The following is a 57,671-nucleotide window of genomic DNA, read 5'->3' on the forward strand; positions in this document are numbered from 1 at the left end:
GGGAATCTTGAAATTGCTTTCATCGACTTTGTAAAGCATTCCTGGAAATCAAGCAAGAAGAGTTATGGATTGATTAGAATCCTCAAAGATGTTAAGGAATCTTCCTTCGAATGCGGAGCAAGGAAAGTCAAAAAAGCCATGAATTTATTGGGAATTCAGGGAAAACAGGACAAGAAATTTAGAATCAGTACAACTGACTCTAAACATTCAAAGCGGATTGCTCCAGATTTAGTTCAGCGAAAGTTTAAGGTTGAATCAAAGAATCAAGTTTGGGTATCCGATGTAACTTTTATTAAATGTTTCTCTGGTTGGTTGTATCTGTGTGTGATTCTTGATTTATATTCCAGGAAAGTTGTTAGTTGGAAAATCAGTATAAAGAATGATTCTGAACTAATAGTTGGAGCAATTCATTCAGCCATAGAAACAAGAAATCCAAGTAAAGGATTGATCTTTCATTCTGATAGAGGATCTAATTATTGTTCTGGAGATGTTCGCAAAGTATTAGCAAACAATCGAATCAGGAGAAGTAACAGCCGTAAGGGAAATTGTTGGGATAATGCTGTGGCAGAATCCTTCTTTTCTACTTTAAAGAGAGAAATCGAATTCAATGTATTTCAAAATCTAAAAGATGCCAAAAGCAATCTCTTTGAATACATTGAACTATTTTATAATCGACAGAGATCACATTCTTTTCTAGGTTATGTGAGTCCTGAAAAATTTGAGTTAAATTGAATTAGAAAAGTGTCCGAAAAAACGTAATCAGGCTATAAAATATGTGATTAGATGCAGTTATTGTTGAAAATACGTAATGTTTATGGAATTACCTAAATGTAGATATGTATTAATTAGAGATCTTCTATAAAATATATTGGGTATCATCATTCGCGAATGGGCAAATAACAAAATTAAATAAAAAATATTGGTCTTGTAAAGAGATATAAGACAATTGTGATTAAGTTAGAAAATAGAATATCGAGATTATAAAATCTATGAAAAAAATTTCAGTAGTAGCAGCTGTAATTCAGCATAATGATTTGTATTTATGTGTAAGACGCGGTCCAGCAAAGTATGATTATATTGCAAATAAGTGGGAGTTTCCTGGCGGCAAAGTGGAGCCGGAGGAAACAAAGGAAGATGCAATCAAACGTGAGATTCAAGAAGAATTAAAAATGGAGATAATGATCAGCACCTTTTTGATGACTGTTTCTCATGTTTATCCGGATTTTCATTTAACAATGGATACTTTTTTATGCAATACATTCTCAAAAGATTTAACCTTAACTGAACACCAGGATTTTCTCTGGCTACCTAAGGACAAACTCTCCCATTTGGATTGGGCGGCAGCAGATAAACCAATTGTCTCAAAATTAGAAAGTTTATGAATTCAAGTTTAGAAGAACTGCAGAAAAGCCTTAAGACTGGTTTCATCAATGAATATGAAACATCTCTTGCACAATATAGGCCGCAACTTTTGGTCAATGATAGAACTACAAAGAAAAAAGTGCTTTCTAAATTGACTCAAGAACTAAGGAACTGCAAGGAATTTTGGATTTCTACAGCATTTGCTACAACAAGCGGAGTTGCTTGTATTATGAATTCTTTACTTGAATTGAAAGAGAGGAAAATTAAGGGTAAAATATTAGTTTCTCAATACCTTAATTTTACGCATCCTGAGGCATTGAAGCGTCTTTTGATTTTTGATAACATTGAACTAAGAATTGCCACTGAAGGAAATCTACATTCAAAAGGCTATTTTTTCAACCATGGTAATATATTGGATGTTATCATTGGTAGTAGTAATCTAACAGCAAATGCTTTATCTACAAATAAAGAGTGGAATTTAAAGGTTAGTGCAGGAACTGAAAGTGAATTGGCAAAACTTTCCTTAAAAGAATTCCATTCAGAGTTTGATCATGCAATTCCTGTGGATTCTTCCTGGATTAACGAGTATAACAAAATTTATACCAAACAAAGATACTATTCTCTTGATAGGCTCAAAGAAATTGAAACAATTCAAATCAAAGAATTCAAGCCAAATCTAATCCAAGCTGAAGCATTGCAAAAATTAAGAGCACTTAGAGCAGAAGGAAAAACGAAGGCATTGATTGTGTCTGCAACTGGCACTGGTAAGACATTTCTATCAGCTTTTGATGTTCAAGAGTATGAACCCAAAAAATTCATGTTCATAGTCCATCGAACGAATATTGCAAAAAAGGCAATGGAAACATTCAAGAGTTTGATGCCCAAAATAAATTCAGACTTATATTCAGGTGGTAACAAAAATAAAGATGCAGATTTTATTTTTGCAACAATCCAAACGATTTCGAAAGACGAGCACCTAAAACAATTTTCAACAGATCATTTTGATTATATAGTCATTGATGAGACCCATCATGCCGAGGCTGTTTCTTACCAAAAGGTAATGGATTACTTTAAACCAAAATTCCTTTTGGGTATGACAGCTACTCCGGAAAGAACCGACGGTATCAATATCTTTTCTCTCTTTGATCACAACATTGCTTATGAAATTCGTTTGCAACAAGCATTAGAACAAGAAATGCTTGCACCGTTTCATTACTATGGTGTCAGCGATTTAGAAATAAATGGGGAAAGAGTTGAAGATAAGACAAATTTTAATCTTTTGATTGCTGAAGAACGTGTGAATCGATTAATCGAAACTTCGAAACTATATGGAACTGACAATGGAGTCGTCAGGGGATTAATATTTTGTTCCAGAATAGACGAAGCTAAAGAATTGTCTAAAAAATTTAATGATAGAGGTTTTAAAACCGTAGCTTTAACAGGCGAAGACTCAGAAAGCTTCCGTCATCAGTGTATAAAAAATCTTGAAGAAGAGGTAAATTCACAAAACAAACTAGATTATATTTTTTCTGTCGATATTTTTAATGAAGGGATCGATATACCGAAAGTAAATCAAATCATAATGCTTAGACCCACTCAATCTGCAATCGTATTCGTGCAGCAATTGGGACGTGGTTTACGTAAGACAGAAAGCAAGGAATATTTAACCGTAATCGATTTTATAGGCAATTATGCAAATAATTATATGATTCCAATTGCGTTATTTGGTGATGTATCTTACAATAAAGACAATTTGCGAAAACTGTTACTTTCTGGGAGTGAAATAATTCCTGGATCATCGACTATAAATTTTGATAAAATTTCAAAAGATAGGATCTATGACGCAATATCGGAAAAAAATTTCTCATTACACAAAGATCTACTTAACGATTATCAAATATTGAAATTTAAAATTGGTAAAATTCCAAACCTATGTGACTTTTGGGAACAAGGAAGTAGGGATCCATATTCATATATCACTCGATATGGATGTTTTTATAATTTCTTATCAACTTATGATAATGATTTTAAAGATACAACATTGAGTGAGAGGCAAATTAAGCTACTTGAACTTTTTTCAAAAGAGATCAATAATTCGAAAAGAATTGAAGAAACGATTCTTTTGGAGTTACTTCTAGAACATGGTTCCTTGAGTTATGGTCAATTTCGAGAGAAGATGAAAGCAGCTTACGGATATGAAATTAATGAGCATATAATTAAATCATGCATCAGCAATTTGAATTTTAATTTTGTCGGTGATAAAGAATATAAAAACGCAATACTTTCATCAATTGGCAATAATATTCAACTAATTCAAATATTTATCGATGATTTAGAAAATTCGATTTTTAAATTACATCTGTTAGATACAATATCTCTAGCTAAAAAAGTTTATGGATTCTATTATAAATCTGAAAGCTTTATTGATGGTTTTACTTTATATCGAAAGTATTCTCGGAAGGATGTACATCGAATTCTAAACTGGGAGAGTAATCCAAATCCACAGAATGTAGGTGGTTACGTAATTTCAAAGGATAAATCAAATTGCCCAGTTTTTGTAACTTATCACAAAGGTGAGGATATTCCGGATGCCACAAAATATGAAGATATTTTTTTAGATAATCAAAGACTACAATGGATGTCTAAGAACAAAAGAACTCGAAATAGTCCTGATGTTACGGTAATTGAAAATTTCAAAACACATAAATTAAGAATTCCATTATTTATCAAAAAGAAAGATGATATTGATGGACGCGAATTTTACTTTATGGGCGATTGCGAACCTATCGAAGAAAGTTTTGAGGAGTTGACGATCGCAGATGATGACGGTAAACAAGTTCCAATTGTTAGGTTAGTATTTCATCTAAGTCATCCCGTTGAAGATAAATTATATGAGTATCTCATGGCAAAGTAAGAAAGAGAAGTGGTTAGTTTTGAATAATTTCTATTTTTGAAACATCATGTAGGACTTTTACTTTAAGAAAAGAGTGTAACCCATGTGAGTGATCTAAAGCGTTACCGATGTGCCTTTCTGCATAACAGGTACGTATTAGTTTCATCCCTTACAAATTGATCTCACAACATACTTTACGAACAAGAATCTAATTCTTCGATTCAGAACACGATGTACACATCAGGAGTGTGTCATGACTTGGAAGGAGACAAACGTGTTTGAAGAAAGAATGAAATTTGTTGTCGCTTGGAAACGTGGCGGGTGGTCACTCACTGACCTTTGTCATGAATTCAATATCAGTCGAGTGACAGGGTATAAATACTTAGAACAATATGAGCGTTATGGGATCGATGGGTTAAAAGACAAAAGTCGAAGACCGAAACACCATCCACACCAAACTCGAAAGAAAATCATTGAACTCATCTTACAAGAGAGAAAAGACCATCCCAGGTGGGGAGCAAGGAAACTCCTAGCATCACTTTCGGCTCGATTTCATATGATTAAAAAATGGCCACATCCAAGTACTGTTGGTCGTATTCTCAAACAAAACAACCTCATCAAACCTCCCAAAAGAAGGATCCGTAAACAATCCATTGAACAACCATTTTCACATGCACTCAGGCCCAATGATATTTGGTGTGCTGATTTTAAAGGCCACTTCACTGTTGGGGATGGTGAAAGATGTACACCTTTAACTGTTACAGATGCCTATAGTCGATTTTTACTTTGTTGTGAGATTGTTCCGAAGGCAGATACGACCAATGTAATCAATGAATTTACGAAGTTATTTAAGGAGTATGGAATGCCACTTGCCATTCGAACTGATAACGGTCCGCCATTCGCTTCGAATGCACTTGCTGGCCTTAGTAAACTTTCTGTTTGGTGGATCAAACTGGGAATCAAGTTGGAGCGGATTGAACCAGACAAACCACAACAAAATGGTCGGCATGAAAGAATGCATAAAACCTTAAAAGAAGAAACAGCTTTGCCTCCAAGATCTAGTTTAGAGACACAACAAAAAGCATTTCGAGACTTCCAAAAAGAATTCAACTATCTAAGACCACACGAAGGAATTCAAAATTCATTTCCTGCTGACCATTATCTAAAGTCGCCAAGGAAGTTTCCAAAACGGATTCTAAAAGCGTCTTATCCAACAAACATCATGATTGAAGAAGTCAATGAGATATGGAATCTTCATTTGGAAGGCCATCGGATCTTTCTATCTTCCGCATTAGCGGATGAGGAAGTTGGATTAGAGGAAATTTCAGACAGACATGTAAAGATTCATTTTTATGGGGTAAGCCTTGGTGTGATCGACTTGTATACGGGAAAGTTGTTGCAATTTAAAAACCCAATGCCATCCTCATTAACGTCTGAATCAGGATTTCAATGCATCTTTATGTAAAGCATGTATTGAGACAAAGATGTAAAGGATGTACGAGTGCACTCAGTCATCTAGCAACTGTTATGCGACATAATATACATTCTCGGAAGTTGCTCACTGCATCACGTAATAATCTACTCGAAACACTAGTCGTTGCATCATCTTAAAATCTACTCCAAATTAGATAAGGAAACGATTCACTCATGTGCAGGTGATGTCCATGAAGCAATCGAAGATGGTGCGTTCTATGTTGGTTCAAGTGTTCAAAGAGAAATACCTTTGGGCTTCGAAAAAAGAAAAAAGCCTAATTCTCGATCAGTTCGTTGAAGCTACTGGATTCAATCGATCCTATGCCAGAACCGTCCTTAGAAAGAAAAAAGACAATGTCGTTAAACTGAGACCAAGAAAGAAGCGTCTATCAAGCTATGATGATGACGTCAGATTCTATTTAGAGAAGATCTGGGAGATCCTGGATAGAATTTGTGGGAAAAGACTCGTGATGGCAATGCCTGACGTTTTAGCCAAACTCGAACAGTTCAAAGTATTTAAAATTGATAAAATAACCAAGGACAAACTTCTCTCCATCAGTTCTGCTTCTGTGGATCGCTTATTGAAACCTGCCAGGAAAAAACTTGGTCGCAAAGGCACCTCTACGACGAAACAACCTAAATACCTTATCGATCGGATCCCAATCAAAACGTTCGGAGAATGGAAAAGTTCTCTACCTGGCTTTGTACAAATCGATCTAGTTGCCCATAATGGTGGAAATGTATTTGGAGGATTTTATTCAACTCTTGCCGCAACAGATGTTTGTACGGGATGGACTGTTTGTATACTTGTGAAAGATAAAACTCAATTCCAGATGCTAAAAGCATTAATAAAACTGAAAAAAATATTACCCTTCCCACTTTTGGGAATCCATTCCGATAACGGAGCTGAATTTATTAATCAAACAATCCTTACGTACGCAGAAAGGAACGATATCCAATTCACTCGTGGAAGACCATATAAAAAGAATGATAACCCACATATTGAACAAAAGAATTACAGTGTTGTAAGAAGGAATACTGGATATTTGCGCATTGAAAATCAAATCCAAGCAGATATTGTCAGATCGCTCTACCAAGATTTGAATACTTACAATAATTACTTTTTACCAGTGATGATCTTGAAGGAGAAACATAGGATTGGCTCTAAAGCAATACGAAAGTATGACGAAGCAAAATCACCTTACCGAAGGATACTGGCTAGAAAAGATATTTCGAAAACGATAAAAGCTTCTATGAAAAAGATTTATGAGAAGTTGAATATTTTTGAATTAAAGAATCAGATCAATCATTGGCAAAACGAATTTGTGAAGATTGCCGCCCCTATTCGTAATCCAATAGATAAAGTGAATGTTAGAAGGAAAAGAGGAATATTACATACAACTCCGAAATGGAGACGAGAAGTAAATGCAGATACAAAAAATCCATTCCTCGAAAGACAACGTGTTGAAGAGATGAGACGAGCTGCAGAACAATGGAATCTTTTTACTCTCTGTTATATTTGGAGTAGATTTTTATTTGATTCTCCACTTAACATTTCGAGTAGATAAAACAAGATTCAATACGAGTTGCATATTGCCTCATATTAGATAGTATTTGAAATTAAATAACATTGCTTAAGAGTATAATTAATTGAAGTCTAAGTAAATTCATCTGCCCACCTATATTTCTGGAAAATTTTGAAATGATATATCTCTATTTGAAATAGGGATATATATAAAAATTAAAAATGAATCACCCTTGTAGAATAAGAAAAAGCGAAATCTTCTTTAGATGTTTTATATAAAGGAAAATCGAGTGGAAACATGTCTGATGTAGAAATTAGGAAGTTATTACTGGCTGGGAATCGGGAAGGCTACCTAATAGGACCCAATCAGATCGATTCGGATACCGTTTCTCAACCTGCTCTATCATTTTTATGATAGGTTCAATTCCAGTTGCCTTCAAACCTAGATTGTTGAAATGCTCTATGAATTTACCTGAACCACACCCAATATCTAAAACATTGGTTCCCGACTGAGGGAAATCTTTGAGTAAAAATTCTAGTTCCGAAAAATAACAATGAGTGAAACTTTCTTGCCTATCGAGATACTTATCAGTCAGTCGATCATATGCTTCTAGTGTTTGATGGTCCATGTGCTCGAGCTTACTTTAGAATCATGATTCGTAAGAAAAGTTTTTTAACCTGCCGATTATTTCTGTAAAACGTAACTTTCGTTTAGAAAAATTTTTTAAAGAATTTTCTATAGATTCCATCAGCACCTTAACTCAAAAAATCTAAAAATTTTTGAAAACAATACCCAATCGATTCCGATTTTGGTAAAAATAACGATATTTTCACTCGAATGGGTAGGAATTAAAAATCTGAAAATTTTTCGATTTTTTGAAATTTTTTTTATGAAATATCGATAAATCGCAAAATGGGGTTCTCCGATATCCGAAAACTTTGTAAAATCAAGGGAATTCAATTAAGGAGAATCGATTTGCAAAATCAATTAGCTACCAAACAAGAAAGTTACCTGACCACGGATCAAATTCAAAAATCTGTGATGAATCTCATGCAGGCATTGCACAATAGAAATGATATTTTCGGGAACCCCTACCCCGGTTTATCAGCCGAAAAACAAACCGCTTTGGTCTTAATCAAAAGTGGATATAGTTACCGTGAAACGGCAAAAGAACTGAAAAAGAATCATACGATCATAACACAATGGTCAAAGAATGATCCAAAATTCAAACAGGCTCTTGAACAAGTTAAAACGGATATTCAAGAATCCATTCGAATGAAAACGATTTTACCCCAGTTAAGTTATGAAGAGAAAACCTCCACTTCCCAAATGAATGAGGAATTAGAGGATCCAAGCCTTTAGATAGACTCTCTTTTGTTAGATTTCCTGATACTCTTTCAGGTTATCTTATATGGTTGCAGCAATTGCAGCACATAATTCGCGTTTGTGTAAGTGGGGGTTTCTCCGAGTAAATACTCGGAAGAACCCCGGAAATAAAAAAATCCATCCATACAATTCCATCACTTAATGCATCAAATGCAGCAGAGTGGGGTTAAATCACATCAGTATATTATAATAATTACAATTACCAAATTTTTAAGACCTCATTTTTTGAACTTCACAATTCGAATTTCGTGAATTTTTTTTCGTACAGCAAAAATGAAAAAAATTACAAAAATATGCGATATCGGTTCTCCGATATCCGATTATTCGCTAGGATAAAGTCAAGGTTCTCACTTGGCGTCCAAACGAACTCCTTTTGAAAACCCCAGAAAGTGCGATGACCCAAAGTCCTTGTGATCTGTTGTCGGGCTTTCGAATTTTTGAAGAAGGAGAAAAAAGTATATGGTCGAGGCATGCCCGGACAATAAAACCAAACAAAGGTTAAAGAATAGAAACCTAAAGAGAATCTGTGAAGCGAAATGGAAGAAACTTCAACTAGAATACGGAAAAGAATCGATGAACATAAAAGACGTGAAACGAGTCACGAATCGAACAACATGGAATTGCCTAATAAAATACAACAAGAAGAACCATGAGGTATATAGCAAACGTGGATACACTGGATATGTTTTCACATTAACGAGAGGTGATAAAGAAGCTGATATGAAGGAGTTAAAAGAGGCTCTTCGAAAAACACTAAAACAGATGAACTACTCTATATATAAGAATCATATCAAAGGATTAGAACTACCAATCACGACCTTTGAAGGCAATGCAATTGATGGACAATACAACCCTCACCTGCATGGTTATGTATTCATTCCGAAAGGACACATCAGACGTTTTAAAAGAAAATTAAAGGAAAATTTAGCTAATACATTGTTCAATCCACCAAAGCTAAGGGGTCCCAAAAGAAAGGCGAATAAACTATGGTTCTCTAAGTTAAAAGAGGATGGAGTAAAATACTTTGAATATTGCGGACGAGAAGAATCACCAGAGCATGGCAAAGAACTGGATAAACTGGATTGGGATTTATCCTCCTTTGGATTTGTATCAGAACCAAATCACGATTTGAGTAAACGTATCATCAAAAGGATTTATCGAAGATTCCCTGAAACAGAGACCAATTCTGAGTTATTCCACCGAGTCATATGTATGTTGCACTGGATCCACAAAAGAGGGTATTTGCAAGAATACTTAAGATCCTTTATTCCTCCCTTGGAAACAATGCCTTATCCAAGGAATCTCAACTCAAAAAACAAAAGATCCCATTATTACCAACCTAATGAACCAAACTTAAATAAGATTCCGATCTCAAACATGAATTCGCATGATAAAGTCGCTTAAAACCAATGCAGCACCCAGGGAAATTCAATCCCTATGAAGTGATCTACTGTGCTGTATTTGGAATCAAAATTCGACAATTTCGACAAATTCGACAGGAAACGAGGGTGTATTGTCGAATTTTGTACTTATAAAGGATTCGTATTTCATTGCTAGATGGTGTAAACGCTGTACTGTTAATTAAAGACAACTCAAGGTGAATTGGATAAGCAATCTAGCTTTTAAAATTTATGGCCGAAATCAAAATGGAACAGATTCTATTTTATACCTTATATGAAGAAAGAATGACAATATGCAATTTAATGTTGAGTTAAAAAATTATGATTAAAAAGCTGTTCCACTTAATGAAATGACTTTAGTTAAGAATGATTGGAAGTCTATTTTGGGGTAAGCATGGTTGTCTATCCCCAACTTTAATAGTTGAAAAATCAATATATTCTAAAAATTTACCTAACCCACCACTTCATACCAAACCAAGTTCTTTACAGAATTTTGTAAAAGGAATGACTCTTCCGTTTGCATTTGAACCAAAATCGTTCTTTCCTAAGTGGACTTGGTAAAACTCAGGTATCTTTGTTCTAGCTTTAAAATACTCAATGTGGCGACTCAAAGCCTTGTCGCCTGTTTTGCATTCAACAGCAAAGATGGGAACTTTATTTTTAAGAACGACAAAATCAATTTCTCTTCCATCCGTATCACGTAAATATCTCACTTCCATTGGAAAGCCTTGCGTGTCTGTAATGAAATGACAATACTTTAGCAAATGACTTGCGACAAGATTCTCAAATCGAAATCCTCTTTCTTCTACTTGCGACCAATCCCACATATATAGTTTTTTTAGTTTTTTGACGGCCCTGATCTTGGGAGTTCCATAGGGAAGAATCGTGAAACAATAGTATAAGGAAGAGAGAGCTTCCACCCATCTTTCTACCGTTGGTTGCGAAACAGACAAATCTTCTCCTACACTTTTCAAAGAAAGTGGCGATCCAACTCTTGATGGCAAAATTTCCGCAAGTAACAATAGAGAAGAGATATCCTTTATCGTTTCTAAATCGCGAATGTCTTCCGAAGCAACTTTCACCAATCGGTCATTCTGCCAGATTCGATGTTCGTTTTCATTCTGCGCAAATAATGGCTCAGGAAATCCGCCAAACTTTAAAAGAAGCTCCAAGTCTGATTGATTTGGATGTTTACTCATCTCCGAAACGGAAAAAGGATGCAATCGAAAATAGCGATACCTTCCAAGAAGAGAATCACCACCTTTCCGAAATGTATCCAATCGTGCCGAACCTGTAACAATAAACCGATTGTCCTCAAAATGTTTATCATATAAACCTTTGATGAGATTTCGCCATTTACTATATTTGTGGATTTCATCCAAAACGATCGTTTTACTTAGACTCAGCGGAAGTTGGTCTTTTAAAATCAGAGCTTTGTCACTGTTTCTGTCCCAATTCAAATAACCTGGATTTTTAACGGATGGTGGTTTCAGGTATTGCAAGGCAAGAGTCGTTTTACCAACTTGCCTGGGACCGCCAATAAACAACATTTTTCGGTTTAAAACGTCCTCTAAATACGGGTGCAGATACCTGAGTTTTTTCATGCTGACTTTAAACTACTCATGAGTGTTTTAAAGTCAATATTAAACTACTCATTTTTACTGTTTCCTACCCCTTTACACCTTCCATCGAATAGGGATTCAAAAACTGTCGTTTCCAAAAAAGATTCCTGTCAACCTGACTTAACTCAGCTTCGTCGCAAACAGACTTCCACTTTTTCTCAATGGTTTGGATTTGGTGTTTCACAATCTCCATGGCCTTGGGTTTCGAAAGTAGAAATTGACCGCGAGCATTGAGACAAACCTCAATGCGACTCCTTCTGTCATCACCTGAGATGAGCATAGCTTGGGATGCTTCGTTCCCAGATCGTGCTTGTGGGCAAATATCGTAGGCCGGTGTAAGCGTTAGAGAATTTCCATCCCAAAAGGCAGCATGATTTCTTGCGTGGTCGTCGGTGTTGCCACAGAGGATGTTGAAGACTAGTCTTTGGAAGAGCTCTTCCAAGGTTTCTTTTGGACTTTGAAAACGATGGCGAATGATTTCACAAAGAGTTTCATAACTTGTGTATCGTGCCATCATCTCATCGAGACCAAAGAGTGTTAAGGCAGACACAACACGTTTTCTTCCCCAACCTTGTTTCAATCGGACTCGATCAAATCGTTTGATAAGGAGCACATCTTTGTTTGCCGCTCGAACGAGTTTGACGGGAGCGACATCGATTCCCACAAGTTTTGCAAGACGCATGGCAATGTATTCGGCCTTCACGACATGGTAATAATCATCTGTCGAAGAAAACTTTGCTACATACTTGGACTCTTTTTCTTCCACAAGTGCCTTTGGTCTCGCACCACCAATAGAAGTTCCATGCAAAAGAGCCATATCCAATTCACGGCTAAGAGGAATGCCCTTCTCTACTTTTTCTGAAGACCTCAGTAAGTCTTCTAAGGATACATTTGCATTCTGTCTTGGTTTGTACTCAGTTGGTGATTCTTGAAAATCGAGAGCACCAATTCGATCGGAGCCTGATTCCAAGAGGTATAACAATTCACTGAGATCATTGGTATCTTTCTCTTTTGCACTCGATCCAGAAATTTTATTGAGTATGACACGCCTTCCCCAAGCATCTGGTGATGCATCTCGAATGGCATTTGGCATCTTGAGTTGGGGAAGGAGAGGCAATCGTCCTTCTATGAGTGGTAACTCTGGTTCATAGATGGAAAAGGTTTTGGAGTTCTCTTTCGACTTCTCTAGATAACTTCGTCCATAGTTAAAATAATAAAACCCATTCTCTTCTTCGATCCTTCCACAGACGATTGGATCCACTTGGCCTTCTAACCAAATCCAAACATAGGCTTCTTTAGAAGTCATCTTTCACCTTCTTTGTTTTGTTACGGATTCGTTTTGGTAACAAAGTCAACTTGTCTGTTGTGTTCCGAATGGAATTGGAAAGGGATGGATTCTCTTCTAGAAAAATAGGAATGCCAAGGATCACGGCTGCTTCGAAAACCAAACCAATGGCCACTGTCATATCCCCTGCTTCTATCTTTTGCAAAGTGGTTCGCGAAATTCCAATTCGATTTGCAAGTACTTGTTCCGACCATGCTTTTTCCTTTCTGGCAACTTGGATTTCTTTTCCAAGCAAGACAGATGCTTCCTTTGCCATCTTAGAATAGGTTCTCGTAATTTTCATAAACCCTATAATACCAATCTATTGACCATTTTATCAGTCATTAAATAGTATTACGACTATTTTACTGGTCATTTTTTGGATTTTCTGGAGGCTTTGGAAATTTGAAACCGTGGACAGTATGCAAAGAAAAGATCCCATCATTACCAACCTAATGAACCAAACTTAAATAAGATTCCGATTGCAAACAAGAATTCTCATGATAAAGTCGCTTAGAATCAATGCAGCACCCCAATCATTTCAATCTCTATGAAGTGATCCTCTATGCTGTATTTGGAATAAAATTTCGACAAATTCGACAGGAAACGAGGGTGTAGTGTCGAATTTTAGAGTCAGATTTCCCTTCCTAATCGATATTAGGTGCTGAAAATGCTGTACGCATCAATATCATTTTCGATTCATTTGCTTTAATTTTTTTTGATCGATTTGATTGTGTTTCGGATTCTGTTTTATCTTCTTGGAAAACTTTGTAACAGGCCCTAACTCTTTGTCGGATTCAAACTTCTTGATGAATTGAGTTTGTTTGTTCGTATCAATTTTGGAAAACTTTGAATAAGTTTGAATGGCAAGTTTTCGAAGATGAGTGTTTTCGTTAGTATCCTCAATCGTTGTTTCAAGAGCACTTTGGCTTGTTTGGTTCTGGTACAATTCCAATAATCGAATCGCTCTTGCTCTGATGAAAACATAATTATCTTTGGACTGGGCAATTTGAATCAAATATGGCAAGGGAACGTCTGTCACTTTACTGATTCTTTCTTGGTAGACTTCACTTTCTTCTTGGTGGTGTGAATTAGAAAGTATCTCTTTGATCCTTTGGTATTTTTGGATATCTAAATCATTTGCTTCGATTGGGTTAATCGAGAAAACACAAAGAGTTGCAATGATGAATTGTAATAAGTATTGTTTCATTTAATATACCAAAGGATTCAATCTAAGAATCCATCCTTGTTCCGCCGTGATATCGCCTTGAGTGAAACCAACTGTTCCAGACCAAAACATCATATTTTTCCCACCTGAATTTGTTCCACTTCCTCCCAAACATTCACTTAAATCGACAATACTATCTAAATTGATATCATTGGAAAAATGACAGGTGGGTGTGTCCCTGAGTGGATCTTTATCTGCGATAAATCCATAATCTCCATTCGCTTCTGTGACATGCCAAAGCCCTAAAAAGTGCCCTGCTTCATGAGATAAGGTTTCACCGAGTAATAATTGTTCATCATATGTTAAAACATCTCCAGAATTAGAGTATAACCTATGGGAATCAACGAAGACGGCAACCCCTGATTGTCTAGTTCCAAGAAGAGTAGCAGGTCCTGGAATTCCACCTGACACACCGAGTACGCCACCGTATTGGAGTTCCTCTTTTACGATGAATACATTTAATGCGTTCGGTTTGCCGATGAAACTTGTTGTTTTAAACAATCCACCTAAACTACCTGGGTATCCAGTGTCTGTTCCAAGATCGAAAATCATATCATAGTCATATAAATCTGCGGAAGTAACTGATACATTGATTTTGATTCTAACTGATGATTGTGAAAAATTTTCTCTCCATTTATTTAATGCTACCTCGATAGCTTGTTCCGATTGAATGGGATAAGATGAGCCATTACTTCCATTCACAAATATTAGATTTACATCGAGAGTCTTTTCTTTTGCCCAAGCTTGGTTTAGTCCACTCATAGAACTAAGGGCATCCGAGGTTTGGAAATTAACTTCATCATTGTCCATTTCACGACAGGAATTGATAAAAGTTGCTTTCACATCGAAAGGAAATTCAAAATTGAAATCAACACCCAATGGTTGAGAAAATTCTCGAGTATTTGAGATGGAAACAGCGGGATCAGTTGCATACGTAGTATCTTTTGCATAAGGAAGCATCGAAGTATGAGTGTTATAACCAATATAAGATGCTAAGTCCCGATTCAAAAAACCCGAGTAATAATTATTCCGATCAAGGTACCAGAAAGGAAACAATCCTCCAAATGCATAATCGGTATTCTCAAGTACCACTTGTACCATTGGGCGATTGCGATTTAAGGTAACTGGATGAATTTCGGTAAATTGGTATACATTCCCATTGGGAGACCAGGCACCAATGTAATTGGGTTGTATCGATTCTATTGCCGTACACGGCCCGGAATCAGAATTGAGTAATGAGCTTACGAGAAGGAGAGACAAAACACTATCTGGGACACCCGCGTCTGCTTTACTTTTGACACAATCCGTGAGAAGGAGTAGGATAGGAAAGAGAATTAGGATTTGGTACTTTCGCATACTTGATTCAACAATTCGAAATGATTTCATTTTCAAAACTGAGGATTTTTCTTTGATATACTATTCTTTTTATCTGGAAACAATTTTTTTGCCATATATCGGCTGTTTCACGAATTAGGTCAAAAATGAAAATAGTCATCAAAGTGAAAGCAAACCAAAAGACACAAGGGCTGGAATTTACATCCGAGAAGGAGTGCATAGCAAAGTTAAAATCATTGCCAATCAAAGGCAAAGCCAATCAGGAATTAGTTGGTCTTTTATCCAAACATTATGGAGTTCCCAAAAAGGATATCCAGATCATTTCCGGCAATGTTTCCAACATAAAAATCGTCGAAATCTCCCATTTGGATTGATAAGTATCAATCACCTTCTCCCATCACCATTCGTTTTTTCTGTTCACAGGATTGTTGCAAAATTGTAATCTGTACCAATTGATTCTCTAAGAACATCCGGAAACATAAGATGAAACACCCTTCCCCACTTCTCCAAACCAAGAACCTCGGAAAAACATACCAAGTTGGTGAAGTACCTCTCGTTGCCCTTCATTCCGTCAATGTCGATTTTTTTGAAGGGGAACTGGTGGTTATGTTAGGAGCTTCCGGGTCTGGCAAATCTACCCTTCTTAATATCTTAGGAGGTTTGGATACGGCAACCACTGGGGAAGTGCTTTTCCATGGAAACACGTTAGCACTCGAATCAGATGAAGGCCTTACTCTCTACCGAAGGAACCATGTTGGTTTTGTCTTTCAGTTCTATAATTTAATTCCCAGTTTGACAGCAGAAGAGAACGTAAGACTCGTCACTGATCTCTCAAAGAATTCCATGTCACCACTCGAAGCTCTCACACTCGTGAAATTAAGTGAGAGAAAAGATCACTTCCCAGCACAACTTTCCGGTGGAGAACAACAACGTGTTGCCATTGCACGTGCCATTGCCAAAAGACCAGAACTTTTGTTATGCGATGAACCAACCGGAGCATTGGATTTTAAAACTGGAAGGATTGTATTAGAAGCAATCACTGGGATCAACCAAGAATTAGGAACCACAACCGTTGTGATCACTCATAATGAATCGATCGCTCAAATTGCAGACCGCATCATCCTCGTCAAAGACGGAACGATTGTTTCTGACGCAAAGAACAAACACAAAAAATCAGTCTCAGAGGTGAGTTGGTGATCGGCTCCACCCTCAATTTAAAACTGTTTCGAGATCTAAAAACGATCTCCTTACAAGGTTTAACTGTTGGGCTTGTCATCGCTGCAGGGCTCAGTTATTTCTCAGCTTCGTGGTCCTCCTACTTTTCTTTATTACAAGCAAAGGAACAATTTTACAGCAAACAAAGTTTATGTGATGGATTTGTGTATTTGAATCGGGCACCTAATTTTTTGGAACGTAAAATTGCAGACCTCCCCGGGATCACCAATTTCGAAACAAGGATTTCAAAAGAGATCGTGTTAGATTTTCCAAGTGAAGTGTATCCTTCCGCAGCACAGCTTTTGTCATTAACCGATCATATCAATACCATCTATTTAACCAAAGGAACACTACCGAAACAAAACCAAGAAGTGGTGATCAGCGAAAGTTTTGCCAAAGCAAATGATTTAGAACCAGGAGCAGAACTATCTACGATCATTGGTGGAAAACGGGTCCTTCTCACGGTAACAGGGATTGGACTCTCTCCAGAATATGTTTATGTCTTTCGGCCTGGGAACCCACTCCCGGATGACAAACACTACGGAATTTTTTGGATGAAACGAGAGGCAATCGAAGCTAATTTTAATTTTGAATCTTCCTTCAATCAGGTGATCTTCCAACTCACAAAAGACCCATTAGAGCGAAAAAAAACATTACACGACTTAGATTTACTCCTCGATGAATACGGTGGCCTTGGCGCCAAAGAAAGAAGATTTATACCTTCCGAATCCTTTCTAAACGATGAATTTCGACAACTGAGGACAACGGCAGTATTCCTTCCTGGAATCTTTCTTGCCATCGCCGCCTTTTTATTACACATCATCTCGAATCGCCTCATCACAAAAGAGAGAGAACAAATTGCAACCTTACGCGCATTAGGATACACGGCATTCCAAATTGTTTTCCATTATCTAAAGTTAATTAGTTTTATCACAGCGATTAGCAGTTTACTTGGAATTTTCATTGGGTATCTTCTTGGGACTGCGATGACAAACCTATATGGAGAATTTTATAAGTTTCCACATCTCGTTCCAGTATTCCCACCCCTTCTGATGTTCTTTAGTTTTTTCTTTGGAATCTTCATTGGTGGGATTGGCACTCTTTTTTCTTTATACAGCATCATCAAATTAGATCCGGCACAAGCCATGCGCCCTGCACCACCAGGAAAGTATTCGATCGCATTTTGGGAATCATGGATCACAGATCTGCAAACCATCCAAAGGATGGTCCTTAGAAACTTATTCAAAAGACCCATGCGGACCCTCCTAACGATTCTTGGATTATCCACATCCATTATGATCATGATCATTGGAAACTTCATCCAAGATACAGTTGGTTCTCTTTTAGATTTGCAGTTTAATATCATCCAACGTGAGTCTCTGACATTGACATTTCGTAACCCCATCCATGAGTCTGTTTTATTTGAACTAAAAGAGATGGATGGAGTTTTTATTGCAGAAGGGCAAAGGTCCATTCCAATCAAGATGACTAAAGATAGGAAGAGTAAAGATATCGTCCTCACAGGACTTCCCGATCAGTCAGAACTAAGAAAAATCTTAGGCCAGGACTTAAAACCCATTCCAATTCCTATCTCTGGTATCATGGTAAACCAAGATTTAGCAAAGCGAATGAATATCCAAATTGGAGAAACCATTCAAATCGAAACTCTTGATGGAGAAAAAAAGAAATTTTCTGTACAGGTAACCTCACTAGCCAATGAAATCTTGGGACAAGGTGTCTTCACAAGTAAAGAGAATTTAAATCGAATCTTGGAGGAAGGAAATCTCATCAATATTGCTCTATTAAAAACTGACCCAAACAAAGACATAGAGCTAATCAAAGAATTTAAAGATGATCCTTTAGTGATTGGTCTTTTTTCCAAAACAGCCATTCTCAAAGGATTCCAAGAAGTGATGCAAAGATCGATGCAATCTACTTCGGTGATCATCCTCATTTTTACTGTCATCATTTCCATAGGAGTGATCTACAATACGGCAATGATCACTCTTTCTGAAAGGATTTATGAATTAGGGAGTTTGCGGATTTTAGGATTCACTTTAAAAGAGGTTTTTGCCATCATCGCTTGGGAATTATCATGGCAAATTTTATGTGCCATTCCCATTGGGTGTCTCTTTGGATACCAAGTGGCAAATTTAATTTTGAATAGTAATGAAACAGAAGGTTTCCGAATTCCTGCAACGATCTACCCTTCCACATATTATTATTCCATCCTCCTTGCCTTATTCACAGCGGGCATTAGCTATTTGATTGTATTTAGGAAATTAAAAACCATGGATTTATTGAGTGTTTTAAAGGTAAGGGAATAAAATGTTTAAGATGGATTTCATAGAAATATTAAAATCTAAGAATGCAAAGATTGGAATCGGGATTTTGTTGGTTATCGGATTCTCTTTCTTTCTCTTACGAAAGAACCCCAAACCCGTTGAAATCTCCCTTGTCACAAAAGGAACTTACCAACAAATCCTTTCCGTCCAAGGGAAATCAAAAGTAAAAGAATTGTATACCGTGTATTCGCCCGTGAATGGGGTGATGCGAAGGGTGGAACTCCATGCGGGTGACCAAGTGAAGAAAGGTATGACCCTACTCACTGTGGATTGGGACATTGTCAAAACAGTGAAAGCCAATACAAATGGCCAAATCCTAAAAGTTTACCGAGAGAGTGCAGGCCCCGTGGCTATGGGCGAAAGGATTATTGATTATGGTGATCTTTCCAAACTAGAAATCATCGCGTATGTCTTAACAGAAGACATGCCAGACCTTACACTGGAAGATCCTGTGAATCTCTCGGGCTTCGGAGAACAAATCCTAAAAGGGAAAATTGCAAACATAGAACCCGCTGCCATCACCAAAGTATCTTCCCTTGGAGTGGAAGAACAAAGAGTACCCATCTCGATTGCATTTGATCCTCCTAGTGGAATGGGTGACGGATACGAATTAGAATGTAAGATCATCCTCTTCGAAAAACCAAACTCGATTCTCATACCAAGTTCCGCACTCTTTCGTCAAGATGACAAATGGGCAGTGTATACTGTTGAGAAGAAAAAAGCAACATTACGATTTGTGACTGTAGAACACCAAAGTGAAGGGATGAGTCTCATCCAAGATGGATTGCAGGAAGGAGAATCCATCATTTTGTATCCAGGTGATGGGATATCGAATGGCACAAAAGTAGTTGCGGAGTAACGTTTATTTGCCTTTGGGAAGAGTGAAATAAAATTTAGATCCCTTCCCTACTTCACTCTCAACAAAAATTTTCCCGTGATTTTTTTCGATAAATTCCTTACAAAGGATTAAACCAAGTGTAGTGCCACGTTCTCCCAATGTTCCTGGCATACTTTTTTGTTTTGCTTCGATTTGAAAAAACGTACTTCGAATTTCATTCGAAATTCCTGTTCCAAAATCTTCTACTTGAATAGTAACATTGCCATCCGTTGGTACCGCTGAAATTATTACTTGTCCACCGACGTGAGAGTATTTGATCGCATTGGAAACTAAGTTTCTAAGAATCGTTTCCAACATATTCTCATCAGCAAAAACGAATACGTCATTCTCAACTAAATTCTGAATGCGAATCCCTTTATTTTCCGTCATAAACGTAAAGTAGGATATGACAGTATCCACTAGTGTTTTCACAGAAACATTTTCTGGTAAAAATGAAATCTCATTGGTTTGAGACCTGGCCCAAGTTAATAAATTCTCGAGTAAAGCATACACTTCACCTGAAGATTGGTATAAAATATTGAGATCATTTTGCATCCGCTTAGGAGACCTAGTCTCCATATCTTCCAGTAACATACCTATAAACGTATTCATCCCACCAATGGGACCTTTTAGATCATGTGATATGATGGAGAAGAATTTATCTTTTGTATGGTTTAATAATTCTAATTCCTTAAAATAACGCTTCATCTCCGCTTCTGATTTTTTTCTTCCATCAATATCACGAGAGACACCAAGTAATTCGATTTCTGAGTTTTGGTTCTTTTGAAAGACTGTATTGGTTTCAATCCAGATCGTAGATCCATCTTTTCGCACTTGTTCCAGTTCATAGGCATACGGGATTTTCATACTCGAATTGCGAAAATCCTCCATACGAGGGAGGAGTAATTCCTTCAATTGCAAATACGAGTCTTGTGTGTATGTATTCGATAAGTGGTGATCCGATGCTTCACTAACAGTATACCCAGTCACTTTTGTAATCGATGGACCGATATAGGTAAACTTTTCTAAATCGAAATTCCAAACCCAAATGATATCAGTCGAATTTTCGGCGAGTGACTTGTACTTCTCTTCATCTTGGATTTGTCCTTTGATAAATATATCAATGCATATCAGTAAAAAGCCAAAGGTCATGAGAACTGATATGATATAAAAAAATAGGTAAGTAACGTCTTGGATGGGTCCTTTCCCAAAAGCAATTTGGGTGACTGAGACTTCCGTAAAAGTATACACAAGACATCGACCTAAAAGAAACAAACCACTCAGGAGGAAAAAATAAAATAGAAAGTTTCCTGTTAGGCGTTGTTTCTTATTTTCTATATAGATCGTTTTGGCTGTGAGAAGAAAATAGACACTCGGAAATAAGGAAAGAATCGAGATTCGATATTGTTGTGGGAAAGTTGAAAACTGATAGAGTACAAGAATCCCAAACAGTACACTTGCAGAGATAACACCTATTTTCCAATTTGTTTTTTTCCCAAATAAATTCACAATGATCGCATGATAAAACACGATCGATAAGAAGATGAATGTATTACCGAAACTGATGGACATCCAATCAGGGATTTGACCCCTTAGTGCTCCCATGACAATCCATCCAAGGCCTTGCAACAAAGTCGCAAGGGACCATGCCTTCACCATCCTGAGTTTTTTAAAATAATAACCCGAGGCAAACCATAGGCCAGCTGACATCAAAAGACATCCGACAATATTGATGAATACAACTGTTTTTGGATCTAAATTCATGGAGTAGGAAAGGATAACGAGTATTTGTATTGAAAAATGACAAGATACCTAACGCAACTCATTTTAATCCCTTAGCAGATATTAAGTTTCCATTCAGAATGATTCTAATCTAGTAGTTCTACTAGAAAGCGATGGAATTAACTCAAGTCTAGGTCAAACGACTGTTATAAAACAAACGATTCAAAAGTATTTGTAATGATTCTCTAAATGAATCTGTTAGGTTTTGGTTCGCTCTAACCTTCGAACCTTTACGCGGCTTGTTGGAAACAGAGAGCGCATTCCCATGAATGAAATCAATCAAAATGTCCCTGGTGAGTTCAGGATTCTCGTAAGGACGAGAGTTTTGGATCAAATCCAAAATCAAATCATTTAACAGTTTCACTGCTGGAGATTCCTCGTTAGGACTTTGGATCAGATACAAAGACAAATCAATGTATTGGATAAAAAACGATCTATATTCGAAAAGAACTGATTCCAGTTTTTCCTTCTCTTTCGCTCTTCCTTCCTCCAATTGCAGTCTCTCGTAAAACTTGCGAAAGACTACATCCACAAGCTCCGCCAAAAGTTGGTCTTTATTTTTGAAGTAATAGTAAATCGTCATCGGATCGATCGATAACTTCTCTGCGAGTTTCCTCATACTGAAGGATTTTAACCCTTCTTTTTTTAACAAACGCAAGGCCTGATTTGTGATTTTTTCTTTCATTTTTAGAATAATTTCTACAGTGTAGAAATATGATATCATTGAAAGCGTATATTGCAAGTAGTCTAGACGGATTTATTGCAAAAAAAGATGGGTCGGTCGAATGGCTTCACTCGGAGAAATACCATCTGGAAAATGAAGATTTCGGATACGAGAAGTTTATGGAATCCATCGATTGTATCGTGATGGGTCGAATTACGTTTGAAACTGTTTTACAGTTCGAACCCTATCCGTTCGAAAACGTACCGGTCATTGTAGTATCAAACAATTCAAACTACCAAATCGAATCGAAACATCAGATTACAATTTTCACACGTCCGTTACGAGAACTCATTCCTTTTCTCGAATCGAAACGGTATCAAAATATCTATGTGGACGGCGGGAAACTCATTCAGTCGTTTCTTAAAGAATCCCTATTAGATGCAATTACAATCACTCAAATTCCAATCGTACTTGGGAGTGGGATCCCACTCTTTGGTGGCATTGAGAGAGAGATTGATCTCAAACATAGAAAAACGCAATCCTTTCCCAATGGATTTGTCCAAACTGAATATGAGATTGTGAAATAAAGAATGTCATGCGCAAGAACGAAAAAACTTAAGTCTGACAAAAAATAGGACTTGACTGTAATACACTTTCGTATTACATTTTTAAATTATGATCAGCCTACGTCTGCCTCCAGAACTAGAAAGAAAACTAGATTCATTTGCAAAATCTGAAGGGAAAAGTCGAACAGAAATAGTTAAGGAATCTATTCTGCAATATATCAAAAGTCGTGGGGATAGCAAAACTCCCTATGAATTAGGTTTAGATTTGTTTGGAAAATATGATTCTGCGAATTCTGATTTAGCTCAGAATCGAAAAGCTTACCTACAGAAAGCAATCGGAAAGAAGAATGAAAAACGTAGCTCTCATTGATTCTGGTCCTATCATTGCGTTATTCAATTCGAAAGATAAGTTCCACAAACAGACTCTAAAATTTCTTAAATCTTATCATGGTGAATTAGTTTCTTCGTGGCCAGTGATTACCGAAGTTATATATCTGCTTTCTTTCTCAGTTGAAGCACAATCAGACTTTCTTGAATGGATTGAAAGAGGAAGTATCAAAATATTTGATTTAAATATCGAGGATCTTAAATATATTAAAAATCGAATGAGAAAGTATTCAGATCTACCTATGGATTTAGCTGATGCTTCCTTAATGTGTATTTCGGAAAAAATGGGAATCGAACGAATCGTTAGTATTGATTCAGACTTTTCGATTTACAAAAACTTAAAAGGGAAATTTTTACAAAACCTTTTTAAAGTTTAAATCCGACCAAGCGCATAACTGCATTTCGGGAAGTTCATAAAAGATCAAAATAGACTCATGCAAAAAATCCTAACCCCACTTGACGAAAGACTGTCCGATTATTCGCTTCTGAAATCGAAGGAATCCCCTTCCGATACATTCGTTGCGGATCATGAAAAAACGGCGGTTAGATTGCTTTTATCAGATTTTGAAGTCCAATCGGTTTTTTGTACAGATAAATATTGGCAAAAACACAAAGACCTCATCACATCCAAATTACCAGATGAAAAGAAGTGTTTTGTGGCCGATAAATCTATCTTTGAAGAAACCATTGGTTTCCCTGTGCACCAAGGGTTTATGGCGGTGGGAAAACAAAAATGGGCAAAGGAAGAAGACCTAACGTTTCCCATCCTTATCCTCAATGCAATCGTTGATAGTGAAAATATAGGCTCAATTCTACGCAGTGCAGCCGCCTTTGGCATCCAATCGGTTCTATTCGATACCAAGTCAGCTTCACCCTACCTTAGAAGGTCTGTCCGAGTCTCCATGGGGGCAATCTTCCAATTGCATGTAGCCAAATCGTCCAACCTACCAGAGTCGATCAAACGATTGCAAGAGAGATCTGCGCATGTGATCTCACTCGCACTTCCTAAGGAAAATTCAGTTCACGTTTCCAAAACAAAAACCATCCAAGAGATTGGAAAACCAAGTAATCTCGTCCTTATCATTGGCAATGAAGCGAACGGGATTGAGGAAAGTGTTTTAGATGTGTCTCATGTGATTGGTTACATCCCCATGAAAAACAAAATCGATTCCCTGAATGTATCCCATGCATTGGCTGTGGCACTTTCACACCTTCTCTAAATCTTAATTATCCCAATCCCAAAAAAAATCTTTATTGGTCATTTCTGGTTCTGTGTTTTCTTTCGGTGCATTGGGAGAAGAGATGGCATCATCTAAATCACGATTGGCATTCTCTAAATCTAATGTTTCTTTTAACCAATATTCTTCCGTTCCGAAATGAGGAAAAAGTGATGGGAACGATGGGTCTTCCCAACGTTTTCCAATCCATGCTGCATAATGGATGAATCGAATGATTCGTAATGGTTCAATCAATTTGAGCCAATTTTCATCAAAGTCTGCAAACATACAGTAACCGGCAAAAAAATCAAAGAACTCATGTTTGCGATCTGCTTCCCCAAAAGGAAGTAACATCCAAAAATCTTGTACGATGGGTCCATGTAGAAAATCATCAAAATCTAATATGCTAAATCCATCGGGAGAGATTAACAAATTTCCTTTGTGACAATCCCCGTGAATCCTTTGAAAAGGGATTTGGTATTCTTTTGTGAGCGATTCAAAGATGGCAAACGCACTTCGTGCATTCTTTTCGTATCGGTCTGCCAAAGCTGAATTGGTGATGAATTTTTTGTCTAAGATATACTGTAATGAAGAAAGTCCATAACTGGGTATGTCAAGTGTTGGTCTACTTTTGATCTGACTTCGTTTCCCAACAGCATGGATCCTTCCGAGTAAAGCTCCCACTCGTTCCAAATCATTCGATTGGATTTCTTCGACAATCCTACCGTTCCGCAAAGGCCAAATGGCGAAGTAAATCCCTTCCCATTCAAAAAGTGTTTTCCCTTCGATTGCAATCGGTGCAAGAACAGGGATTTCTTCTGCTGCTAACTCATTTAAAAAAGCATGTTCTTCGAGGATTTGCTTTTGGTTCCATTTCCCTGGTCGATAGAATTTAACAACGATCCTTCCTGCTTTTGCCGTTTCGATATCGTAAACGCGATTCTCAACACTGTTTAAAATAAAATACCTTCCGGTGGTTTCATAACCAAGGGATTCGATCGCATTTAAGATGGAGTCTGGAGTTAATTGGTAAAAAGAATGATGGATGTTCAAGTGGATAATCTGATAGGATTAGCTAACGATTTTGTTGCGTCCAGAAGACTTTGCTTCGTATAGATTTTTATCAGCGATTTTCAATAATTCTTGGTTCGATTGAAACTCAGTTAATTCTCCACCAGCAACTCCACCACTAAAGGTAAAATGAAAAATTTGGTCCGTATCAGACTTCATCTCAATTTTGGAAACATTCTCTCTCACGCGATCTAAAATCCTTGTCGCATCGGTAATGCCTGTTTCAGGAAAGAGGATGACAAACTCTTCTCCACCAAAACGAGATATGATATCTGATTTTCTAAAACTTGTTTTGAGTTCATGGGCCAATTGTTTGATCACTTGGTCTCCAACCTCATGCCCATAGGTATCATTGATACTCTTAAATTTATCGAGATCGATCATTGCCAATGATAATTGGCTATTATGCCTTTTGCAGCGTTGGAATTCTTGTTCGATTCGTTCTTCCATATAACGTCTATTATATAGATTAGTCATCACATCCCGAATCGCAGTTTCTCTCAATTGGTCATGTAATGCTTTGATTCGTAGGGCACTAAAAATTCTTGCGAGTAGTTCGATTTCTTTGGCAGGTTTCGTGATATAATCTGTTGCCCCTGCTTCTATTGCTATTTTAAAATATTCGGGTTCCGTATGGCCTGTTACCATAATGATGGGAAGCCAACCAACGGGAGAAGTTGAGAGGATATCAGAAATTAATTCAATCCCGTTGCCATCAGGTAATTCCCAATCGAGTAAAACAACATCGATTGGCTCACTGAGAATTTTTTCCCGTGCCACAGAAATGGATTCCGCTTCAATCGCGTTATAACCATTTTTGGAAACCCACCGACTGAGGAGTTTCCGTTGCAATTCAGAATCCTCAATGATTAAGATATTTCTGAGTCCTCTTGGCATGCGCCTATCGTTTACTTTTTCTTTTTTTTACCTAGTATTTTTTCTACTTCACCAGGTTCCATAGGAACTTTTACAACTGTCCCACCTTCTTTACGGATTTGGTCTAAGTCAACGACAGCTCCCGACAATAACCTTGCTGCTTTTTTAGAATTATCCTTCACACCATAGACAACCCATTTGCCTCCTTCGAGGGATAACACTAAATACGTACAATCTGCGGCTGCCAAAATCGTATGTGCTGAGATTTGTGCCATGAACTCATAACTGAGTACGATGCCCGTTCCGATGGCGACTCCTGAGGGAACACCGACAGCTTTTGTTACTTGGTAAACTCCATAGGTCACTCCCGTGCCAAGGGATGCTGCCGATCCAACCACACCCACTGTGGCTGACGTAGCCTTGGTCGAAGCATAGGTTACCACCTCAGTGGTGCCAGAAGCCCCGGCAACTGCTCCTCCTGCGACTGTACCCGTCACAGCAAGTCCCCCCCCAAGGACGGCTTGCGATGTTGTGACACCTACATAACTCATAGGTGCAAGGATGTACTTTCCAGATGACTCTGTGACAAAGGCAGCAGACTTCACTGAATAAGCAGATGATTTTCTAGACATAGCAGAAGTGATTTTTGCGCCCTGATCTAACGACTGGACAGACTCATGTACCACAACTTCCGTACTATTGATGATGGATCCTAATACTAACTCCAAACTGGGTGCTGTCAAATACACCACACCTTTCCCAGTGAGAGCGATGGTTTCCACTAAACCATACATCGTAGTCCCTGCCGCATTGGCGCCTAACGCAACTGGATAAATGAGTCCATTCCAAGTTACATAACCTACTGATAATAAAGCTACTTTCCCAATTGGTTTGATAATGCTATCATACAAAATTGCCTTCGCAGTCCTTGAGAAAGATTTCAACAAAGCCGTTGGTATCCCTTCATCTTTGTCGGCGATTGCTTCTATTTCTCCTTTGGCTCTTCCTAACTCTTCTTTCGAATCCTTTCCATATTGAAAAATGGTTTCTTTCCAACTTCCAAAAATCGATTCGGAAACAGAAGATCGAATGTCATTGATTTCTGAATTGCGACTGAAGTATCCACCTTTGCGAAAGTCTTCGTAAGATTCATTCCAGGATGTTTTGAGTGCATCATCTAAATCAATATAACCGTAAACAGTGGATTCAAAATCTTTTTGGAAATTCTCTTGGTACTTTTGGAATCTTTTTTTAGCAGAGGGGGATGTATCCTTTGGCATCTCTTTGTTCAGTTGCATCTCCGCCCATTCATCCCATTCTTTTCGGATCTCAACTGATTTTGTTATGACTGCTTGGTGACTTTGTTTCCCTCGATCAAATGAAGATCCAATGAGACCATAGGACTCCGCAACAGAAGCATACATAATGAAGAGTCCAGGTTTCGTTGCGTTTTCACTTAAGTACTTCCGAACCTCTTCCCCCTTGTCATTGATATTGCCAGCGGCTTTCCAACTCATCTTCGTTCCGTCTTTTACGATCAAAACAGATTCGGAAGCACGTATCATTGATTTGGAAAATTGTTCGGCAGCAAAATCATACCGACTCCCAAGAACTGTAATCGATGCTTCTTCCATGGGAGGGATAAACTTGATGCTAGTTCCTTTCACAGGCAATGCCCCTTGGTAGTACAAAGAACTATGCCCTTCGATCACCAGTTTTTTAGTATTCTTTAATGGATCTTCTGCTTTCTTATCAGAGCTTGCACAATAAGAAATGGAAAAACATAAAATGAGTCCAATGATTGGTTTCTTAACTTGTTTGAATTTCATTTCGATTGCGCCTCTAATTTTTTGGAACGTTTCAATTGCTCTGACATCTCGGCATCTAAAACTTTTTTGATCACTTTAGGATCATCTGTTAATACTTTCACACGACCTTGTTTTTTTGCTTCTTCTAAGTTGATGACGGTTCCCGTAGGGATATCATCATAACCGGCAAAATTTCCTTTCACAACTGCGATGACAACCCTTGGTCCATCATAGGTAATGAAAATGGGTCCATCCACTGCTGTCAGTAAAATCTGTGGTGGTAAGGCAGTGAGTGCCGTGTAACCTAACACGATACCAGAACTCATTGTATACATTCCCGCTTCTGCAACACCCGTTGTGAGATCATAGGTAAGCCCCGTTGCATACGCTGCCGATTCAATTCCTACCCCACCTGTCGTTCCAATGGCACCACCAGCTGTAGTTGCTGCCACTGAGGTCACCTGATTGAAGAGAGCGACGGATGTTCCTGTTGTGTAAGTAGGAACTGTTGCTGATGCCGATAGAATCCCAATCGAACTAAAGAGTCCTGCTTCTAAAGTGGGAGAGAAGACACGGTATCCAGATTTAGTTCCATAGTATAATACCAAACCGGTTGAAACGAGTGCATTCGAAGAAAAATTCATTCCTTGCGAAAGAGGAACATAAACTCCATTCACAAGCAAAACTTCACCAGTATTCGCCGTTGTTTTGGCAACAGGTGAAATCACAACTTCCTTAAGCGCAACAGTATACCCTTGGAAGATATCCACAAGAGCAAGGAGTGCATTGTCTCTCTCCCCTGATTCTTCATAATTGCGAGTGAACTCATCAGAAGCTTTTTTAAAGGAATTACTCCAAGAATTCATAACATCCTTGGAATTAGTCTTCAGAGTTGATGTAAATAGTTGATTCAGTTGGCTTGATTTTTGATCACGTGCATCCGCATACCGACTTAGTTCTTTATCCAATACATCGATATCAGATTTGACTCTTGGAACCAAATAAACGTAACCTAAAACAAAACGATCTCCCGCTTCACTGAAACTGGATTTGGATAGTTTCCACTCTTCCTTCGAAAGTTCGACACCTGCATCATAAATATCTTCTGTTCGTTTCGTACCATCCGAATAACCTTCTTTAGTCCAATTTTTTACGGCATTCATCGTACTACCGAGTTTTCCTGGGAAATCTTCACTTCGTTTTTTTAACTTAACGAGTACCATCGCTTTGGCAACGTTCGCACTCATCAAGTTTTCTTTCGATAGGTCAATTGCCTTTTTGCCGGAAGGGATCACAGCCCATCCATGTTCATATAGATTTTTCCTAGAACCAAGTGAATTGGCAGTTAATGGTGCAATTTTTTTAAAGGATTGTGGTTTATCAGAGGAAACAACAGATTCACCAAAAACTTTCTCTGATTTTTGTTTACTTAAACAACTAACAAAATTTACGACAAAAACCAAGATCACAATACAATACAATTTCAATTGGAACTTCATAAGTTGGGTAAAGATAGAGAAGGAAATGAATCATGCAACTGAAAAAATATTTTCCCATTGCTTAATCCATGTTTAGTGAAACAAAATACTACATATAAGAATTTGAATGACCTTTTGAGATCATTTCAAAGACTTAAATATATGAAGAAATTAAACATATATTTTGCCTTCATTGCCATTTTATTATGTGTCTTCGTTATCTTTAAGAAACATGATCTAACGATTCACGGTCTCATCTCTCTCTTAGCGATCTCCCCCAATTCTGAAGTTTTTGATTTCAACGCTGCAGATGAAATTGCAAAACAAAAACTAAAATCAAAATTTGTTCCGACCCCTGTGTATAAAATTCCAGGACTTGATGGAATCAGTTTTGAAGATTACAGGCAAATTGAATACAAACCAGATGTTGCCATCTGGAAAAATTTAGCACTCCCCTACCAATTGCATTTTTTCCACCCAGGACATATTTATAGCAATGGGATTAAAATTTATGAAGTGATCGAAGGAAAACCAATTGAGATTCCTTATGATTCTTCTCGGTTTCAATTTGGAAACCTCCCCCTCACAGACGATTTTTTTGAGTTAAGTAAAAAACTCCAATACACGGGTTTTCGTGTTCATTATCCCATCAATCAAAAGGAAGCCTTGGAAGAGTTTTTAGTCTTCCAAGGTTCTTCTTATTTTCGTGCTTTATCTAAAGGGCAAGTATATGGTCTTTCTGGAAGAGGACTTGCGATTAACACAGGCCCCGACGGAAAGGAAGAATTCCCTATCTTTGAAAGTTTCTATATCAAACGACCCGAAAAAAAAGATACCTCCATTTTGATTTATGCCATCATGAACAGTGAATCTGTTGTGGGTGCGTATGAATTTTTTGTGACTCCTGGCGAGATCACAACCATTGATGTTCGAGCCAAAATTTACTTACGAAAAAAAATCAAACGTCTGGGAATTGCACCCATAACTTCTATGTTTCTCTATGGCGAAGCCAATAACCCAATCCTTGGGAATATCCACCCAGAAATCCATGACTCGGATGGACTTCTCACCTACCTTGGTGAAGACGACTGGGAATGGAGGCCTCTCATCAATCCCAAAAAAACCAAACTGACAAATATAGAACTCAACCATCCAAAAGGGTTTGGACTCATCCAACGAGACCGAAAATTCAAAAGTTACCAGGATGAAAAATTGTTATACCATCGAAGACCAAGTCTTTGGGTAGAGCCTAAGGGGGATTGGGGCAAAGGTGACTTATATCTTTTGGAATTTACAACCAATCTGGATTCAGATGACAACGTGACTATTTTTTGGGAACCAAACATACCTCCAAAATTGAATGAAGGTTACGAATACCAATATAGACTAAGTTATACGGAGAAATCACCAGAATCACACCGTTTGGGAAAAACCTCTTCTTATTACAAGGGAATTGATCCTTTATTTCCAAAAGAAAAGATGTTAACACTTTATTTTACTGGGGATGAGCTAAAAGCATTAGATCCAAAAACAGAGCTGGGAGCCATCATCAAAAATGACATGATCCCACCGGATCAAATTCGTTATCAAATCGAAAAGATTCGTGAACTTGACCAATGGAGATTACAAATTTGGCATTCGTCGCCAATTGAAGTTTCTAATTGGAAAGTTTATTTAGAAAAAGAGAATCAAAAAATCACAGAAACATGGATCTACAGAGATGGCATTTCCAAATAAAACTTTGTATCAAACTGAGTTCAGTGAACGCATGCGAACTTTCCTTTTGTTATCGGGAATCCAAAGCGAATATGAGATTTCAAATACTCTTTCCCATTTTTTCCAAAACACAAACCTATCTTACGGGTGGGAGATGGATTGGTCTCTTTGGATGGATTATGTAAAGGCAAAGAAAATCAGTAATGAATCCCCACTACCCTTTCCCGACAGAGCCTGGCAATTTGGTTCCATGGTTCCCAAAGATTCCGAATGGAAAACGGATCCTATTAAATCAAAAGAATCGATTATCAGTTCGTTTAAACCCATCTTCATTTTAGTTTCCATTTTCATTTGGAGTGCACTCTATTACCTCATCATCTTTAGGTTATTATGATCCAATTACATCGTATTCTTTTTTTCAGCGTATTCATTATACCCATCATCATTGGGCTCACTACCTTTGCCCAAATCATCTCCTTTGGTGGAGTTGAGTTAACCGAATACTACCAATTCATTACCTTACTCTTCCTTTTGCCCATGTTATCCTATGGAGCAACCACTTCCCTTTTTGGATTTTTGATCTCCCTTTTGAAACAGGGTGATCCCTTACTCAAAGCAAAAAAAATCCCAGAAAAGGAATTGGATTTTCCAAGTATCGATCGTGTGCCAGTTGCCCTAGTCATGCCTGTGTATGAAGAAGACGAAGTTTCGATTTTTTCTAGAATCAAAGTCATCTATGAATCACTTGAGAAATACCATTCCCTTCCCAAATTAGATTTTTTTATCTTAAGTGACACAAGAACTCCTGAAAAATGGATCAAAGAAGAAGCTGCCTATCTTGCGTTATGTGAATCCACCGGGAATTACAAAAAATTCCATTACAGAAGAAGGAAAAGTAACCTAAACGGAAAGAGTGGAAACATCGCTGATTTTTGTCGTCGTTGGGGCAACCGATATGAGCACATGATCATATTAGATGCCGATAGTTTGATGAGTGGAGAGATCATAGTACAACTCATCGCGATGATGTTACAAAACCCGAAGGCAGGGATCATCCAAACCAATTCCAAATTATTCCGTGCCACCACTCTCTTCCAAAAATTAACTGAATTTTCTTCTTATCTCTTTAGTTCTTATTTCCTAAAAGGTGCTAGTTTTTGGCAGATCAATGCCAACAGTTATTGGGGGCATAATGCCATCTTACGCATCAAACCTTTTATGGAATACTGTGCCCTCCCCCATCTTCCCGAATATGGCGGACTTGGTGGAAAAATCTTAAGTCATGATACAGTAGAAGCAAGCCTCATGCGAAAAGCTGGATATGAAGTCTTATGTGCTTATGAACTCGAAGGAAGTTACGAAGAGAATCCACCAAATATCATCGATGTTTTGAAACGAGACCAAAGATGGTGCCAAGGGAATTTACAACATTTTTGGTTTTTATTTGGAAAGAAGATTCCTTTTATCAATCGCATTCACATCTTAAATGGAATTTTGTCTTACCTCAATTCACCGATTTGGCTCTGTTATATCCTACTTAGTTTATGGAATTATATCGAAGAGAGTAAGTTTCTCAACTACTCCATGCTTCCAGAAGAGTTCGAATACTTCAAAGCGCAGATTTATGACCCCTTGTATTTAAAACTATTGTATCTTTCCTTAATCCTACTCTTTTTACCTAGGGTACTCAGTTACTTATGTTTACCTTTGAAACAAATCTTCCTAAAGTTTCCAGCCTTCTTGTTAGAGACTTTATTTTCCATCCTCATCGCACCTATCTATATGATCTACCATAGCATATTTGTGGTGTCCATTTTCCTAAACAAAAAGATATCTTGGGGACCTCAGAATCGGGATGCGGAATCCAGTTACACTTTCTCCTATGTGGCTTCCTCCTTTTTTGGAATCACCATCCTTGGACTTGTTTCTGCTTATATCAGTTACTCTTATTCCCTCATGCTTTTTTTCTTAACAATGCCCATTTGGATTGGTTGGACTCTCTCCATCCCTCTCGTGATGTTCACAAGTCGTGAACAAAAATCGTTACAATCGTTTTTTGATTTATCTTATTGGAAACCCAATCGTGAGCTCAGCAATCATTTGAGAGAAGAACTCACTCGGAATGACGAGAAACGAATGGAAGGAAAAGAGATTTTTTATGCACTTGTGCATCCCATTTTCCACAAGAAACACAAACAATTACAAGGGAACAAATCCTATCGGTCAAAAGTTTCTGACTCAATCGCAAGTGATTTCGACGTTTTACTCACAGAGGGACCAGAACGATTGGATCGAAAAAAGATACAAAACATCCTTTCCAATCGCGAATTGTTAGATTTATTTTTTCAAAAATTTTGGACCTCAGAAAAATCCAAATGGGGACAGTATTGGAAAAACATTTGGGAAGAGATTAACCCATCTTCTTTTCCATAAGTCTCCAATAATACGAAGATCGTTTCCAGTCTTCAATAAATCCGCAGTGTCCCCCTTTTGCTTCAATGATCACATCAATGTAAGCAGAAGTTGGAATCTCAGTGAACTCTTGCCAAGGGATCACTGGATCATCCATGGATGTCAAAATCGTTGTTGGAACTTTGATTGTTTTGAAGAAGAGCTCAGACAAAGTATAAGATAAAAAATATTCATCTACCGAACGAAACTGAGAAAATTCCTTCACCATTTTTTCTGTTAAATCCATCACCGATTGGTATTTGTCCAAATCATGAAAGGAATACAGATGAGGGAATAGTTGGCCTTTCTTCTCTAAGGATGTTTTCCACGATTTTAAAAAATATTTCCGTAAGAATGGATGATCATCCATTTTGATTGTAGCTCGTTTTGGATCAAGTGCTGGACTAAAGGCAAAACAATGTTTGAGCCCTGGGATTTTTTCATCCCCTTTCTTTGTGCTATGCCTACTTGCCATTCGTAATACAAAATTACCACCCAGTGAAAATCCCGCCAAATATATAGGAAGTTTGGACTTCCCAGATTTAGCGAGTTCGAGTACCGCATCATAAGTTTCTTCCAGTAAACTTCCATTAAAGATCCCTTCATTTAAATGGTGGGTGTCTCCGTGATCTCTCAAATTCAATCGGCAAACTGAATAATCTTTTGCCAAAAAATGTTTGGTGGTTCTGATGATGTAGCTGGAATGAATACTCCCTTCCCAACCATGCACCAATATGACGAGACCCTTGGGACTTGGCACGTCATGGACTCTTGCAAGGAGTGTGACTCCTTTTTTTGTTTTGACCGATCTCCACTCTCCTTTTAGATTTTTCCCATAGGATTTGTCTGCCTTTGACTTAAAAGAAGCCATAAAGGACTGCACCATGGGGCCAGAAAAAAGCGGGATTGGTTTGAATAAACTCATCTTGGTTAGTTCCTAATCTAAAACGAAACTGTTATTTTTCAATAAATTAACAAAACCATCTTATCAGGAACGACTCTTTCCATTGACAAAGCCTTCCTCACTCGCTACAATTCCTTCATGAGATACCTAACCATCCCACTTCTCGTTTTTCTCTTCACTTGCCAAACCTATACTCCTTGGAAATCCGAATGGAAACTAAAAGACGGTTCCGAAGTATTTTATGCAGCAGTCTCTGCAAAAGCGAGTGTCCAAGCGATCGAATCTGGTAGTTTAGCAATGCGAAGAACCACTTGCGTAAACGCAACGAACCTTCTTTCTACTTCTCCTAAACTAACAAGCATTTTGTTAGAAAACGAATCCGTTGAGCTCTCCGAGACAGAAATCAAAGACTTGGGGCGCCTGATTGCCGCTCACAAAATCAAACCCAAACAAGATTCTTGCCAATCGGAAGAAGGTGGTTTCATCCTCTCGAGCCCAGCATGGGAAAATTGCCAATGTATGTATCTCATTGAATACCCAGGTGGTAGAGCCCAACTTCGCCAAGACATCACACAAGTAAAATAAACACTAAGATTTCGGGGTGGCAAGCCAGCGTTCCCAATAACGTTGTTGTAACCCCGTAAGTTCCTCCGGCCCACTAAGTTTCACTAGCGACAACCTCGTGGACTCAGACATGGTCTCGGCCATCCATCTAAGAAACTCTTTCCACTTTTCTTCCCTCGAAGGTTCTCGTTTCGAATGTATTTGATTTTGTTTTTGTATTGTATGATAAGAAGTCGCATACCCAACCAATTCTGCCTTGGATGGACTTCCTACACTCTCTCCTATCCCTTTCGCACTCTGATTCGATGTTTCGAGTCTTGGAACATCATCCGACCCTTTCTTTTCTTGTATTACAGGTTTTAAAAATCGTTTTCTACCATCAAAGCGGGTCTGCACAAGAAGACCTTTCGCTTTCAACTGCGAGACCAAACGCGAAATTGTATCTTGTTTTAAACGTAAAATCTTTGCAAAATATTCATTGGATGCATAACAGCCATCCTTTGCATCCAAGGATACAATTTCTGCATACAAACGAATCTGATTCGGATTTAAATCCAAATCATACATCCATTGTGCTACCCAAACTCCTGTCCTTTCTTTCCCTTTCATCCTTCCTCTCTTTTCCAACAGAGACCTTCGGTGCCCAAAAAACAGTTTGTTCTTTGGATCTTTTCGTTACAAAGCAGAGATAGCTATCGCAACGGTTTTTTATTTGGAAGTTTTTTAAAAACGTCCATGTTTGGAATTCATAGGAATCCCAGGTGATGTATGTTGCGGTATATTGTGGAAGACCGCACAAGAGCGAGAAGACACCTCCCCTACTCTCTTCCTTCTATTCATCAGAACGGATTTTTTTGTCAAGCCTAATGTGACATAATATCTATATGCAAAATCTGGCAATTCACTCAGATTACCGATTGGTTTTTGTGTGCGAGATGGATTTGAAATAGGGGAGGGAAGAGAAGTCTTTCTGGACTGCTTCCACACAATCCAGAAAGTTTACATCACCCAGTGAAAGGGTTGAGATAATCCTAAAACTGATCCAAAATAGTACAAGAATTTTTCTATCCTTATCTTAGTTTTTTCTCTTTCTTTGGGCGCATCGAATCCACCCACCCCATCACTTACATTTCAAAATCGACCAGGCTCTTCGCTCCAATCTTTCGCATTCGCGAAAGGATTTCCGCTGCGATCCTTTGCGCGAGGATCCACCGTATACCCAAGATTCCAAATTGATGATACAATCTCAAGGTACGCCGGCGTACTTTTCAAAAATTATATGTGAAAATTTAATTTTCATTGCATCCGCAAGTAGGAACAAAAAAATAAATCTGCAATGAAAATCATTACGGTTGCCAATATCAAAGGTGGAACTTCCAAATCCACCACTGCAATTCACCTCGCACTCGCTCTTTCCAAAAAAGGTTCGACTCTTGCCATTGACATGGACCCACAAGCGGACCTTTCCGACTTCTTTTTCCCAGAAGAACCAGTTGAATTTTTTGATTCAGGGAACACATTATCCGTTTTAAATGCAGAAACCACTCTCGCCGAATCCATCAAAAAATCAAACAATGTAGATGTACTGCCTTCCATCATAGAACTCTCCGATTTGAGTTACCTTGCCTCCAAAGATTTCTCCATCATCCCAAGACTAAAAAACATTCTTTCAAAAACTAAATATGACTACGTTGTCATAGACACACCTGGATCTGGTTCCTCAGAAAATATCACCTCTTATTTACCAGCTTCCGTAATCCTAGTACCAGTAACTCCATCCAAGTGGGCTGTGCGCACTGTTGCCCAAGTCTTAAAAAAGGTGGGTGAAGCGGAAAGATTCGATGAACAAAGCAAAAAAAAGTCAGTGATGATCCTACCCTCTCAATGGGGGACATCTCAAAAACAAATGGACCTTTTGGATAAATTAAAAAATATCAAATCTCTAAAAATTCTAGAACCGATCCCAAAAAACGACAGTATTCGGGACCGAACAGAGACTGGCAAACCTCTTCAAGAAGGAAGTGCTCCTTGGAAGGCTTTCGAACATTTAGCGGAGATCCTGAAATAAGGTACGCCGGCGTACCTAAGACAATATTATGAAACACAAAACAAATTTTAACCCAGCAGATATTCTATCTAAAGCTTCCAACAGAACATCTTCACTAAACCCTTTTTTAAGTTCTGAAAACTCAATCCAACACCAAACCATTGAAATCCCAATGGATCAAATCATCACAGAAAACAATCCGAGAAAAACGTTTAATGATGTTAGTATTCGAGAACTTGCAGACTCCATTTCCCAATACGGGTTATTACAACCAATTGTGGTCAGAAAAAAAGCAGGTAAATATGAACTCATCAATGGGGAACGAAGATACCGCGCTCACAAACTACTAAAATCCAAAACCATTCCTGCGGTAGTCAAAAACGTAGAACAAATCGACATCACAAAATTACCAGAAATCAAACTGGTTGAAAATCTCCAAAGAGAAGATCTATCAGAATCAGACCTTGCCCTATCCCTCCAAGAGTTAAAAAATAGACACAAAGAAACCAACGAACAATTAGCAAAAAGAATTCATAAATCTGCTCAATGGGTAAAAACCAAAATTGCCCATGCAGAGATTTTAAAGGAAACAAGTCTTAACTCCAATGTAGATAAATCTCATCCGATTTACCAAATACCAACGAGCCTATTCACTGAAATTGCACCTCTCGATGTATCGAATCGCAAAAAAGCCATTGATTACCTCATCAAAGGTCTCGAGAAAAAAGGTGACTTCCCTTCCCGAAATGACCTACGTGAATACGTAAGACCTTTAAAACCAAACAAACAATCCAAAACAAAACCGAAACTCAAACAACTAGAGCTAAAAGATTTAAAATCAAAACTCGCAAAGATCAAAGAAAAGATTTCTGTTTTGCAAAATGAAAAGGCAATCTTAGAAGAAACGATTCGTAAGTATAAGAAGTAAAGATGGTTCAAAAAATGGATTCAGAAAGGTAACTTTTTTTAAGCTTTTCTTAGAAAAAAACTTGTACTGTTTTCCAACATAAGTTATCTTGTACTCAATCCTTAACTGGGTTGAACAAAAAACCCTGGGAAGTGTGGTAGCAACCCAGGGACTTTTCAAACAAAACAAATCTCCCTCTCAAACCTTTTTCAACTTCTCCCATCCAAACTCCTCTAAAACTCACTAGCTTACTCAGATCCATTTCACCCCCCCAAGGTTCTAATGAGACTCAGGTCGAATTATGTCTCATTTTTTCCATTGACAAAATGCAGAGATCTGTACATGTAGGGAACGTTCGGGGCACACAACCGAACACGGCTCTACCACTTATGCCGTTTTAGTTCAACCCGGAATTTTACCAAAAGTTCCGATGGACGTTCGTAAGAACTTCCAAAACGTTTCTTCTTTCTATGACCGAAGGTTTGTTTTCTTCAATGCAAAACTTCAAATCAAGAGAGTAGGGGACAATACATCTTATCGATGTATCGGCTAAAAATCACCAAACACTCGTAGCCGGAGTAGTGTGGGTTTGGAAAAGGAACCTAAAATGAAAACGAACCGAAAAGGAATATGGATCCCCGTTTGGATAGAAAACCTAAACTTATCCCATAGCCAAACAAAACTGTTTGCCGAAATCGTCTCCTTGCATGACAACGGTGGTTGTTTCGCATCGAATCGTTACTTCAGTGAAATCCTTGGGCTAAAAGCTGATACCATTTCGAGACTCATCACATCTCTGAAAAAACTAGGAATCCTAGAACAAACTGGTTTTGATGGAAGAAGGCGATTTTTAAAACCAATCCTTCAATTCCAACCGCAAGCCCCGGAAAAAAATCCAAGTCTTACACCAGATACAAAGGGCAATAAAATCCAAACCAACACCGCAAAAGATTCCAAACCAGCATTGGATTTTGCTTACGTCCCTAGTAGTACAGTACAATTAAAGAAGAAAGTACATACAAAAACTTCGTTTGAAGAATTTAAAATTTGGAGCGAAAAAACTTTATCTCATTCTACCTTTTCCAAAATTTCACACTTAACCTCTCCGGATTCTATGGAAGAAAGTTTAAGGCGGATTTGGAATCAGTGGATGGAAAAAACAAAACCTAAATCAAATCAGTTTCAGGTAGGAATGATATGAAACTCTATCGGCATAAAAAGACAGGGAACCTATACTTACAACTCGACGAAGTGAAAAATTGCACCAATGCCAATGATGGACAAAAAATGTTCTTCTATACGGAATATGGAAAGGAAAACCCAATGAAGTTTGTGAGAGAAATCTCTGAATTTTTAGAGAAATTTGAAGAAGTGAAACTCGCTTAAATTGGTTCTTTGTTCTATCAAAGTTCAAGTTGCATAACGAAGCATCGTTTCTGCTAACTCGATTTGACTTTGGTTCAAACGTTTGCCTTCGGAAAGTGGGAAATTAGTTTCTAAACTCAAATTACTAAATCCGTGTACGAGTGACCATGACATGAGTGCAAAACTTCGATGGTTTTCTTTTCTCTTTTTGGTCTTCAGGTAAAAGCGACAACCATGCACGAGAACTGCATACGATTTCAATTTGGATTGTTTCAATTGTTTGGATTCTTTTTCACGTTTTGTTTGGAACATCAGTTTATAGTAATTGGGATTTTTCAGAGCAAATTGGATGTATACGAGTCCTAGTTTCACAAAATATTCGTCGGGATTCTTTTTGTCTTTTGCGACTTTTTTCTGTAAGGAAGCCAATCGATCAAATCCAATCGCGGACAAAATCTCTAATACTTCATCCTTATGTTGGAAATGCCTGTAAACTGCTGCATGAGAAACTCCAGATAAATTGGCAACCTCCCTGAGGGAAAAATCGGCCATCCCTTTTTTTTGAAGGAGTTTATGGCAGGATTTAATAATGGAATTTTTCAAATCTCCATGATGGTAGGCATTTTTTCTCACAAAGATATTCTGGAAAATAAGTTACCATTGGCAACATTTTTTCTTGCTTTCCTGTCCAGGAATGTTACTGCTGGTAACATAAGAGGGGATTTATGCAAACACTAAGCACAGAGGAAACCCAGGCCATATTAAAAGAAATGACCGAAAATTTTAATCATGGTGGTAGAAAAATTACAGTTCCACCTCCCATTTTTGTAGCCATGAATGCCGAAATCATTTCCTACACAAAAGGGAAAAGTATTACTGTCTCGTTTCCAGTTACAGAAGACCAAACTAATCCAATGGGAATGATGCAAGGCGGAGTGATTGCGGCAGCATTTGATAATGCATTTGGGCCTCTCAGTTACTTGGTAGCAAAACGCCCAACAACGACAATCGATATGAATATTCAATACATCCGAGGTGTAGCTGTTGGCCAAAAGGTAATCGTAAAAGCTACGATCGAAGCAAAAGGATTTTCAACGATTCATATGGTAGGGGAGATGCGAACAGAAAAGGATAAATTGTTAGCAACTGCGACTACCAATTTGTTAATCTTAAAAATTCCAGGTGGGGTAGGGGAGTAGGCGTTCTCTTATTTAGAATCGTAACGTTCGAGAAGCATTTCAATGATTGTGGGAGTACATGTCGTAGTATCGTTGAAATGTTGGCTCATAATGAGGCCATGTAAAAATGTTTTGATGAAAATCATTTCTTTATCAGGATCTTTGATCCCATAGGTTTTGAAACGCTCTCGCATTGCTTCTTTGAAAGGAGCAAACCGCCTTTCCACATTTTCGATCATTTTTTTGGAAAGGGAAACAGCACTTGGCTGAAATAAACAAACGGATATCAAAACCATCGTTTTTCTTTCTTCCTTTGCAAATTGGATGGATCTGATGAAAAACTCCCTGACATACTCTTTCACTGCTAAGTTAGGTGGGATATTGTTATAAAATCTCTCCTGTTTTGCTAGGTGGGAATCGATGATTTGTTCGAAGATTTGATTTTTACTCTTAAAATAATTATAAGCTAACCCTTTCGAAATTTTCGCATGGTTTGCGATCATTTCCATTGTGGTTTGGGCAAATCCGTGTTTTGAGAAAAGAACAATCGCAGCGGCCAAAATTCTCTCCGTGGATGTCTCCCTAGCTAGTTGCTTTTTGTTATCGGATTTATTGGGAATCTTCTGTGGCACTGTCATCACCGTTCCTGTTAATCTGAATTTCGCAAACACTTTTTGGACTGAATTCCATGACAAAAGCAATAGAAATCACTTGGAAGCCTACCAAGCGCGCGAAATCTGGTCAGTATGAGTTCATTTACATCCGTAACAGTACTAAAATCTGCAAATATTTACTTCGATGGAAAGGTCACAAGCCGAACAGTTTTATTCCCTAATGGAGAGAAAAAAACTCTCGGGATCATGTTGCCTGGTGAGTATGAATTTGGTGCGGATCAGAAAGAGATTATGGAAATTCAATCTGGTAAACTAGCTGTGTTGTTACCAGGATCCGAGACATGGCTTCAAATTAACGGTCAAGCGACCTTTGAAGTCCCTGCTGGATCCAAGTTCAAATTGAAAATTGAAACAGTAACAGATTATTGCTGTTCTTACGTTTGATCGTCGATTGATGCATCTGCGGCATTCGTTTTAACAGACTTGATGCCGTTCTCACATGCTTGTTTCGATGAGTAACCTTCACTGGATGCAATGATTTCACCATTTCCTGCTTTGAGTCGGAATCGGAATTCTCCTGCTTTGTCTTTGTATATTTCAAACTTTGCTGACATGTACGTATCTCCTTGGAAAAGTAATGGTATCCGATCATTAAAAATTCTGGCAATGAAGTTTTATTACTTTTTTTTCCATCATTTAGAGTTCATTTTTTTCATCCAATGAAATAGGGAAGGATAAGGCCATCAAATGATCCGAAAGATTCTGAAATTCAATCTATGGCTACTATTTGCTTTTCTTTCTGTCACTAGTTGTACATCCAAATTACCTGAAAGACCAATCATTCAATATAGTTTTCAAAATTTAACCTTAGAGCAGGTGCTAAGTGAAGAAGTGGAGTGGTCAAAACCGGAGGAATTGAAATATAACTTTGGTTATTGGAAACGATTTGTTTGGGTAAAATTCGAACTAGTCAATCATTCTGAAGCTCCTTTTCAGTACATTCTGGATATCGAATCACCTTGGGTGGATGAAGTTTTATTAGCATGGAAGTCTCATGACCTGGTGGAAACGAAAATATATCGGGGAGCTGATTCTCATGCACTCAAAGAAATTCCGCATCGAAACCCTGTCTTTTCCTTGGATTTATCGCCTAAAGAAAAAAGGATCGTTTACTTAAAAATAGCAAATGTTGGGATCCTATCAGCACCTCTTAGGATATGGACACATTCTTCATTCTTTGATCGAGTGGAAAGGGATTACTTTGCGAATGGAATTTATTTCGGAATCATTTCTGCCTTATTGCTCTATAATCTTCTGATTTTTGTAAGCGTAAGAGAGAAGGCCTATCTCTTCTATTGTCTCTATCTAACAACTCTATTGATCAACTATACTTTGCTTGGTGGTTTTTTTAAACAATTGTTGATCCCGGAATCGTTTCTGAATGTTAAACCATACTTGTATACTTCCGTAAATGCTTCTCTTCTGTTTGTTGGTCTCTTTTCTTTATCCTTCCTCAATTTAAAAAGCTTAAATCCTAATTTGGATCGATTGATTTTGGGAAGTGCTGTGGCAATCGGAGTGTATTCTGTTTTTTCTTTTCTCATTCCTTATCATTGGATGGAAATTTCCTTTATCTATACATTCCCTTATTTCATTCTATTGTTAGTGTCTGCAGGGATTTACTCCTATTGGAAGGGAGTTAAGTCTTCCTTATTTTTTGTTTCGGCTTGGGTGACATTGTTTGTAGGAGTCATAGTGGATTCCTTAACAAAGGCTTCCATCCTTCCAACCACAACGTTCGGTAGATATGGTGTTCAAATTGGGACAGCATTTGAAGTGATTTTGTTTTCATTGGCTCTTGGAAGAAGACTACGATTTTTATTAGAGGAAAATTTAGCATCCCAAAACCAGTTATCTGCCATTCGAAAAGATTTGGAAGTTGCTCGCCGGATCCAAATGAGAATTTTGCCCGCGGAAGCACCAAAGTCGGAGCATGTATCAGCTATTGTTTCTTACCTACCTCTCTATGATATCGGAGGTGATTTCTATGATTACTTTGATTCCAATAAAAATGAATTGGGAATTGTGATCGCAGATGTGACTGGGCATGGAGTGAGCGCTGCCCTAGATTCTTCGACAGTAAAGATTGCCTTTCGGAACGCAAAAAGCTTTATGCATTTACCAAAAGAATTGATGGGAGAGATGAATCGGTTTTTGTGTACGAGTCTCAATGCGCGGTTTGTGAGCGCTGCATATTTTTATTTCGATTTTGAGGCGATGAAACTAATGTTTACTTCCGCTGGCAATCCCCCTTTGATTTTCATTCGAGATGGAGAAGTACAGTCAGCCGAATGCCCTGGACTTCTCTTAGGTGTAAGACCTGATTTTTCTTATGAACAAAAAGAAGTTTTACTCAAGAAAGGGGATCGGTTTTTGATTTTTACAGATGGTTTGTATGAAAATTTGAAACCTAACGAAGATTTGTATTCCATCTTATATCCTGAAATTAGGTCCATAGTCGGATTGGCACAAAATGATTTTCACCAAAAGTTGTTAGAACGCTTGTCATCTATTAGAACAATTCTAAAGGATGACATTACTTTTATATCACTTGATCTTGTGTGATTTACTAGCATTGCCGTTTTCTTTTTTTGAAGCCTATTTTTTAAATCTTGAATTTTAGCTAATGATATAAAAGCTTACTCAACTAAAACATGCGTATTTATAACTCTTTCGTTGATTGGAAACAAATCCAGTTTTATGGGATGATACTTCTCTTTTGTATTGTCCCTATAGCATGTATTTTGCTTTTACCTGATGTATTTTACAAAGAATATCCCGTTGAGTCTTTTGTTGTATTTCATAATATCGCAGAAATCTTTAGCATCATTGTTTCACTTTCCATTTTTGGGTTGGGTTATTCTTCCTACTCCCGGAGCCGCAATACACAAACGTATTTTTTAAGTATTGGGTTTTTGGTGATTGGGCTTATCGATTTTATGCATACAATGGGATATAAAGGTATGCCTGATTTTGTGACTCCCAACTCAGGTAATAAATCCACTCAGTTTTGGCTCATATCCAGGATGATTACGGCTCTTGTTTTTATCGTGGCAATCTATGTGAAACCTAACAGACGGTATAGTGCCTTTAGAGCGAACCTCTATATCGTTATATCGTTGTTTCTCGTTGGAATCGTTTACCAATTGGTGATTTTTAATTCGCATCTCATTCCAGATACGTACATCCATGGTGTTGGCCTTTCTCAATTCAAGAAGAATGCAGAGTTAGTAATCATGTGTATGTTGGTTGTGGCCATCGTCTTGTATTCGTTTTCAAAATCCGTACATTCTGAAAAACAAAGGAAGTATTTTTTAGCAGCATTCATCATTTGTTTTTTTAGTGAACTCGTATTTGCCGTATATACAAGTGTATTCGATGTCTTCAATGTTTTGGGTCATATTTTCAAAGTAGTTGCCTTCCAATTCATTTATAAGGCAGTTTTTGTGTCTGCGATTAACGAACCCTATGAAAAGCTGATTCATTCGAATGTGCGGCTTTCCAAGGAGATACAAGAAAACGAAGAGAATGCAAAAGTAATTCAGAAGTCATTAAAAGAAAAAGAGAATTTGATCGGAGAGATCTTCCATCGAACAAAAAACTCAATAGAGCTTGTTAGGTCACTATTGATGATTCAGTCATCTGATTTTCCGGATGATCAAAACATACGCAAAATCGTAGAGAATACTTCTCTAAAAATCCAAACCATGTCACTTGTGCATGATCATTTGTATCAAAATAAAGACCTAAGTGAAATCCAGGTATCCGATTATCTTTTATCCCTGACTCAAATGGTGAAAACCATGTTTCCAAACATAGGAAAGGGAGTCGATATCCAACTCGAAGCAAATCAAGGCGTACTTTTGTTGGATACTGCCGTTCCGTTAGGTTTGATTTTTACCGAGCTTCTTTCCAATAGTTTCAAATATGCATTCCCTGAAGAAACAAAAGGTAAAATTTCGATCAAGTTTAGAATAGATGGGGATAGGTCTTATCTTGAATACAAAGACAATGGGGTAGGGTTACCAACCTCATTTGATTTCAATGATCAGAAAAAATTGGGACTCAGTTTACTGAAGATCATCGCTGAGAAACAAATGGGAGGAACCTTGAGTATTGATGGTACTCAAGGATTTTCATTACAATTTGATTTTCCGAATAATTTATATAAAAAACGAGTTTAGTTTTTGAACTAAACTCGGTGCCTACCGTTTCGATTTAGCGTTTCTATAAACTATATCAATGGAATCTTACGAAATCTGAATTCCTGTATACCGTTTGCGGAATGATTGTAATCCAAATTCCCATGTTTGGAAATCTCCAAGTAGGATTACTCTTTCTTTGGCGCGAGTGATTGCCGTGTACAAGATCCTTCGGTTGAGAATGGATAGATTGTTTTCTGGATCTACATCCAAAGCAGTTAAGGGAGGGAGATAGAGTAAAATCGATTTGTATTCCGAACCTTGGCTTTTGTGTATGGTGAGAAAAAAGGCTGGTTCATGGTCAGGTAGTGTATCCAGTGCAAAGGAATACAAACGATCTTCAATGGAGAATACTGCTCTTAACTCAGAATGGATCGAAACCACAAGGCCAATGTCACCATTGAATAATTTTCTCATTTGGTCATTTGATTGGATGATGATAGGCATCCCTTCAAAGTAAAACGACTTAGATAACTGGCGGTATTTGAGATTCGTTTCGTTTTTCGGATTTGTGATTTGTTTTTTGGCATAACTCAAAATCTGATTTTGGATGGATTCAATTCCAAAGTAACCATTTCGTAAGATCGTGAGACATCTATACTCATTAATGATAGATTCAAACATCAATTTATTCTTTGGGTCTTTTAGTGCGTTCGGTTCCCAATTGAGGTTTGCGGTTTTATTGGCAGTGTGAAGATACCATTCTTCCCATAAAAATGGAACCATACTCTCTAAGTTCCAATCTAGGATCTCAGGATGGTTTCCCTTTGTTTGTTTTGTTTTTTTATCACCTTGGATCCAAACAAAATCCTTTCCCAAATGGAGTTCTGTTTTTGTGATGAGGTTTGGTTTTGGGAACGATTTCGTTTCATTACTCTCATCAAAGGATTGTTTGACGACTTCAGCAAACACACTGAATTCAGAATCATTCGAAAACCGATGGTTACTTTTAAGTTCTGATAAAAATTCTTTTTTGTTTTTTAACGTCGTGATGAGATCGGTTAATACCTCGCCTTGTCCAACCGAAGGAAGTTGGTTCGGATCACCCAGAAGTATTATATGAGTATCAAAATGGATTGCTGAAAAAAATAAATTCATCAATTTTAAATCAACCATCGAGGTTTCATCCATGATGATGAGATCATATGGCAATGTCCGCTTTTCTCCAAATTTGGCTTGGTTTGTTGTTGGATTGATTTTTAATAAATTGTGAATGGTTTGTCCGCGGAAACTAGAAGACTCAGAAGGATTCTCTGCAAATCTTTCTAAATTCCTTTGGATGGATTCTGTTAGGCGCTGAGCAGCTCTTCCAGTTGGTGCCACAAGTGCAATCCGTTCAACACTAGGGAGTAATTGTAAGCGGTCTATTGCCATTAAGAGAAAGGAAACAACTGTAGTTTTACCAGTCCCTGGGCCACCAGCGATCACACGGAAATTGGAAGTGATGACATCTCTGATCGTTTCCCTTTGTTCTTTTGCAAGTGTGATCTTTGATTCTGTTTCTAAATCACTCACAATTTTTGTGATTTGATCAGAAGAGATCTGTGTATTCTTTTTTTGGTTTGTTTTATGGGTTAAGAATGCATTGAGTAAGGTTTCGAATTTGATTTTTTCCGAATGACTTTTTTTGAGATACAGTCGAGATTCTTTTCCCGCTTTCTCAATCACAAACGGGAAATAGGTTTTCAGTTTGTCGATTGTGTTGTCATCTGTGATGGGAAGATACAAATCTCCGCTTTTGGATTGTATAAGTAAACTTGCAATCGTATCCTTGAGTGACGAGTCCCAATCGGGGAAAAGATTGTATAAGGAATTCACAAAGGATTGGATTTTTTCATCGATCACTTTCATGAATATACCTTTTCTAATTGGTCAGAAACACTACGGATATAGGCCATCACTTCTTTTTTGATCCCTTCAAACTGCTCGAGTGTCCATTCGGAATCGGAATGTTTTAAATCAGAGTAAATTCCTGTTTGTTTATCCCCTGACATCCCTCGTAAGAATAAATAGAAGACTCCACCAAACTTGTCTAAGGCTCCACTCGGACCAAAAAGGGACTTCAGGTATTCGAATAGAATAAACGAATACACTGACTTTTGGAAAAGATAGCCTTTGTCTCGGACAGCACTTACAACTGCTTCGACGCTATAATCATTGTTCGGTAATAGATTGGATTTATAATCGACAATATAGAATTTCTGATCCTTCACAAACACCAAATCAATGGCTCCTTTTAAATAGTGTTCGAACCCTTCTGTTAAAGAGGCACCATTTTCTTTAAGTAAGTTTTGTAAGAATAAATGGAATTTTAATTCTGCGGACTTTTCTTCTTCCTTTAACTCACTTAAGGATATGGAGTTACCCGTTGCAAGATGGATCTTAGCTGTCATTGCATTTTTCAAAAGCTGAGCAACAGTCGATTCTATTTTTGAATCCTTCCCTTCGACTTCTACTGGATACCTGGCAAAGGATTTTTGGTAAGCCCACTTCCAGGATGGACTTTGGAGGATTGTTTCCTCATCTAATTGAAAGAGTGAGAAGTCACATAATTCTAAAATGTTATGTAAAAAGTTTCCAACCTTCGCACTGGAAGGCAATTCAAAAGTCGTAATCACTTCCAGATCAGGAGTTTCTTCTAATTCCTTTTTGATTTCTTCTTGGGGGATTTGTAAGTTTTTTTCACTTGCTTGTAAACTTGTGTAACTATGTTGCAAGAGCACTCGACCAATTTTAATTTCAGAAGGGTAGAGAATAGGGGAGGTTGGTTTCTTCAAAAGGTTGTCAGTTGCAGGACGAGGATTTGTATTGTTTGATTCTGCAAATTCATTCGGATCTCGGAATATAAAACTCGAAGTAAGTGATGGATTCTGATTTCTCAAGGATTGAATTCTATTTAGTTCTTGGTAGAGGATTTGACTATAACCAGAATTGGGAAGTTTATCGGCACCACCCCAATTGAGTTTGGGAAGGTAAAGCCTTAGATTGGGCCTTGTCAGCGCAACATATAACAGACGTTTTTGTTCATTCAGGAAATGATTTTGTTCGTCATCTTTATCTGGATTTAAATCCCATAAGTCAAGAATCCATTTTCGTTTTTTGCCTTCCGGTGTTTCGATTTCGATCGGGTATTCTTTATTCTTTATATGGTTTCCCCTGTTCCCAAAATAAAATAAGAATACGACTGGCCACTCTAAACCTTTTGAAGCATGGATGGTTAAAATTTGTACCGAATCTTCTTCTGTTTCGCGATCAAATAACGGCTCTTCCTCGGGAGATTGTTTTTTTTGTTTGAGCTCGCGTAAATGGGAGAGTAACTCTTGGAGACTACAATTTGACTTCAGTTGTATTTCTAATAATTTTTGAAAGATTTGCCGGAAGTTTGTTCGTTTACGTTCCCATTCGAGTGTGCTTTTGCCTTCTAACCAAAAGAGTTTGGTTTCATCCATGACAGAACGAAAGAAACTTGCATATCGATTTTCTTTGACGAGTCTTTGCCATTTGTCGATGAGTGATTTCTCGTACGAGTCAATGGAGTGTTCATCAAACTTTTGGATTTCAAGTGGGTGGATATAAAAGATATCAGAGAAGAGAATTTTTTTATAACTTTGGGAAGAGTTGGAACTCAGTAAACATTCTAAAAGATTTTGAATTTGATCGGCTTCTCTGGATTGGTAAATCCCTCTTTGTTTGTAGATGGAACAGGGGATACCCGCTCTTGTTAGGTAAAATTCAACCAGTTCTGTTTCTTTTTGATTCCCACAAAGAATGGCGATGTCTTTTAATTTGATCTCTTGGATTTCTCGTTCGCCTTTTTTGTTATAGGGAAGAGTTGTTTCTTTCTTTTGGATGCGTTTGATTTCATTGCGGATTGTTTCCGCCCAAGTATTTCTTGCTTTGTCTACAGTAGGAAACCGTTCCTTAAAATCAAAGATATGAATCGCTGATTCATTCGGATTCACATACTTGTATTTGATGGTATCAGAATCTGGCGAAACTACTTTATGGTATAAGTAGTTCTCTTTTTTAGATCCAGGTTCTTCGATAGGGAAAAAATAGGTTGTACCAAATTCTTTTGTTTCATCATGGAAAATGGTATTGAGTCCATGGATTAATTCGTTTGTGGATCGATAATTAGTTTCGAGAGTCGCTTTCGATCCTTCAAAGTCACTAGAAGCTTCTAGATAAATTCCTATATCGGCACCACGAAATCCGTAGATGCTTTGTTTCGGGTCTCCTATACAAAAGAGCATTCTCGACTTTGTTTCTTTGTCTAAAAACAAAGTTTTAAAAATTCGGTATTGGTTTTTGTCTGTGTCTTGGAATTCATCTAGGATACAAACTTGGAATCGTTCTTGTAAGGATTGGACCAAGGTTTGGTTGGGATTTCTCACAATCACATCATATACCTTTAAGATCATTTGATCATACGTCAGGTATTCCCCTTTATCGATGATGGCTTTTGTTTTGGAAGTGAGTTCGTTTACTGTATTTTGTAAGAAGATGGCTCCTTCGTAATCCAATTGGTTAATAGGGAAAATTTCTTTTAGCGAAACAACAACAGTTTCTATTTTCCCTTGTAATTGAATGGAGGCTTGGTCTAATTTTTTGGCAATCGTACTCCCTTCCAAAAGGAAATAATCGAATCCTGTAGCCTTACCAATATCCTTTCCAAGAGAACGACCTAACTTCGCAATTCGTTTCAATTCTTTGGCTATATACTTTATATCTTCGCTAAGGATCGCATTAGCTAGCAACTCAAGTGAGGACCAATTTTCCATCCATTGCGGGATGCTCCCTTTTGCACCTTGTGCAAAGATGGATTCACCAGTTGGTCCTTTTAATTCTTCACAGATTGTGATGATGACATCCGAGACATTCCTTTTCTTTGCATTGTCTATGCATTCTTCTAAGGATACTAATCTTGGGAATACATAGTCCTTTGTATCGGCAAGGAGTTTTGAAGTGGAGCTAACAACAATGTCTTCCTGTTTCTTTAAATCGGATATGAGAATGTCGTTTGCGAGTGACTCTTTGTCTCTACCTTCCCATTGGCTCCTTTTCAGCTCGTAGAATGTCTTTCGGATCAATTCTTCATTCGATGTGAGTTTGACATTGGGATTGTTTTGGGTTTCTACTGGATATTCTGTTAACACCATATTACAGAAACCATGGATGGTGGAGATTGTGACTTGGTCTAAATCCCGGAGGTACTGGTAGTATTCTGGGTGTTTGCCATTGTCATAGAGTTCTAGGATTTTTAATTTTAACCGAGCCTTTAATTCTCCCGCCGCTTTTTCTGTAAAGGTGAGTACCAAACATTGCAGTAGTCGATTCTCTTTGACAAAATTTTCAACATCATGCGTCATAACATCACCTAACATTTGCATAATGAGATGTGTTTTGCCTGTTCCAGCAGATGCTTCGATAAAATTGGGATGGTTACGTAAAGGATGGTCCATGTTTAAAATCCTTTTCTTAGAAGGGGTAGGAGTAGGGAATAGACCTTCTTGAACGAAAATTGATACAACAAATCCTTCCCATAAGGCGATAGTTTCATATGCTCCGATTCAAATTCTAAGATTTGATCCGATTCTTCTTCCAAAAATTCCTTCCAGGCAGTTTCTAATTTACCCTCATCCTCTTCCGAGTGTTCCATTCCCATCTCTGCAAAAAACAAATTGAGTCCAGGGTTTGGTATGTACATCGGAGGTGATTCATTGATGAGGTTTACAATCTTTCGAATGTAATCGCAAGATTCTCTTTCGGGCAAACTATCAAAGCGAAGGATACCATCTCCCGATTTCTGTTTTGCTAAAATAGGAATGATGACTAATTTTTTTCCGATCGTTCGGAAGAGACAGGCACTTAAGAAGAGATGGATCATCTTACCAAAATAATCTTTTAAGTATTTTTTGATCGAATCGTTTGGTTTTTCTGGTTTGGGAACGAAACTTTTTGGATAAAACCAATAGTAAGTATCACCGATTGCTATCAGATTCTCCCACTCTCCCGTGATCGACTGGTTCTCATCCAAAGAAAAGGCAGGCAATTGGAAGCCGTCACGTAACCCTGTATCACCAATGGAGAGGGAACTTACGTATTGCACTTCATTCGAATTCGAAAAGAGTTCTGATTTTAATGATTGATATACCTCTGCAATTTCTGTGAGTTCTTCTAATAAAGTCTCTGTTGTGACAAGATGGAAAGCACCATAAGGAAATTCTGCCTTCTGTTCTGCGATTGTACTGAATTCATTGATCTTTTGCCCAATTGTATTTTTGTCCCAAGGCCAAGGTTCTTCGTTTGCCAAGGATTCTGTAAAGAGTGGAACAAATTTCGCTTTGAATAGAAACGATTCCAATGAGTTGAAATAAAAAGGTTCTTCGGAAGATGTTTCCTCTTCATCGTCCATGTACCCTAAGTTTTCTTTGATGTAAGGGAGAATGGGGTTTTGAAATGCCGCTGCAATGGATGATATTGAGATTTCTTTTTTGGATTTTAATTCTGAATTAGGTAAAACCAAATCTTCTAAGGAAGTAAAACTTGGTTTTGGCAACTCTGTCTCTAAACTTCTATACTGTTTTAAATTTCTAGCATAATCATAGGAATGAAGAATTTCCTTCTCATAAAATCGACTATAGGGTGTTAGGGGAATTTCAGTTGCTCTATCGATCCCAAGTGAATTCATAATCTCAAATAAACTTGAACATGGCTCAAATTCCTTATCTTCTAATGTGTTTTTTCCAACATAGGAAAATGTGATGCTATCTTCTGCCGATAAAATGGTTTCCCAGAGCAACGATTCTTGGATTTCGATTCGATTCAAATCCCAAGGTTTTGCATCATTTTTTCTAAGATTGAATCTAGATAGATCTTTGGATCCAGGAAACTTACCTTCACCTAACCCAACGATATAGATATGGGAAAAGGGAATGGGTCGCATCGGTTGTAAAAGAGAAATCGTAATCCCTTCCGTTAGGTAATTTCCTTTTTGTGCGGAAATGTTGGAAAAGATTTCATCTGTTTGCAAGGTAAGGAATTGTAAAAAGTCACTTACGTTGTTCCATTCGGTATCACACCATTTCGCAATGGTTTCTAACCATGTTGTCAAATAGATCCTTTCGTTTTCTGTTTCCTCACTAAATTTGAAGAACAGATTCCATTTGGATTCGAATGACTTAAATCGTTCATTTGCAGGCAACTGTAAAAATTCCGATTCAAAAAACGATTGTAAGGATTTGATTTGTTCCCAAACCAAATTCAGATGCAAAACAGAATCTTCTTCTGCCAAAGGATCTGTGATCATACCCATCCTATCCCAAGTAGTTGTTTCATCACTGATCACAGAAAGGAGTGCGCGTTTCACTCCAAAGGAAATGGTATAAGGATTCTCCTCTTTGTTTTCATCATAAAGAGAACCAAGTGAATTGAGTAATTGGCTAACGGAATTTGTTTGGTCAGAGGATGTCGTTTTGTTTTTGCCAGTGATGAGTGGATTCTCGAGCAATTGAATGAAATCCTCTTTTTCGATTCGTTGGTTTAAAAACGATGGGAAGAGAATTGAAAATACTTTGTATAACAAAGAAGAATCTTTCGCCACTAAATCCGAAAGAGAATAATTCAATCGGTGGAGAGTAGGGGTCTCTTCCATCGTTTGTGTTGTATAAATCCCTCCATGAAAAACCCATTCAATCGCTGCTTTGTAATCATTGGTATTCGGAACAAGGATCGCAAAGTCTAATAAACTTAAAGTCCCTTTGCTTATGCTGATTTTATGAAGGATATCATGTGCGATGGATTCCATCTCGCGGTATTCAGAAGGTGCATTCCATACCCGAACGGTTTGGTCGTTTAAATAGTTCTCTTCCTTCACTTGTTCTTCAAGTAAAATGGATTTGAGTTTTGCAAGCATGCCACCACTTGCATATTTGGATTTTTCTTTTTGTTTGGTCGCGTTTGAAAATTCTTTTGCTAAATAGGATTGTGGTTTTGCAAATTTGGATAAATAGTTTTTAGTCTTCTCTGGATTTTGTCCAATGACTTTACCATTATGAAATTGGTAGATATAGATATTAAAGTTTGGATTCTTCGAAACCGTTTTCAAAAAATCAATATAAGTCCCTGACAAATTGGACAAACAAAAAAAATGCAAACTCCCTTGGAGGGATAATTCTTTTCCTTTCTCAAGGTAATAGAATAGGTTTCTTTGATCGTCTTTGCTTAACTCAAGGTAAATTTCTTTTTCCAATTCCCAATACGGATCCTTTGTGAGATGGTTAGGGATTTGACTCTTCGTGTCCCTTAACCAGTTGTGAATCCAGTCTGACCTGTTCAATTCATAATCCTTAAAATACTTTGTCAAAAGGTCTGATAAATAGTATAACTTCGGTAAATCGGAAATGTAGGTTTTGATTTCTGGATGACTTTGGAATAAGGTTGTTTGGTTTTCATAGAGGAAACGAAAACAATCTTTTTTAAATGAATTGTAATCATAAAATTCTTCCTCTTCTGCCCAAGGAGGTATTTGTAAGGAAGCAAATATCGTTTTTAAAATCGCTTTTTCTAAGAATGTAAATTCAATGTTGATAGAAAGCTGTGAGTCATTGTACTTCGGTATGTTGAGTTTTAACCAAGGGATTAAATTCGTATTCGGCACTACCACAAGTGGCATACGAAGTGGATTTTCAATTTGTTCCTTTTTAATTTGTTTGGTTAGTTCCGAAGTGATTTCGTGCAGATGGAGTCCTGCAAAATAATGTATTGGCAAAAAAAATCCCTTATTTCAAAAATCAAAGATAGTTTCACCTCGTAGAACTGGGGAGGCAATCATTATCTGTTGTTCCGTTTTGAAAAAGAAACATTTAGGGCGCCATTTCCGGCTATACGCTCCAATCTTTGCCAAAGGCAAAGGATTTCCGCTACTATCCGGGGCGCTTCTATACCGAATTTGAACTTAAAAAAATGGGAGAGAGGGTCTCTCCCAAAACTTCACCTAGCAAATACTAAGTGATACGTCTTTCATTCACTTTCAAACTTAAGTGTGGATGCTGTGCTTGTGCTATGTTTAAAGGTTGTTGTGTAGAGTGAAATTGGTTTTGGTACTGCATACATGGGGTCAATGTTATCAATCGCCAAACCAATGCGAGATCCAGCAGGGAAGTCATGTGCGACTGCTTGCATGTCTACATTTAGGTCTACGTCTTTTCCTTTCACATTGAAAAGAGTGGCTGTTCCATGGCTGATAAGTTTTCCCGTTCCCCAAAAGTCGACTTCATAGAGGTACACAACTACATGTGGTGCGTAATCAGAACTATTGATACGACCTTTGTAAAATGTTCTCCCACGAAGTTTGAGTGGAGAAGAGAGATTATCGGATAGATACAACATTGCATTTGTCCGATCAATTAAATTTACATTTGTTTTGACTGGAACGGAAACGGCTCCATCCAATATCTCTGATAATAGAGGAACCCCCGTTGAGGCACTTGTCCCACCCGATAAAATGGTATCGTTCCCATTACTTGTGTTTGCTGTTGTTGTGATTCTACCTGGGCTAAAGAGTCCCATGGGTCGTAAGTGGTAAGTCTTTTCAACCTTGGAAGGGTTTGGCCAAGAGGAATAACTCACTCGATCACTAGAGAAACGTTTTTGGATCGTCACTTTTGGTTTTGTCATAATTCCATTTTGGATTCCTTTTAACCAATAATCGAACCAGTCATAGGCGTTCGTCCAAACATAATTGTTAATTCCGAGAATCCCACCAATCTCTGCTGTTGCATGGATTCCATTGTTTAAATCCAGTTTTTTAGGAACCGTGAGTTGTTCGAAGTAGGGAAGGATTTGGTTTGGTTGGAATAAATTATCTTGTGAGTTATTGGAAATGTAAACTGGTTTGCCAGATGCATTGAGTTCCGCTACAAAATTGTTAGGTGATCTTTCTCTTGCCCAGGATAATACAGTGGCAACGTCTCTTGTATCCAATAGTTTTTGAAAGTTCTCTGCAATGATTGGATCCATCCTTACTGTGATATAACCTGCGGTGACAAGTAGGAGTCCCCAAACAAGTCTTGGTGATTGGTTGCCATAAAGAGAATCAGGTAAACTTCCCCAACCACTCATAGCCACTGCGGTTTTGATCCTTGGTTCTTTGCTGAGTCCCAGTAATGAAATTCCCGCACCATACGAAATCCCCGCAATACCGATGTTTGACGCATTGACTGGAGCATTCGCTAAAAGGAAATCGATTCCTTTGGAAAGGTCTTCCATATCTTTGGGTCCTGCTACATTGATGAGTCCACCGGATGTTCCGAACCCTCTTGTGTTGTAACTAAACACAACATATCCTTTTTTTGCGAGTTTGGCTGCAGGGACAATGTATTCGTATTCATTGAGCGCCCAGCTATTGACAAATATAATCGCAGGGAATGGACCTGTCCCAGATTTTGGGATGAACAAGTTTCCTGTGATTTTGACACCGTCGTTACTTAAAAACGAAATGTTATCGTTAAACGAAAAACTTCCATCGTTTTCATTTTGGAATGCCGTTTGTATATCTCTAGTGTATGAAGCATTACTTTGTTGTAACATTTCTGGTGTCGCATTTGAGCTTTGCGACCTACCATTTAACACCGACAAGATGGCACTCGTTTCTTTTCCGTTTTGGTTTCCATTCCCCCCACACGCCACAAGTAGGAAGTTCCCTAAGATGAGGAGGAGAGTGAGATAGTTTTTTTGCTTTTTCATAATTCGCCTCTGAATTGCCTCAAAAATAACATAAAGAGGGAGGGTTTGCGTCTAAAATGGGAATCTTGGACGAAAAAGTAGGTCTAAAATGATAATTTTGTACGTTTTATTCGTACACTCGCAATTCCAAACAGTTGACGAATCCGTGCATATTGTCCGACTTTTGTCGTATGTCTGAATTTATGGGGTCTTGGCTCCAATTTGGTGCCTGGTATCATTTTGTTTTAGGAATCGGAATCCTCGTAAAAGAGAAAGGTTCCAAAGGGTTTCCCTTCGCAATGATTGCGGCTTTTTCTGGCGGGACTCTCATCATTTATGCATACCGATTGTTTGCAGGATTCGAATTTGAATTCCCACTCCTGAATCATGGGTATGTGCCCATCATCTATTTGATTCCAGGGAGCATGCAGTATACCATTGAACAGTTCTTAAATACAGAACCAGTCCCTTTCGGTAAGCTCAAACGATTGTACCCAACATTTGTTGTGATTGTACTACTTGTTTCCTTACAAATCTTCTATCCGCAATCGTTAGAACAATCCATGAAGGAAAGTTTTACGGGTCTTCCATTTTCCATTCCAGAATACATGGCTTTACTTGGTTGTTTGTATTGGGTGATCAGTTTCTTATGGATGATTTACCAATACCGACATATCCTCTACAACAATCCAAATGAGGAAGCAAAACTTGGTGTCCGAGTTTTGGGGATGATCTTAAAAGGCAATATAACGTTTGCTAGTTTTATTTTTTTAAGCACTTTATTCCGTTGGAACTCTGGGATTTATTTTACAGCAGGAATCGCTACCTTCATGGCAGTTGTAGCATTCATTGGAACAGAAATCAATCATGAGTTGTTTAAAGATATATTACCTGGCCTAAGGCAATCCTATCGCACTTCCCGAATCCTAAATCTCAATTTGGAAAAATTACAACAAGACTTAGACCATTTGCTGAAACAAGAATTCGTTTACCGAGAAGAAACAATCAACCTTTCCAATCTTTCCGAACGATTAGGGATTAAAGATTACCAATTGAGTGAGTACATCAATGCGTATTTAGGAATGAACTTCAATCGATTGGTG

The 57,671-nt window shown here is 37.8% G+C and carries 49 protein-coding genes (1 of these 49 running past the window's edge); 28 read left to right on the plus strand and 21 right to left on the minus strand.

The features are described from left to right. The 5 genes from EHQ59_RS00080 to EHQ59_RS00100 all read left to right on the plus strand — a co-directional run. Positions 1–732, plus strand: a 732-nt coding sequence (locus EHQ59_RS00080; protein ID WP_135617151.1) for an IS3 family transposase, incomplete at its 5' end; no start/stop codon positions are given. Positions 733–989: 257 nt separating this feature from the next. Continuing rightward, entirely contained in the window at positions 990–1,382 is a 393-nt protein-coding gene (locus tag EHQ59_RS00085) for a (deoxy)nucleoside triphosphate pyrophosphohydrolase (protein WP_135617152.1), read from the plus strand. Beyond that, a complete protein-coding gene (locus tag EHQ59_RS00090) occupies positions 1,379–4,276 on the plus strand; it encodes a DEAD/DEAH box helicase (RefSeq protein WP_135617153.1) in 2,898 nt (965 codons plus the stop codon). Before EHQ59_RS00085 ends, EHQ59_RS00090 begins: the two co-directional genes overlap by 4 nt. 232 nt (positions 4,277–4,508) lie before the next feature. Next, positions 4,509–5,720 carry an IS481 family transposase gene (locus EHQ59_RS00095; RefSeq protein WP_135617154.1) on the plus strand — a complete coding sequence of 404 codons (1,212 nt, stop codon included), beginning with the start codon at positions 4,509–4,511 and terminating at the stop codon, positions 5,718–5,720. Positions 5,721–5,913: 193 nt separating this feature from the next. Next, positions 5,914–7,296: an integrase catalytic domain-containing protein gene (locus EHQ59_RS00100; protein ID WP_244245293.1), complete on the plus strand. Its 1,383-nt coding sequence runs from the start codon at positions 5,914–5,916 to the stop codon at positions 7,294–7,296. 271 nt (positions 7,297–7,567) lie between these two features. Here the strand turns inward: EHQ59_RS00100 and EHQ59_RS00105 are convergent, their stop codons facing one another. Beyond that, on the minus strand, positions 7,568–7,882 hold the full coding sequence (locus EHQ59_RS00105; protein WP_135617155.1) for a class I SAM-dependent methyltransferase: 315 nt from the start codon (positions 7,880–7,882) through the stop codon (positions 7,568–7,570). Between the two features lie 347 nt (positions 7,883–8,229). Here EHQ59_RS00105 and EHQ59_RS00110 point away from each other — a divergent pair, with 347 nt between their 5' ends. Then, positions 8,230–8,616, plus strand: a complete 387-nt coding sequence (locus EHQ59_RS00110; protein WP_135617156.1) for a hypothetical protein — start codon at positions 8,230–8,232, stop codon at positions 8,614–8,616. A gap of 597 nt (positions 8,617–9,213) precedes the next feature. After that, entirely contained in the window at positions 9,214–10,044 is an 831-nt protein-coding gene (locus tag EHQ59_RS00115) for a protein rep (RefSeq protein ID WP_244245294.1), read from the plus strand. Positions 10,045–10,504: 460 nt separating this feature from the next. Here EHQ59_RS00115 and EHQ59_RS00120 read toward each other — a convergent pair whose 3' ends face one another. The 5 genes from EHQ59_RS00120 to EHQ59_RS00140 form a co-directional block, all read right to left on the minus strand. Further along, positions 10,505–11,644 carry an ATP-binding protein gene (locus EHQ59_RS00120; protein ID WP_244245295.1) on the minus strand — a complete coding sequence of 380 codons (1,140 nt, stop codon included), beginning with the start codon at positions 11,642–11,644 and terminating at the stop codon, positions 10,505–10,507. Between the two features lie 64 nt (positions 11,645–11,708). Next, a complete protein-coding gene (locus EHQ59_RS00125; protein ID WP_135617158.1) occupies positions 11,709–12,968 on the minus strand; it encodes a type II toxin-antitoxin system HipA family toxin in 1,260 nt (419 codons plus the stop codon). Continuing rightward, the gene (locus EHQ59_RS00130; protein ID WP_135617159.1) at positions 12,958–13,290 is read right to left on the minus strand and encodes a helix-turn-helix transcriptional regulator; all 333 of its coding nucleotides are present in this window, start codon (positions 13,288–13,290) and stop codon (positions 12,958–12,960) included. The genes EHQ59_RS00125 and EHQ59_RS00130 overlap by 11 nt, the downstream gene beginning before the upstream one ends. A gap of 384 nt (positions 13,291–13,674) precedes the next feature. Next, positions 13,675–14,196, minus strand: a complete 522-nt coding sequence (locus tag EHQ59_RS00135; RefSeq protein ID WP_135617160.1) for a HEAT repeat domain-containing protein — start codon at positions 14,194–14,196, stop codon at positions 13,675–13,677. Then, the gene (locus EHQ59_RS00140) at positions 14,197–15,570 is read right to left on the minus strand and encodes a M43 family zinc metalloprotease (RefSeq protein WP_135617161.1); all 1,374 of its coding nucleotides are present in this window, start codon (positions 15,568–15,570) and stop codon (positions 14,197–14,199) included. Positions 15,571–15,695: 125 nt separating this feature from the next. On the opposite strand from EHQ59_RS00140, the gene EHQ59_RS00145 reads away from it, so the two are divergent. The 4 genes from EHQ59_RS00145 (at position 15,696) to EHQ59_RS00160 (ending at position 19,968) form a co-directional block, all read left to right on the plus strand. Then, positions 15,696–15,923, plus strand: a complete 228-nt coding sequence (locus tag EHQ59_RS00145) for a DUF167 domain-containing protein (protein ID WP_135617162.1) — start codon at positions 15,696–15,698, stop codon at positions 15,921–15,923. Positions 15,924–16,032: 109 nt separating this feature from the next. Continuing rightward, complete coding sequence (locus EHQ59_RS00150; protein WP_135617163.1) at positions 16,033–16,746, plus strand: ABC transporter ATP-binding protein; 714 nt, start codon at positions 16,033–16,035, stop codon at positions 16,744–16,746. Continuing rightward, positions 16,743–19,091 (plus strand): ABC transporter permease, encoded by a 2,349-nt coding sequence (locus EHQ59_RS00155; RefSeq protein WP_244245296.1) that lies wholly within the window; start codon positions 16,743–16,745, stop codon positions 19,089–19,091. Before EHQ59_RS00150 ends, EHQ59_RS00155 begins: the two co-directional genes overlap by 4 nt. A gap of 1 nt (position 19,092) precedes the next feature. Continuing rightward, positions 19,093–19,968 (plus strand): efflux RND transporter periplasmic adaptor subunit, encoded by an 876-nt coding sequence (locus EHQ59_RS00160; RefSeq protein WP_135617164.1) that lies wholly within the window; start codon positions 19,093–19,095, stop codon positions 19,966–19,968. A gap of 3 nt (positions 19,969–19,971) precedes the next feature. Here the strand turns inward: EHQ59_RS00160 and EHQ59_RS00165 are convergent, their stop codons facing one another. Beyond that, on the minus strand, positions 19,972–21,750 hold the full coding sequence (locus tag EHQ59_RS00165) for a PAS domain-containing sensor histidine kinase (protein ID WP_244245297.1): 1,779 nt from the start codon (positions 21,748–21,750) through the stop codon (positions 19,972–19,974). A gap of 148 nt (positions 21,751–21,898) precedes the next feature. Beyond that, positions 21,899–22,453, minus strand: a complete 555-nt coding sequence (locus EHQ59_RS00170) for a TetR/AcrR family transcriptional regulator (RefSeq protein ID WP_135617165.1) — start codon at positions 22,451–22,453, stop codon at positions 21,899–21,901. Positions 22,454–22,482: 29 nt separating this feature from the next. On the opposite strand from EHQ59_RS00170, the gene EHQ59_RS00175 reads away from it, so the two are divergent. The 4 genes from EHQ59_RS00175 (at position 22,483) to EHQ59_RS00190 (ending at position 24,605) form a co-directional block, all read left to right on the plus strand. Next, complete coding sequence (locus tag EHQ59_RS00175) at positions 22,483–23,019, plus strand: dihydrofolate reductase family protein (protein ID WP_135617166.1); 537 nt, start codon at positions 22,483–22,485, stop codon at positions 23,017–23,019. An 88-nt stretch (positions 23,020–23,107) separates the two neighbouring features. Continuing rightward, positions 23,108–23,368 (plus strand): ribbon-helix-helix protein, CopG family, encoded by a 261-nt coding sequence (locus EHQ59_RS00180; protein ID WP_135617167.1) that lies wholly within the window; start codon positions 23,108–23,110, stop codon positions 23,366–23,368. Continuing rightward, the gene (locus tag EHQ59_RS00185; RefSeq protein ID WP_100718584.1) at positions 23,346–23,762 is read left to right on the plus strand and encodes a type II toxin-antitoxin system VapC family toxin; all 417 of its coding nucleotides are present in this window, start codon (positions 23,346–23,348) and stop codon (positions 23,760–23,762) included. Before EHQ59_RS00180 ends, EHQ59_RS00185 begins: the two co-directional genes overlap by 23 nt. Positions 23,763–23,819: 57 nt before the next feature. After that, positions 23,820–24,605, plus strand: a complete 786-nt coding sequence (locus EHQ59_RS00190) for a TrmH family RNA methyltransferase (RefSeq protein ID WP_135617168.1) — start codon at positions 23,820–23,822, stop codon at positions 24,603–24,605. Positions 24,606–24,608: 3 nt separating this feature from the next. Here EHQ59_RS00190 and EHQ59_RS00195 read toward each other — a convergent pair whose 3' ends face one another. The 4 genes from EHQ59_RS00195 to EHQ59_RS00210 are packed head-to-tail and all read right to left on the minus strand — an operon-like array spanning position 24,609 to position 29,856. Continuing rightward, complete coding sequence (locus tag EHQ59_RS00195; RefSeq protein WP_135617169.1) at positions 24,609–25,655, minus strand: serine/threonine protein kinase; 1,047 nt, start codon at positions 25,653–25,655, stop codon at positions 24,609–24,611. A gap of 18 nt (positions 25,656–25,673) precedes the next feature. After that, complete coding sequence (gene dgcR, locus EHQ59_RS00200) at positions 25,674–26,570, minus strand: diguanylate cyclase DgcR (RefSeq protein WP_135617170.1); 897 nt, start codon at positions 26,568–26,570, stop codon at positions 25,674–25,676. 11 nt (positions 26,571–26,581) lie between these two features. After that, positions 26,582–28,378 carry a hypothetical protein gene (locus tag EHQ59_RS00205; RefSeq protein WP_135617171.1) on the minus strand — a complete coding sequence of 599 codons (1,797 nt, stop codon included), beginning with the start codon at positions 28,376–28,378 and terminating at the stop codon, positions 26,582–26,584. After that, entirely contained in the window at positions 28,375–29,856 is a 1,482-nt protein-coding gene (locus tag EHQ59_RS00210; protein ID WP_135617172.1) for a hypothetical protein, read from the minus strand. The genes EHQ59_RS00205 and EHQ59_RS00210 overlap by 4 nt, the downstream gene beginning before the upstream one ends. 141 nt (positions 29,857–29,997) lie before the next feature. On the opposite strand from EHQ59_RS00210, the gene EHQ59_RS00215 reads away from it, so the two are divergent. Genes EHQ59_RS00215 through mdoH form a run of 3 tightly spaced genes read left to right on the plus strand, consistent with a single transcriptional unit; the run spans position 29,998 to position 33,984 of the window. Next, entirely contained in the window at positions 29,998–31,572 is a 1,575-nt protein-coding gene (locus EHQ59_RS00215) for an OpgD/OpgG family glucan biosynthesis protein (protein ID WP_135617173.1), read from the plus strand. Beyond that, positions 31,556–31,945, plus strand: coding sequence for a hypothetical protein (locus EHQ59_RS00220; RefSeq protein WP_135617174.1), 390 nt, complete (start codon positions 31,556–31,558; stop codon positions 31,943–31,945). Before EHQ59_RS00215 ends, EHQ59_RS00220 begins: the two co-directional genes overlap by 17 nt. Beyond that, positions 31,942–33,984 carry a glucans biosynthesis glucosyltransferase MdoH gene (mdoH, locus tag EHQ59_RS00225; protein ID WP_135617175.1) on the plus strand — a complete coding sequence of 681 codons (2,043 nt, stop codon included), beginning with the start codon at positions 31,942–31,944 and terminating at the stop codon, positions 33,982–33,984. Before EHQ59_RS00220 ends, mdoH begins: the two co-directional genes overlap by 4 nt. Here the strand turns inward: mdoH and EHQ59_RS00230 are convergent. Beyond that, positions 33,962–34,927, minus strand: coding sequence for a YheT family hydrolase (locus EHQ59_RS00230; protein WP_135617176.1), 966 nt, complete (start codon positions 34,925–34,927; stop codon positions 33,962–33,964). The genes mdoH and EHQ59_RS00230 overlap by 23 nt on opposite strands. Before the next feature lie 117 nt (positions 34,928–35,044). Between EHQ59_RS00230 and EHQ59_RS00235 the strand changes: the two genes are divergently transcribed. Then, a complete protein-coding gene (locus EHQ59_RS00235; RefSeq protein WP_135617177.1) occupies positions 35,045–35,491 on the plus strand; it encodes a hypothetical protein in 447 nt (148 codons plus the stop codon). Between the two features lie 3 nt (positions 35,492–35,494). On the opposite strand, the gene EHQ59_RS00240 is transcribed toward EHQ59_RS00235, so the two are convergent. Then, positions 35,495–36,079: a helix-turn-helix domain-containing protein gene (locus tag EHQ59_RS00240; RefSeq protein WP_135617178.1), complete on the minus strand. Its 585-nt coding sequence runs from the start codon at positions 36,077–36,079 to the stop codon at positions 35,495–35,497. 727 nt (positions 36,080–36,806) lie between these two features. Between EHQ59_RS00240 and EHQ59_RS00245 the strand changes: the two genes are divergently transcribed. From EHQ59_RS00245 to EHQ59_RS00260, 4 genes are all read left to right on the plus strand, one after another. Beyond that, positions 36,807–37,538, plus strand: a complete 732-nt coding sequence (locus EHQ59_RS00245; protein ID WP_135617179.1) for a ParA family protein — start codon at positions 36,807–36,809, stop codon at positions 37,536–37,538. A gap of 28 nt (positions 37,539–37,566) precedes the next feature. Continuing rightward, positions 37,567–38,445 (plus strand): ParB/RepB/Spo0J family partition protein, encoded by an 879-nt coding sequence (locus tag EHQ59_RS00250; RefSeq protein WP_135617180.1) that lies wholly within the window; start codon positions 37,567–37,569, stop codon positions 38,443–38,445. A 586-nt stretch (positions 38,446–39,031) separates the two neighbouring features. Beyond that, positions 39,032–39,625: a helix-turn-helix domain-containing protein gene (locus tag EHQ59_RS00255; protein WP_167481356.1), complete on the plus strand. Its 594-nt coding sequence runs from the start codon at positions 39,032–39,034 to the stop codon at positions 39,623–39,625. After that, positions 39,622–39,810, plus strand: coding sequence for a hypothetical protein (locus EHQ59_RS00260; RefSeq protein ID WP_135617182.1), 189 nt, complete (start codon positions 39,622–39,624; stop codon positions 39,808–39,810). Before EHQ59_RS00255 ends, EHQ59_RS00260 begins: the two co-directional genes overlap by 4 nt. A 24-nt stretch (positions 39,811–39,834) precedes the next feature. Here EHQ59_RS00260 and EHQ59_RS00265 read toward each other — a convergent pair whose 3' ends face one another. Next, positions 39,835–40,392, minus strand: a complete 558-nt coding sequence (locus EHQ59_RS00265) for a TetR/AcrR family transcriptional regulator (protein WP_244245298.1) — start codon at positions 40,390–40,392, stop codon at positions 39,835–39,837. Positions 40,393–40,514: 122 nt separating this feature from the next. Here EHQ59_RS00265 and EHQ59_RS00270 point away from each other — a divergent pair, with 122 nt between their 5' ends. Next, positions 40,515–40,988 (plus strand): PaaI family thioesterase, encoded by a 474-nt coding sequence (locus EHQ59_RS00270; protein ID WP_135617184.1) that lies wholly within the window; start codon positions 40,515–40,517, stop codon positions 40,986–40,988. 8 nt (positions 40,989–40,996) lie between these two features. Here EHQ59_RS00270 and EHQ59_RS00275 read toward each other — a convergent pair whose 3' ends face one another. Beyond that, positions 40,997–41,605 (minus strand): TetR/AcrR family transcriptional regulator, encoded by a 609-nt coding sequence (locus EHQ59_RS00275; RefSeq protein WP_135617185.1) that lies wholly within the window; start codon positions 41,603–41,605, stop codon positions 40,997–40,999. Between the two features lie 108 nt (positions 41,606–41,713). Between EHQ59_RS00275 and ppnP the strand changes: the two genes are divergently transcribed. After that, positions 41,714–42,025, plus strand: a complete 312-nt coding sequence (gene ppnP, locus EHQ59_RS00280) for a pyrimidine/purine nucleoside phosphorylase (protein ID WP_135617186.1) — start codon at positions 41,714–41,716, stop codon at positions 42,023–42,025. On the opposite strand, the gene EHQ59_RS00285 is transcribed toward ppnP, so the two are convergent. After that, positions 42,016–42,195, minus strand: coding sequence for a YegP family protein (locus EHQ59_RS00285; protein WP_135617187.1), 180 nt, complete (start codon positions 42,193–42,195; stop codon positions 42,016–42,018). The two genes, ppnP and EHQ59_RS00285, sit on opposite strands and share 10 nt — an antisense overlap. A gap of 133 nt (positions 42,196–42,328) precedes the next feature. Here EHQ59_RS00285 and EHQ59_RS00290 point away from each other — a divergent pair, with 133 nt between their 5' ends. Both EHQ59_RS00290 and EHQ59_RS00295 read left to right on the plus strand, forming a co-directional pair. Then, a complete protein-coding gene (locus tag EHQ59_RS00290) occupies positions 42,329–44,206 on the plus strand; it encodes a 7TM diverse intracellular signaling domain-containing protein (protein WP_135617188.1) in 1,878 nt (625 codons plus the stop codon). A gap of 89 nt (positions 44,207–44,295) precedes the next feature. Next, positions 44,296–45,825, plus strand: a complete 1,530-nt coding sequence (locus tag EHQ59_RS00295) for an MASE3 domain-containing protein (RefSeq protein WP_135617189.1) — start codon at positions 44,296–44,298, stop codon at positions 45,823–45,825. 66 nt (positions 45,826–45,891) lie between these two features. Here the strand turns inward: EHQ59_RS00295 and recD are convergent, their stop codons facing one another. The 4 genes from recD to EHQ59_RS00315 all read right to left on the minus strand — a co-directional run bounded on the left by recD (position 45,892) and on the right by EHQ59_RS00315 (position 56,589). Beyond that, positions 45,892–47,694 (minus strand): exodeoxyribonuclease V subunit alpha, encoded by a 1,803-nt coding sequence (recD, locus tag EHQ59_RS00300; protein WP_135617190.1) that lies wholly within the window; start codon positions 47,692–47,694, stop codon positions 45,892–45,894. Continuing rightward, positions 47,691–51,305 carry a UvrD-helicase domain-containing protein gene (locus tag EHQ59_RS00305; RefSeq protein ID WP_135617191.1) on the minus strand — a complete coding sequence of 1,205 codons (3,615 nt, stop codon included), beginning with the start codon at positions 51,303–51,305 and terminating at the stop codon, positions 47,691–47,693. The genes recD and EHQ59_RS00305 overlap by 4 nt, the downstream gene beginning before the upstream one ends. A 2-nt stretch (positions 51,306–51,307) precedes the next feature. After that, positions 51,308–54,613: an exodeoxyribonuclease V subunit gamma gene (locus tag EHQ59_RS00310; protein ID WP_135617192.1), complete on the minus strand. Its 3,306-nt coding sequence runs from the start codon at positions 54,611–54,613 to the stop codon at positions 51,308–51,310. A gap of 251 nt (positions 54,614–54,864) precedes the next feature. Further along, positions 54,865–56,589 carry an alpha/beta fold hydrolase gene (locus tag EHQ59_RS00315; protein WP_135617193.1) on the minus strand — a complete coding sequence of 575 codons (1,725 nt, stop codon included), beginning with the start codon at positions 56,587–56,589 and terminating at the stop codon, positions 54,865–54,867. Between the two features lie 170 nt (positions 56,590–56,759). On the opposite strand from EHQ59_RS00315, the gene EHQ59_RS00320 reads away from it, so the two are divergent. After that, on the plus strand, positions 56,760–57,671 hold the 5' portion of the coding sequence (locus EHQ59_RS00320; protein ID WP_135617194.1) for a helix-turn-helix domain-containing protein. The gene runs 186 nt beyond the window's last position; 912 of the gene's 1,098 nt are visible here — the first part of the coding sequence; the start codon lies at positions 56,760–56,762; its stop codon lies off the right edge, out of view.

The organism is Leptospira kemamanensis (assembly GCF_004769665.1).
Taxonomy (GTDB): Bacteria; Spirochaetota; Leptospiria; order Leptospirales; family Leptospiraceae; genus Leptospira_A; species Leptospira_A kemamanensis.

What these genes read in the sequence shown, in the direction of transcription:
- EHQ59_RS00085 (WP_135617152.1), top strand. Translation starts at nt 990, where the DNA reads ATGAAAAAAATTTCAGTAGTAGCAGCTGTAATTCAGCATAATGATTTG.
- EHQ59_RS00090 (WP_135617153.1), top strand. Translation starts at nt 1,379, where the DNA reads ATGAATTCAAGTTTAGAAGAACTGCAGAAAAGCCTTAAGACTGGTTTC.
- EHQ59_RS00095 (WP_135617154.1), top strand. Translation starts at nt 4,509, where the DNA reads ATGACTTGGAAGGAGACAAACGTGTTTGAAGAAAGAATGAAATTTGTT.
- EHQ59_RS00100 (WP_244245293.1), top strand. Translation starts at nt 5,914, where the DNA reads ATGTCCATGAAGCAATCGAAGATGGTGCGTTCTATGTTGGTTCAAGTG.
- EHQ59_RS00105 (WP_135617155.1), bottom strand. Translation starts at nt 7,882, where the DNA reads ATGGACCATCAAACACTAGAAGCATATGATCGACTGACTGATAAGTAT.
- EHQ59_RS00115 (WP_244245294.1), top strand. Translation starts at nt 9,214, where the DNA reads ATGAACATAAAAGACGTGAAACGAGTCACGAATCGAACAACATGGAAT.
- EHQ59_RS00120 (WP_244245295.1), bottom strand. Translation starts at nt 11,644, where the DNA reads ATGAAAAAACTCAGGTATCTGCACCCGTATTTAGAGGACGTTTTAAAC.
- EHQ59_RS00125 (WP_135617158.1), bottom strand. Translation starts at nt 12,968, where the DNA reads ATGACTTCTAAAGAAGCCTATGTTTGGATTTGGTTAGAAGGCCAAGTG.
- EHQ59_RS00130 (WP_135617159.1), bottom strand. Translation starts at nt 13,290, where the DNA reads ATGAAAATTACGAGAACCTATTCTAAGATGGCAAAGGAAGCATCTGTC.
- EHQ59_RS00135 (WP_135617160.1), bottom strand. Translation starts at nt 14,196, where the DNA reads ATGAAACAATACTTATTACAATTCATCATTGCAACTCTTTGTGTTTTC.
- EHQ59_RS00140 (WP_135617161.1), bottom strand. Translation starts at nt 15,570, where the DNA reads ATGCGAAAGTACCAAATCCTAATTCTCTTTCCTATCCTACTCCTTCTC.
- EHQ59_RS00145 (WP_135617162.1), top strand. Translation starts at nt 15,696, where the DNA reads ATGAAAATAGTCATCAAAGTGAAAGCAAACCAAAAGACACAAGGGCTG.
- EHQ59_RS00150 (WP_135617163.1), top strand. Translation starts at nt 16,033, where the DNA reads ATGAAACACCCTTCCCCACTTCTCCAAACCAAGAACCTCGGAAAAACA.
- EHQ59_RS00160 (WP_135617164.1), top strand. Translation starts at nt 19,093, where the DNA reads ATGTTTAAGATGGATTTCATAGAAATATTAAAATCTAAGAATGCAAAG.
- EHQ59_RS00165 (WP_244245297.1), bottom strand. Translation starts at nt 21,750, where the DNA reads ATGAATTTAGATCCAAAAACAGTTGTATTCATCAATATTGTCGGATGT.
- EHQ59_RS00170 (WP_135617165.1), bottom strand. Translation starts at nt 22,453, where the DNA reads ATGAAAGAAAAAATCACAAATCAGGCCTTGCGTTTGTTAAAAAAAGAA.
- EHQ59_RS00175 (WP_135617166.1), top strand. Translation starts at nt 22,483, where the DNA reads ATGATATCATTGAAAGCGTATATTGCAAGTAGTCTAGACGGATTTATT.
- EHQ59_RS00180 (WP_135617167.1), top strand. Translation starts at nt 23,108, where the DNA reads ATGATCAGCCTACGTCTGCCTCCAGAACTAGAAAGAAAACTAGATTCA.
- EHQ59_RS00185 (WP_100718584.1), top strand. Translation starts at nt 23,346, where the DNA reads ATGAAAAACGTAGCTCTCATTGATTCTGGTCCTATCATTGCGTTATTC.
- EHQ59_RS00190 (WP_135617168.1), top strand. Translation starts at nt 23,820, where the DNA reads ATGCAAAAAATCCTAACCCCACTTGACGAAAGACTGTCCGATTATTCG.
- dgcR (WP_135617170.1), bottom strand. Translation starts at nt 26,570, where the DNA reads ATGCCAAGAGGACTCAGAAATATCTTAATCATTGAGGATTCTGAATTG.
- EHQ59_RS00205 (WP_135617171.1), bottom strand. Translation starts at nt 28,378, where the DNA reads ATGAAATTCAAACAAGTTAAGAAACCAATCATTGGACTCATTTTATGT.
- EHQ59_RS00210 (WP_135617172.1), bottom strand. Translation starts at nt 29,856, where the DNA reads ATGAAGTTCCAATTGAAATTGTATTGTATTGTGATCTTGGTTTTTGTC.
- EHQ59_RS00215 (WP_135617173.1), top strand. Translation starts at nt 29,998, where the DNA reads ATGAAGAAATTAAACATATATTTTGCCTTCATTGCCATTTTATTATGT.
- EHQ59_RS00220 (WP_135617174.1), top strand. Translation starts at nt 31,556, where the DNA reads ATGGCATTTCCAAATAAAACTTTGTATCAAACTGAGTTCAGTGAACGC.
- mdoH (WP_135617175.1), top strand. Translation starts at nt 31,942, where the DNA reads ATGATCCAATTACATCGTATTCTTTTTTTCAGCGTATTCATTATACCC.
- EHQ59_RS00230 (WP_135617176.1), bottom strand. Translation starts at nt 34,927, where the DNA reads ATGAGTTTATTCAAACCAATCCCGCTTTTTTCTGGCCCCATGGTGCAG.
- EHQ59_RS00235 (WP_135617177.1), top strand. Translation starts at nt 35,045, where the DNA reads ATGAGATACCTAACCATCCCACTTCTCGTTTTTCTCTTCACTTGCCAA.
- EHQ59_RS00240 (WP_135617178.1), bottom strand. Translation starts at nt 36,079, where the DNA reads ATGAAAGGGAAAGAAAGGACAGGAGTTTGGGTAGCACAATGGATGTAT.
- EHQ59_RS00245 (WP_135617179.1), top strand. Translation starts at nt 36,807, where the DNA reads ATGAAAATCATTACGGTTGCCAATATCAAAGGTGGAACTTCCAAATCC.
- EHQ59_RS00250 (WP_135617180.1), top strand. Translation starts at nt 37,567, where the DNA reads ATGAAACACAAAACAAATTTTAACCCAGCAGATATTCTATCTAAAGCT.
- EHQ59_RS00255 (WP_167481356.1), top strand. Translation starts at nt 39,032, where the DNA reads ATGAAAACGAACCGAAAAGGAATATGGATCCCCGTTTGGATAGAAAAC.
- EHQ59_RS00260 (WP_135617182.1), top strand. Translation starts at nt 39,622, where the DNA reads ATGAAACTCTATCGGCATAAAAAGACAGGGAACCTATACTTACAACTC.
- EHQ59_RS00270 (WP_135617184.1), top strand. Translation starts at nt 40,515, where the DNA reads ATGCAAACACTAAGCACAGAGGAAACCCAGGCCATATTAAAAGAAATG.
- EHQ59_RS00275 (WP_135617185.1), bottom strand. Translation starts at nt 41,605, where the DNA reads ATGACAGTGCCACAGAAGATTCCCAATAAATCCGATAACAAAAAGCAA.
- ppnP (WP_135617186.1), top strand. Translation starts at nt 41,714, where the DNA reads ATGAGTTCATTTACATCCGTAACAGTACTAAAATCTGCAAATATTTAC.
- EHQ59_RS00285 (WP_135617187.1), bottom strand. Translation starts at nt 42,195, where the DNA reads ATGTCAGCAAAGTTTGAAATATACAAAGACAAAGCAGGAGAATTCCGA.
- EHQ59_RS00290 (WP_135617188.1), top strand. Translation starts at nt 42,329, where the DNA reads ATGATCCGAAAGATTCTGAAATTCAATCTATGGCTACTATTTGCTTTT.
- EHQ59_RS00295 (WP_135617189.1), top strand. Translation starts at nt 44,296, where the DNA reads ATGCGTATTTATAACTCTTTCGTTGATTGGAAACAAATCCAGTTTTAT.
- recD (WP_135617190.1), bottom strand. Translation starts at nt 47,694, where the DNA reads ATGAAAGTGATCGATGAAAAAATCCAATCCTTTGTGAATTCCTTATAC.
- EHQ59_RS00305 (WP_135617191.1), bottom strand. Translation starts at nt 51,305, where the DNA reads ATGGACCATCCTTTACGTAACCATCCCAATTTTATCGAAGCATCTGCT.
- EHQ59_RS00315 (WP_135617193.1), bottom strand. Translation starts at nt 56,589, where the DNA reads ATGAAAAAGCAAAAAAACTATCTCACTCTCCTCCTCATCTTAGGGAAC.